At 55.0% G+C, this 56436-nt stretch carries 52 protein-coding genes, 3 tRNA genes and 1 pseudogene (1 of these 56 only partly in view); 37 read left to right on the forward strand and 19 right to left on the reverse strand.

Annotation, left to right across the window (positions count from 1 at the left end; genetic code table 11):
* Window positions 1-317 precede the first annotated feature (317 nt).
* Entirely contained in the window at window positions 318-1736 is a 1419-nt protein-coding gene (gene gltX, locus SIK97_RS07210; protein ID WP_014230306.1) for a glutamate--tRNA ligase, read from the forward strand.
* Window positions 1737-1794: 58 nt separating this feature from the next.
* Here gltX and SIK97_RS07215 read toward each other — a convergent pair whose 3' ends face one another.
* Together SIK97_RS07215 and SIK97_RS07220 are read right to left on the reverse strand one after the other, a co-directional pair.
* Window positions 1795-2187, reverse strand: a complete 393-nt coding sequence (locus SIK97_RS07215) for a YfeC-like transcriptional regulator (protein ID WP_057173340.1) — start codon at window positions 2185-2187, stop codon at window positions 1795-1797.
* A 4-nt stretch (window positions 2188-2191) separates the two neighbouring features.
* Window positions 2192-2545: a YfeC-like transcriptional regulator gene (locus tag SIK97_RS07220; RefSeq protein WP_004852968.1), complete on the reverse strand. Its 354-nt coding sequence runs from the start codon at window positions 2543-2545 to the stop codon at window positions 2192-2194.
* 219 nt (window positions 2546-2764) lie between these two features.
* Between SIK97_RS07220 and SIK97_RS07225 the strand changes: the two genes are divergently transcribed.
* The 3 genes from SIK97_RS07225 to SIK97_RS07235 all read left to right on the forward strand — a co-directional run bounded on the left by SIK97_RS07225 (window position 2765) and on the right by SIK97_RS07235 (window position 5339).
* Window positions 2765-2840 (forward strand) — tRNA-Ala (locus SIK97_RS07225).
* 41 nt (window positions 2841-2881) lie between these two features.
* Window positions 2882-2957 (forward strand) — tRNA-Ala (locus SIK97_RS07230).
* 201 nt (window positions 2958-3158) lie between these two features.
* A complete protein-coding gene (locus SIK97_RS07235) occupies window positions 3159-5339 on the forward strand; it encodes an EAL domain-containing protein (RefSeq protein ID WP_057173176.1) in 2181 nt (726 codons plus the stop codon).
* A gap of 42 nt (window positions 5340-5381) precedes the next feature.
* Here the strand turns inward: SIK97_RS07235 and SIK97_RS07240 are convergent, their stop codons facing one another.
* Window positions 5382-6584: a NupC/NupG family nucleoside CNT transporter gene (locus SIK97_RS07240; protein WP_025106643.1), complete on the reverse strand. Its 1203-nt coding sequence runs from the start codon at window positions 6582-6584 to the stop codon at window positions 5382-5384.
* Window positions 6585-6930: 346 nt separating this feature from the next.
* Here SIK97_RS07240 and SIK97_RS07245 point away from each other — a divergent pair, with 346 nt between their 5' ends.
* Window positions 6931-8166: an Nramp family divalent metal transporter gene (locus tag SIK97_RS07245; protein WP_004852949.1), complete on the forward strand. Its 1236-nt coding sequence runs from the start codon at window positions 6931-6933 to the stop codon at window positions 8164-8166.
* Window positions 8167-8208: 42 nt separating this feature from the next.
* Here SIK97_RS07245 and SIK97_RS07250 read toward each other — a convergent pair whose 3' ends face one another.
* Together SIK97_RS07250 and mgrA are read right to left on the reverse strand one after the other, a co-directional pair.
* Window positions 8209-8559 carry a DUF2502 domain-containing protein gene (locus tag SIK97_RS07250; protein WP_014230302.1) on the reverse strand — a complete coding sequence of 117 codons (351 nt, stop codon included), beginning with the start codon at window positions 8557-8559 and terminating at the stop codon, window positions 8209-8211.
* Between the two features lie 130 nt (window positions 8560-8689).
* Entirely contained in the window at window positions 8690-9682 is a 993-nt protein-coding gene (mgrA, locus tag SIK97_RS07255; RefSeq protein WP_032750836.1) for an L-glyceraldehyde 3-phosphate reductase, read from the reverse strand.
* Between the two features lie 176 nt (window positions 9683-9858).
* Between mgrA and SIK97_RS07260 the strand changes: the two genes are divergently transcribed.
* Window positions 9859-11520, forward strand: a complete 1662-nt coding sequence (locus SIK97_RS07260) for an alpha-keto acid decarboxylase family protein (protein WP_046877197.1) — start codon at window positions 9859-9861, stop codon at window positions 11518-11520.
* On the opposite strand, the gene SIK97_RS07265 is transcribed toward SIK97_RS07260, so the two are convergent.
* A complete protein-coding gene (locus SIK97_RS07265) occupies window positions 11517-12752 on the reverse strand; it encodes an ion channel protein (protein WP_014230299.1) in 1236 nt (411 codons plus the stop codon). The two genes, SIK97_RS07260 and SIK97_RS07265, sit on opposite strands and share 4 nt — an antisense overlap.
* A 253-nt stretch (window positions 12753-13005) precedes the next feature.
* Between SIK97_RS07265 and glk the strand changes: the two genes are divergently transcribed.
* Complete coding sequence (glk, locus tag SIK97_RS07270) at window positions 13006-13971, forward strand: glucokinase (protein WP_004852938.1); 966 nt, start codon at window positions 13006-13008, stop codon at window positions 13969-13971.
* 44 nt (window positions 13972-14015) lie between these two features.
* Here the strand turns inward: glk and SIK97_RS07275 are convergent, their stop codons facing one another.
* Window positions 14016-14759, reverse strand: a complete 744-nt coding sequence (locus tag SIK97_RS07275) for a LytR/AlgR family response regulator transcription factor (protein WP_025106647.1) — start codon at window positions 14757-14759, stop codon at window positions 14016-14018.
* An 11-nt stretch (window positions 14760-14770) separates the two neighbouring features.
* Window positions 14771-16450: a sensor histidine kinase gene (locus SIK97_RS07280; RefSeq protein WP_161506375.1), complete on the reverse strand. Its 1680-nt coding sequence runs from the start codon at window positions 16448-16450 to the stop codon at window positions 14771-14773.
* A 398-nt stretch (window positions 16451-16848) separates the two neighbouring features.
* Between SIK97_RS07280 and alaC the strand changes: the two genes are divergently transcribed.
* On the forward strand, window positions 16849-18087 hold the full coding sequence (alaC, locus tag SIK97_RS07285) for an alanine transaminase (protein WP_009654875.1): 1239 nt from the start codon (window positions 16849-16851) through the stop codon (window positions 18085-18087).
* Window positions 18088-18128: 41 nt separating this feature from the next.
* Here the strand turns inward: alaC and ypdK are convergent, their stop codons facing one another.
* The gene (gene ypdK, locus SIK97_RS07290; protein WP_077777854.1) at window positions 18129-18200 is read right to left on the reverse strand and encodes a membrane protein YpdK; all 72 of its coding nucleotides are present in this window, start codon (window positions 18198-18200) and stop codon (window positions 18129-18131) included.
* Between the two features lie 366 nt (window positions 18201-18566).
* Entirely contained in the window at window positions 18567-19754 is a 1188-nt protein-coding gene (locus SIK97_RS07295) for a cyanate transporter (RefSeq protein ID WP_032750832.1), read from the reverse strand.
* A gap of 166 nt (window positions 19755-19920) precedes the next feature.
* On the opposite strand from SIK97_RS07295, the gene cynR reads away from it, so the two are divergent.
* Window positions 19921-20853: a transcriptional regulator CynR gene (gene cynR / locus SIK97_RS07300; protein ID WP_049079448.1), complete on the forward strand. Its 933-nt coding sequence runs from the start codon at window positions 19921-19923 to the stop codon at window positions 20851-20853.
* Between the two features lie 180 nt (window positions 20854-21033).
* On the opposite strand, the gene SIK97_RS07305 is transcribed toward cynR, so the two are convergent.
* Entirely contained in the window at window positions 21034-21897 is an 864-nt protein-coding gene (locus SIK97_RS07305; RefSeq protein WP_025106650.1) for a hypothetical protein, read from the reverse strand.
* 595 nt (window positions 21898-22492) lie between these two features.
* On the reverse strand, window positions 22493-22747 hold the full coding sequence (locus tag SIK97_RS07310; RefSeq protein ID WP_004852922.1) for a hypothetical protein: 255 nt from the start codon (window positions 22745-22747) through the stop codon (window positions 22493-22495).
* Window positions 22748-23417: 670 nt separating this feature from the next.
* Between SIK97_RS07310 and SIK97_RS07315 the strand changes: the two genes are divergently transcribed.
* The gene (locus tag SIK97_RS07315; RefSeq protein WP_032750827.1) at window positions 23418-23753 is read left to right on the forward strand and encodes a lysozyme inhibitor LprI family protein; all 336 of its coding nucleotides are present in this window, start codon (window positions 23418-23420) and stop codon (window positions 23751-23753) included.
* Between the two features lie 81 nt (window positions 23754-23834).
* Here SIK97_RS07315 and SIK97_RS07320 read toward each other — a convergent pair.
* Window positions 23835-23906 (reverse strand) — tRNA-Arg (locus tag SIK97_RS07320).
* 74 nt (window positions 23907-23980) lie between these two features.
* Entirely contained in the window at window positions 23981-24877 is an 897-nt protein-coding gene (locus SIK97_RS07325; protein ID WP_032694845.1) for a formate/nitrite transporter family protein, read from the reverse strand.
* Window positions 24878-25134: 257 nt separating this feature from the next.
* On the opposite strand from SIK97_RS07325, the gene mlaA reads away from it, so the two are divergent.
* Window positions 25135-25896 carry a phospholipid-binding lipoprotein MlaA gene (gene mlaA, locus SIK97_RS07330; RefSeq protein ID WP_014230289.1) on the forward strand — a complete coding sequence of 254 codons (762 nt, stop codon included), beginning with the start codon at window positions 25135-25137 and terminating at the stop codon, window positions 25894-25896.
* 62 nt (window positions 25897-25958) lie between these two features.
* On the opposite strand, the gene fadL is transcribed toward mlaA, so the two are convergent.
* Window positions 25959-27323, reverse strand: coding sequence for a long-chain fatty acid transporter FadL (gene fadL / locus SIK97_RS07335; protein ID WP_014839142.1), 1365 nt, complete (start codon window positions 27321-27323; stop codon window positions 25959-25961).
* A 371-nt stretch (window positions 27324-27694) separates the two neighbouring features.
* Between fadL and SIK97_RS07340 the strand changes: the two genes are divergently transcribed.
* From SIK97_RS07340 to sixA, 4 genes are all read left to right on the forward strand, one after another.
* A complete protein-coding gene (locus SIK97_RS07340) occupies window positions 27695-27979 on the forward strand; it encodes a YfcZ/YiiS family protein (protein WP_049079446.1) in 285 nt (94 codons plus the stop codon).
* Between the two features lie 160 nt (window positions 27980-28139).
* Window positions 28140-29450, forward strand: a complete 1311-nt coding sequence (gene fadI, locus SIK97_RS07345; protein ID WP_057173175.1) for an acetyl-CoA C-acyltransferase FadI — start codon at window positions 28140-28142, stop codon at window positions 29448-29450.
* Window positions 29450-31594 (forward strand): fatty acid oxidation complex subunit alpha FadJ, encoded by a 2145-nt coding sequence (fadJ, locus tag SIK97_RS07350; protein WP_057173174.1) that lies wholly within the window; start codon window positions 29450-29452, stop codon window positions 31592-31594. The genes fadI and fadJ overlap by 1 nt, the downstream gene beginning before the upstream one ends.
* A gap of 209 nt (window positions 31595-31803) precedes the next feature.
* Window positions 31804-32289: a phosphohistidine phosphatase SixA gene (sixA, locus tag SIK97_RS07355; RefSeq protein WP_014230284.1), complete on the forward strand. Its 486-nt coding sequence runs from the start codon at window positions 31804-31806 to the stop codon at window positions 32287-32289.
* A gap of 19 nt (window positions 32290-32308) precedes the next feature.
* Here the strand turns inward: sixA and smrB are convergent, their stop codons facing one another.
* The gene (gene smrB, locus SIK97_RS07360) at window positions 32309-32860 is read right to left on the reverse strand and encodes an endonuclease SmrB (RefSeq protein WP_004123257.1); all 552 of its coding nucleotides are present in this window, start codon (window positions 32858-32860) and stop codon (window positions 32309-32311) included.
* A 167-nt stretch (window positions 32861-33027) separates the two neighbouring features.
* On the opposite strand from smrB, the gene prmB reads away from it, so the two are divergent.
* Genes prmB through SIK97_RS07390 form a run of 6 tightly spaced genes read left to right on the forward strand, consistent with a single transcriptional unit; the run spans window position 33028 to window position 37578 of the window.
* Complete coding sequence (prmB, locus tag SIK97_RS07365; protein ID WP_009652591.1) at window positions 33028-33960, forward strand: 50S ribosomal protein L3 N(5)-glutamine methyltransferase; 933 nt, start codon at window positions 33028-33030, stop codon at window positions 33958-33960.
* A 37-nt stretch (window positions 33961-33997) separates the two neighbouring features.
* Complete coding sequence (aroC, locus tag SIK97_RS07370) at window positions 33998-35086, forward strand: chorismate synthase (protein WP_057173173.1); 1089 nt, start codon at window positions 33998-34000, stop codon at window positions 35084-35086.
* The gene (gene mepA / locus SIK97_RS07375; RefSeq protein ID WP_032750757.1) at window positions 35087-35911 is read left to right on the forward strand and encodes a penicillin-insensitive murein endopeptidase; all 825 of its coding nucleotides are present in this window, start codon (window positions 35087-35089) and stop codon (window positions 35909-35911) included.
* Window positions 35911-36720, forward strand: a complete 810-nt coding sequence (locus SIK97_RS07380) for a sulfite exporter TauE/SafE family protein (RefSeq protein WP_014230280.1) — start codon at window positions 35911-35913, stop codon at window positions 36718-36720. Before mepA ends, SIK97_RS07380 begins: the two co-directional genes overlap by 1 nt.
* The gene (locus SIK97_RS07385; RefSeq protein WP_014230279.1) at window positions 36720-37268 is read left to right on the forward strand and encodes an elongation factor P hydroxylase; all 549 of its coding nucleotides are present in this window, start codon (window positions 36720-36722) and stop codon (window positions 37266-37268) included. Before SIK97_RS07380 ends, SIK97_RS07385 begins: the two co-directional genes overlap by 1 nt.
* Before the next feature lie 31 nt (window positions 37269-37299).
* Window positions 37300-37578, forward strand: coding sequence for a YfcL family protein (locus SIK97_RS07390; protein WP_014230278.1), 279 nt, complete (start codon window positions 37300-37302; stop codon window positions 37576-37578).
* A 54-nt stretch (window positions 37579-37632) separates the two neighbouring features.
* Here the strand turns inward: SIK97_RS07390 and mnmC are convergent, their stop codons facing one another.
* Window positions 37633-39621 (reverse strand): bifunctional tRNA (5-methylaminomethyl-2-thiouridine)(34)-methyltransferase MnmD/FAD-dependent 5-carboxymethylaminomethyl-2-thiouridine(34) oxidoreductase MnmC, encoded by a 1989-nt coding sequence (gene mnmC, locus SIK97_RS07395; protein ID WP_057173178.1) that lies wholly within the window; start codon window positions 39619-39621, stop codon window positions 37633-37635.
* Window positions 39622-39779: 158 nt separating this feature from the next.
* Between mnmC and fabB the strand changes: the two genes are divergently transcribed.
* Window positions 39780-40997 (forward strand): beta-ketoacyl-ACP synthase I, encoded by a 1218-nt coding sequence (gene fabB / locus SIK97_RS07400; RefSeq protein ID WP_014230276.1) that lies wholly within the window; start codon window positions 39780-39782, stop codon window positions 40995-40997.
* A gap of 204 nt (window positions 40998-41201) precedes the next feature.
* The gene (locus tag SIK97_RS07405) at window positions 41202-42377 is read left to right on the forward strand and encodes an MFS transporter (RefSeq protein ID WP_014230275.1); all 1176 of its coding nucleotides are present in this window, start codon (window positions 41202-41204) and stop codon (window positions 42375-42377) included.
* 39 nt (window positions 42378-42416) lie between these two features.
* Here the strand turns inward: SIK97_RS07405 and flk are convergent, their stop codons facing one another.
* Window positions 42417-43376 (reverse strand): flagella biosynthesis regulator Flk, encoded by a 960-nt coding sequence (gene flk, locus SIK97_RS07410; RefSeq protein WP_057173172.1) that lies wholly within the window; start codon window positions 43374-43376, stop codon window positions 42417-42419.
* A gap of 123 nt (window positions 43377-43499) precedes the next feature.
* Here flk and pdxB point away from each other — a divergent pair, with 123 nt between their 5' ends.
* The 10 genes from pdxB (at window position 43500) to SIK97_RS07460 (ending at window position 53285) form a co-directional block, all read left to right on the forward strand.
* On the forward strand, window positions 43500-44636 hold the full coding sequence (gene pdxB, locus SIK97_RS07415) for a 4-phosphoerythronate dehydrogenase PdxB (RefSeq protein WP_047723153.1): 1137 nt from the start codon (window positions 43500-43502) through the stop codon (window positions 44634-44636).
* Window positions 44637-44698: 62 nt separating this feature from the next.
* Window positions 44699-45712, forward strand: coding sequence for an aspartate-semialdehyde dehydrogenase (locus SIK97_RS07420; RefSeq protein ID WP_046877188.1), 1014 nt, complete (start codon window positions 44699-44701; stop codon window positions 45710-45712).
* Window positions 45712-46524: a tRNA pseudouridine(38-40) synthase TruA gene (gene truA / locus SIK97_RS07425; RefSeq protein WP_009654666.1), complete on the forward strand. Its 813-nt coding sequence runs from the start codon at window positions 45712-45714 to the stop codon at window positions 46522-46524. Before SIK97_RS07420 ends, truA begins: the two co-directional genes overlap by 1 nt.
* A gap of 27 nt (window positions 46525-46551) precedes the next feature.
* Window positions 46552-47211, forward strand: a complete 660-nt coding sequence (locus tag SIK97_RS07430) for a DedA family protein (protein WP_047723155.1) — start codon at window positions 46552-46554, stop codon at window positions 47209-47211.
* Between the two features lie 194 nt (window positions 47212-47405).
* Window positions 47406-48320, forward strand: a complete 915-nt coding sequence (gene accD, locus SIK97_RS07435; RefSeq protein WP_004870882.1) for an acetyl-CoA carboxylase, carboxyltransferase subunit beta — start codon at window positions 47406-47408, stop codon at window positions 48318-48320.
* 72 nt (window positions 48321-48392) lie between these two features.
* Window positions 48393-49661 carry a bifunctional tetrahydrofolate synthase/dihydrofolate synthase gene (gene folC / locus SIK97_RS07440; RefSeq protein ID WP_047723156.1) on the forward strand — a complete coding sequence of 423 codons (1269 nt, stop codon included), beginning with the start codon at window positions 48393-48395 and terminating at the stop codon, window positions 49659-49661.
* Window positions 49651-50340 carry a cell division protein DedD gene (gene dedD / locus SIK97_RS07445; protein ID WP_025106662.1) on the forward strand — a complete coding sequence of 230 codons (690 nt, stop codon included), beginning with the start codon at window positions 49651-49653 and terminating at the stop codon, window positions 50338-50340. Before folC ends, dedD begins: the two co-directional genes overlap by 11 nt.
* Window positions 50341-50539: 199 nt before the next feature.
* Complete coding sequence (gene cvpA / locus SIK97_RS07450; protein ID WP_004104143.1) at window positions 50540-51028, forward strand: colicin V production protein; 489 nt, start codon at window positions 50540-50542, stop codon at window positions 51026-51028.
* A gap of 33 nt (window positions 51029-51061) precedes the next feature.
* Window positions 51062-52579, forward strand: a complete 1518-nt coding sequence (gene purF, locus SIK97_RS07455) for an amidophosphoribosyltransferase (protein ID WP_004123211.1) — start codon at window positions 51062-51064, stop codon at window positions 52577-52579.
* Between the two features lie 136 nt (window positions 52580-52715).
* Window positions 52716-53285, forward strand: coding sequence for a UbiX family flavin prenyltransferase (locus SIK97_RS07460; protein WP_004852887.1), 570 nt, complete (start codon window positions 52716-52718; stop codon window positions 53283-53285).
* A 112-nt stretch (window positions 53286-53397) separates the two neighbouring features.
* On the opposite strand, the pseudogene SIK97_RS29685 reads toward SIK97_RS07460, so the two are convergent.
* Window positions 53398-53547 (reverse strand): annotated as a pseudogene (locus SIK97_RS29685) (hypothetical protein).
* 29 nt (window positions 53548-53576) lie between these two features.
* On the opposite strand from SIK97_RS29685, the gene argT reads away from it, so the two are divergent.
* The 4 genes from argT to hisM all read left to right on the forward strand — a co-directional run.
* The gene (argT, locus tag SIK97_RS07465; protein WP_032750751.1) at window positions 53577-54359 is read left to right on the forward strand and encodes a lysine/arginine/ornithine ABC transporter substrate-binding protein ArgT; all 783 of its coding nucleotides are present in this window, start codon (window positions 53577-53579) and stop codon (window positions 54357-54359) included.
* Between the two features lie 257 nt (window positions 54360-54616).
* Window positions 54617-55399 carry a histidine ABC transporter substrate-binding protein HisJ gene (gene hisJ, locus SIK97_RS07470; RefSeq protein WP_004123203.1) on the forward strand — a complete coding sequence of 261 codons (783 nt, stop codon included), beginning with the start codon at window positions 54617-54619 and terminating at the stop codon, window positions 55397-55399.
* Window positions 55400-55465: 66 nt separating this feature from the next.
* A complete protein-coding gene (locus SIK97_RS07475; RefSeq protein WP_014230269.1) occupies window positions 55466-56152 on the forward strand; it encodes a histidine ABC transporter permease HisQ in 687 nt (228 codons plus the stop codon).
* Window positions 56149-56436, forward strand: the 5' portion of a protein-coding gene (hisM, locus tag SIK97_RS07480; RefSeq protein WP_004852883.1) for a histidine ABC transporter permease HisM. It continues 429 nt past the right edge of the window; only the first 288 of its 717 coding nucleotides appear in the window; it begins with the start codon at window positions 56149-56151; its stop codon lies off the right edge, out of view. Before SIK97_RS07475 ends, hisM begins: the two co-directional genes overlap by 4 nt.

Raw genomic sequence — 56436 nt, forward strand, 5'->3', positions numbered from 1 at the left:
TCGAACCGCCGACCCCCTCCTTGTAAGGGAGGTGCTCTCCCAGCTGAGCTAATCACCCCCGCTGTGTGGAGTCGCATTATAGGGAGAGTTGAAAATGAGTCAACGCCTTTTCTAAATAATTTGTTTGTTCGTCGTAAAATTAAACAAAACGATCGCAATGTCATCCGTGGCGCATGATTTATAAACAAAAAGGGGAAAGCGTGACGTTGAAACGGTAACAACATTGAGGAATCAGCCCACGGTGTTAGAATATTCCTCCATAAAATCCAACGAACACTGCCGCGTGTCGGCACCTTTATCAAACGTAAGGCCACTTCATGAAAATCAAAACTCGCTTCGCGCCCAGCCCGACAGGCTATCTGCACGTTGGCGGCGCGCGTACTGCTCTCTATTCCTGGCTTTTTGCACGTAATCACGGCGGTGAGTTTGTGCTGCGTATTGAAGATACCGATCTTGAGCGCTCCACGCCGGAGGCCATTGAAGCCATTATGGATGGTATGAACTGGCTGAGCCTGGAATGGGACGAGGGTCCGTACTTCCAGACCAAGCGTTTTGATCGCTACAACGCCGTTATTGATGAAATGCTGGCAGCGGGCACGGCCTATAAATGCTATTGCTCTAAAGAGCGTCTGGAAGCGCTGCGTGAAGAGCAAATGGCAAAAGGCGAGAAGCCCCGCTACGACGGTCGCTGCCGCCATGGCCACGAACATCATGCTGATGACGAACCTTGCGTCGTCCGTTTTGCCAACCCGGAAGAGGGTTCCGTTGTTTTTGACGACCAGATCCGCGGTCCGATCGAATTCAGCAACCAGGAGCTGGACGATCTGATTATCCGCCGTACCGATGGTTCTCCAACCTACAACTTCTGCGTCGTGGTTGACGACTGGGATATGGAAATCACCCACGTTATTCGCGGCGAAGACCATATCAACAATACCCCGCGCCAGATTAACATCCTGAAAGCGCTGAATGCGCCGGTGCCGGTTTACGCCCACGTCTCGATGATTAACGGCGACGATGGTAAGAAACTATCCAAGCGCCACGGTGCGGTCAGCGTTATGCAGTATCGCGACGACGGCTATCTGCCGGAAGCGCTGCTGAACTATCTGGTGCGTCTGGGATGGTCCAGCGGCGACCAGGAGATTTTCTCTCGCGAAGAGATGATTAAACTGTTCAGCCTGGGGGCGGTGAGCAAATCGGCGAGCGCGTTCAATACGGAAAAGCTGCAGTGGCTGAACCACCACTATATCAACTCGCTGGCCCCGGAGTACGTGGCAACGCATTTACAGTGGCACATTGAGCAGGAAAATATCGACACCCGTAACGGCCCGCAGCTGGCTGAGCTGGTGAAGCTGCTGGGCGAGCGCTGCAAAACCCTTAAAGAGATGGCGGCGAGCTGCCGCTATTTCTATGAAGATTTTGCCGAGTTTGATGCCGATGCGGCGAAAAAACATCTGCGTCCTGTTGCTCGTCAGCCGCTGGAAGTGGTGCGCGACAAATTAGCCGCCATAAGCGACTGGACGGCGGAAAACGTCCATCATGCGATTCAGGCGACGGCCGATGAGCTGGAAGTGGGGATGGGAAAAGTGGGAATGCCGCTGCGCGTCGCGGTGACCGGTGCGGGTCAGTCTCCGGCGCTTGATGTGACCGTCCATGCGATCGGTAAATCACGTAGCGTAGAACGTATCAACAAGGCGCTGGCCTTTATTGCTGAGCGCGAAAGCCAGCAATCCTGATCCTGATACAGCGATTGTTAAACGGCGGGGATAGCGAACCCCGCCGTTTTTTTGCCCGTTACTTCGCATCAGTAATGCCAAGCCGGGACAGAAACCCGCTGATCCCCTCGCGCGCAAGAAAATCCCGCAGGTGCAGCTGCTCAGTTGGGGTCATCAGGTGCATGGTCTCGACAATCTGGCGCCAGATTGTGTCCGCATCGTTCACAAAGTATTTGACGGGCGGTTCCGCCAGCTGGTTATCCATGGTCAGATGCCGCAGCGCCGGGATATTTGCCAGGAAATCGATCACCGACCTGTCGATGACGATAAGACGAGCGCGTCCGCCTTTGACTCCGGGGATCGGTTCCGTCCGCCATTTTTGTTCTCTGGACCATCGGTTTATGGTTTGCCGGGCGAGGTTAAGGCACTCGGCGAGCTCCGCTGGGGTCATTTTATCTTTAAGTTTCATCATGCTTTCACCGATCGCGAATACCGAGTCGGTTGAGTAACCCGGTGATCCCTTCACGCAGCAGCAGCGACATCAGCAGCTTTTGCTCTCCCGGCGTCATCTCTTTACACAGGGTAAGCAGCAGAGATTCGAGATCGTTATCCGTTGCGGAATAGGGGACAGGGTTTTCGGCCACGCGCTGCGCGCTGCGAATAAACTCGCGAACCTGCTCATTAACATGTACGAGGCGCGCTTTGCCGCCCTGTACGCCGGGGCGTGGGGACGTTTGCCATCCCTCTTTACGTACCCATTTGTTAATCGTTTGCCGACTGAAGCCAGTCAGATGCGCTATTTCTTCAGGTGTCATTCGTTCCTTGAGCATACTATTTCCTGAGTAAATATGTGGGAATTAGTTGCACATGTTATAGCATCCTTTTAAAGGAAAGAGTGACATGTTTAACTTCTGGCTGCGATAAGGCTCGCAATGTCAGCCGTTTGCCTGCTTTTTCAGCGATCAAATAGCCGGGATTGATTTTGCCGTTGACACCTGGCGAAGGAATTCATATTATGCCGCCCGTCAACACGACACGCTTTACGTTACGGGGCTATAGCTCAGCTGGGAGAGCGCTTGCATGGCATGCAAGAGGTCAGCGGTTCGATCCCGCTTAGCTCCACCAACACCTGCACCCATCAGGTTTGGTTCGTAAAGAGGTCCTGTGGGGCTATAGCTCAGCTGGGAGAGCGCTTGCATGGCATGCAAGAGGTCAGCGGTTCGATCCCGCTTAGCTCCACCAAATTCGGAACCCTCGCTACGGCGGGGGTTTTTTGTTTGTCTGGCGGAGGAAATGTAAAGCATTCTCTGAATAAGTCAGCAAACCTCTGCGTTAAGTAATTTCAGATTTTTTCACTATTTAAAATCTTGCCTGCCTTTATTAAGCAACATAATATCTGTTGCCTGAATATATTTATTGCAGCCGGAGTTTTAATTAACAATAATGATTGATCATCTTAACATTAAGATCAAAAAAACTCTGCTGGCGCTCCTGGTCTGCTTTATCGCAATTCCGCTGTCCCGATTTATTTCCCCACAAACCATTATTGACGGAAATCAAATTTATCTGGCGTGGCTACCGCTGAGCTTAATGTATTCCGTACTTTTTATTTTTGGCCGCTACGCCGTTGCGCCATTGATTATCGCGTTTGCGATCACTAATGCCTGGATAATCGATCTGACGCTAACCCAGGCGCTGATCCTGCTATTTTGCCAGCTCTTCTCAGTTTTCTTGTCCTGCGCGATTGTTCGCTTTCAGCTTGGAAGGCGCTGGCGCGCTGGGCTGACGGCAAAACATATGGGCGCGAGGATTTTTTGGGGCGGCTTTTTTGCACCGCTCCTTTTGAAGGTCACCATGTATCTGGCGGGGCGTTTTTTTGCTTTTCCGTTGGCAATATCCAGCTATTTCGGCAGTATGTCGGTTATTTACACTATTATCGATATACAAAGCCTGATTAGCGCCGCATTAATTTTCACGACATTCTTTTATTATCCGTTGCGGATGATTATCAGTCCACGTTATGCACGAGCATTCTGGCGCAATCTTTGCCACTCATGGCGGGCGGGCGAGCAACGGGTATTTACGTTGTATTGGTTTGTGGCCCTGGCGGCAATATTACTGGTGCTGTGTACGCCTTATGATTCTGTTTTTATTGCCGGTTATTTAGTCCCGCTTATTTTCATTTTATACTTCATTGGTATTAGCCGCCTGGGGCATACGCTGATTCGCATTTCATGGTCCGTTTCAGCCTTTTTACTCGTGGCGTATAACCAGAATTTTTTACACGGCGTACAAACTGAATATTCACTGTCGTTTGTTCTTTCGGTACTCATTTGTTTCACTATCTGCCTGTTTTATATGGCAGATATCTACGCTCGCAGTGAAAGAATGAAGTTCAGATGGCGGGATCAGGCGGAAGAAGATCCGCTAACCGGTTTACCGAATCTGCGCGCGCTGGAGAGTTACCTGCAGCGGAATCCTGCTGTGGCCATCAGCAGCCTGCGCATTCAGAATCTGGACTTCCTGAGCCGCCATTATGGCATGATGATGAGAGTGGAGAGCAAACGGCAGATAGCCCGGAAGCTACAGCCGCTATTAGCTCCCGGCGAGCGAATATTTCAGCTCCCCGGCAGCGAGCTACTGCTGGTACTGAAGGGGCCGGAGCCAGAGGCGCGGTTAAGTCATATTGTTTCCACGCTTAACCATAAAAAATTTAGCTGGAATAACCAGGCGTTAGATCTGGAATTTGGCGCATCGTGGGGCGGCTACCGCGGCATAGAATCTGAGCTTCACCCGATGCTTGGTCAGCTTAGCTGGTTATCGGAGCAGGCCGGCGCGGCGCGGCGCGTATTACCGCTGGACGCGGCGCAAGAGCAGATTTCCGATCAAACGAGCGAACAGGTACGGCTGCTGGCGAAGATTAAGCAGGCGCTTAACGAACGTGGACTGGTGCTGTACGCCCAGCCTATCCGGGACGCCTCCGGCGAGGGGTATTACGAGATACTGAGTCGTATGCGCTGCGGCAATACCATCATTACGCCCGATCGGTTTATCCCGCTGATTGCGCAGTTTAACCTGAGCCAGCGTTTTGATATGCAGGTGCTGGAAACGCTGTTTAGTTCGCTCAATCACCATCAGGGCCAGCATTTCTCCGTCAACCTTCTGCCCTATACGCTGATGCAAAAAGATAGCGCGGTGCAAATCATCGCGCTGTTTAAACGCTATAACCTGTCGGCGGAGGCGATAACGATTGAAGTTACCGAAGAGCAGGCGTTTTCCGATGTCGAGACCAGCATGCATAACATCCAGCTGCTGCGAGATTTCGGTTGCGGTATAGCGATTGATGACTTTGGTACCGGCTACGCAAACTACGAGCGTCTGAAAAGCCTGCGGGCCGATATTGTGAAAATTGACGGCTGCTTCGTGCGTGATATCGAGACCGATCCGCTGGACGCCATTATGGTCAAATCCATTATTGAAATGGCTAAGGTTAAGAAGATGAAAGTGGTGGCGGAATACGTTGAAACGCCTGAGCAGCGGGAAAAGCTTCTCGAGTTAGGCGTCGATTATCTCCAGGGGTATCTGGTTGGTAAGCCGCTGCCGTTGAGCGAACTGCGGGCATGAAAAAGCCGGGACTTGCCCGGCTTTCGCGATACCGCTGACGAATTACAGTACCAGCGCGGCGATAGACGCAGAGAGCACGCTCACCAGCGTAGAACCGTACACCAGCTTGAGGCCGAAGCGGGAAACCACGTTACCTTGCTCTTCGTTCAGGCCTTTAATCGCGCCGGCGATGATACCGATAGAAGAAAAGTTGGCGAAGGAGACCAGGAAGATAGAGATGATGCCTTCCGCACGCGGAGAGAGCGTGGCGGCAACTTTCTGCAGATCCATCATGGCGACGAATTCGTTAGAAACCAGCTTGGTGGCCATAATACTTCCTACCTGCAGCGCTTCACCTGCCGGTACGCCCATCACCCACGCAACCGGATAGAAGATGTAGCCGAGGATCCCCTGGAAGGAGATGCTATAGCCGAACCAGCCGGTGACGGTGGCGAACAGGGCGTTCAGCGCGGAAATCAGCGCGATAAAACCAATCAGCATGGCGGCCACGATAATCGCCACTTTAAAGCCCGCCAGGATGTATTCACCCAGCATCTCAAAGAAGCTCTGTCCTTCATGCAGGTTAGACATCTGCAGATTTTCTTCGCTTTCGTCAACGCGATACGGGTTAATCAGCGACAGCACGATAAAGGTACTGAACATGTTCAGTACCAGCGCCGCAACCACATATTTCGGCTGCAGCATGGTCATGTACGCGCCCACGATAGACATGGATACCGTAGACATCGCGGTCGCCGCCATGGTGTACATGCGGTTGCGGGACATCTTGCCAAGAATATCTTTATAGGCGATGAAGTTTTCGGACTGGCCCAGAATCAGCGAGCTGACAGCGTTAAAGGATTCCAGCTTGCCCATGCCGTTGATTTTGGACAGCACGGTACCAATCGCGCGAATGACGATAGGCAGAATACGAATATGCTGCAAAATACCAATCAGCGCAGAAATAAAGACGATCGGGCACAAAACCTTCAGGAAGAAGAACGCCAGGCCTTTGTCGTTCATGTTGCCGAAGACGAAGTTTGTCCCTTCGTTGGCGAAACCGAGAAGTTTTTCAAACATCTCGGAGAAGCCCTTCACAAAACCCAGACCAATGTCAGAGTTCAGGAAGAACCAGGCCAGCAGCACTTCAATGACAAGCAGCTGAACGACATAACGAATACGAATCTGCTTACGGTTGTGGCTGACCAACAGGGCCAGAATGGCCACCACTACGATCGCGAGAATAAAGTGCAGGACGCGGTCCATATTTGCTCCAAATATGAGGCAGGTTAAATTTCTGTGCACATTCTATGTAACAAGCGCAAAGAAAACGAGAGCCAGCACACACTATTGCAAGGATATGTGACTAATGGCAAAAATAGTGATCAACCATGCATTTTTGTTATGTTACGTAAAGGTTTTAAAAGTTGCTCAGTTGTACTATTCTGGTGATTAATTAAAAGCGTTTATCAGTTCCCCGGTTTTCCGTTGCCAACCCGCTATCGTTCTCCCCTATCACAGCAATCATTATCATCGCTCCAAATGAACTTGATAATCATTCGCATTTTGATAGCATAAAACATAGCAAAGGCTATATTTCCAGAGGCAGAAAATGACCAACAGTCGCGTTGAGAATAGCAGCGGTCGCGCAGCGCGCAAGATTAAGCTCGCCCTGATGGGGCCGGCGTTCATTGCTGCCATTGGCTATATCGATCCGGGTAACTTCGCCACCAACATTCAGGCCGGCGCCAGCTTTGGCTACCAGCTGCTGTGGGTGGTGGTATGGGCTAACCTGATGGCGATGCTGATTCAGGTAATGTCGGCGAAGCTGGGCATCGCCACCGGTAAAAATCTGGCAGAGCAAATTCGCGACCACTACCCGCGTCCTGTGGTGTGGTTCTACTGGGTGCAGGCCGAAATTATCGCTATGGCGACCGATCTTGCCGAATTTATTGGCGCGGCTATCGGATTTAAGCTGGTGCTCGGCGTGTCATTGCTTCAGGGCGCTGTATTGACCGGAATTGCGACGTTCCTGATTCTGATGCTGCAGCGTCGCGGTCAAAAGCCGCTGGAAAAAGTGATAGGCGGGCTGCTGCTGTTTGTCGCCGCAGCGTATGTCGTTGAGCTTATCTTCTCCCGGCCCGCGCTGGCACCGCTGGCGAAAGGGATGATCGTGCCTTCACTGCCGACCAGCGAAGCGGTGTTTCTTGCCGCCGGGGTATTGGGGGCGACCATCATGCCGCATGTTATCTACTTACACTCATCGCTCACTCAGCACCTGCACGGGGGGACGCGCAAAGAGCGCTATAACGCCACGCGCTGGGATGTCGCCATCGCCATGACCATCGCGGGTTTTGTTAACCTGGCCATGATGGCGACCGCCGCCGCCGCCTTCCACTTTAACGGCCACACCGGGATTGCCGACCTCGATCAGGCCTATCTGACGCTGGAGCCCTTACTGAGCCACGCGGCAGCTACCATCTTTGGTCTGAGCCTGATAGCGGCGGGTTTATCCTCCACGGTTGTGGGAACCCTGGCAGGGCAGGTGGTAATGCAGGGCTTTATCCGCTTTCATATCCCGCTGTGGTTTCGCCGGGCGATCACCATGCTGCCGTCGTTTATCGTCATTTTAATGGGGCTGGATCCCACGCGTATTCTGGTGATGAGCCAGGTATTGCTGAGCTTTGGTATCGCCCTCGCGCTGGTGCCGCTGCTGATATTCACCAGCGATTCCCGGTTAATGGGCGACCTGGTCAATTCCCGGTGGGTAAAACTGCTGGGGTGGGGGATAGTTGCGGTCGTTGTGCTGCTTAACGGCTGGCTGATTATTGGAACGATATTCAGTTAAGCGTGACGATGAAAAAGGGAGCCGAATGGCTCCCTTTTGCGATTAATGATGCCCGTGGCCATGTCCGCGTCCGCCGCCTGGCCCACGCCCCCAGCCGCCGCGTCGGTCATCGCGATCTTTCCAGCCTTCGCGATAGCCGCGTTCGTAGGCTTTACCTTTATCCCAGCCGCGATGCCAGCCGTTGTCGTGACGGCGCCAGCGGTTATCGCGCCACTCATAGTGTCGACGCCAGTAATCACGGTCGCGCCAGCCGCCACCGTCCCAGTAGTTACCGTAATTGTCGCGATCGCCAATTTGTAATTTTATTGATGGCAACAGGGTGATTTCACCAGCGTTAGCGACCAATGGCGCTGAAGCCAGAAGCACTGCAGCCAAAATCAGTGACCTGAACATACTCTTCTCCTTCACGATCGGGGCCGTTGTCGGCCTGTTAACCTGATATTACGGGGCGGTAAAGCCCCGCCGCATCGGAGGAACTCCTAAATCGCAAGTGAGAGCACTTTTTGCTAAAGTAACAATGAATTTACACCGCAAGGATCGCGTCAATGGTGGCCCGTTCTTCGGCGCTGAAATGGCGGTTTTCCAGCATGCCAACCGCATCGTCGAGCTGCGAAGTTTTACTGGCGCCAATCAGTACCGACGTCACTTTCTCATCGCGCAGTACCCAGGCCAGCGCCATCTGTGAGAGCTTCTGTCCGCGGGATTCGGCCAGCGCATTCAACTGACTAATCTTTTCCAGCTTGCTTTCAGTAAGCTGCTCCGGTTGCAGGAACCGGCTGCCGCTGGCGGCGCGGGAGTCCGCCGGGATACCGTGCAGGTAACGGTTGGTGAGCTGGCCGCCCGCAAGCGGTGAAAACGCTATACTTCCCACCCCCGCGCTCTGCAGGAAATCGAGTAATCCCTCCTCGACCCAGCGTTCAAACATCGAATATTTGGGCTGATGAATCAGACACGGCGTGCCGAGATCGTTAAGGATATTGACGGCTTCCCGGGCCTGTTCGAGCGGATAATTCGATAATCCGACGTAGAGCGCTTTCCCCTGGCGGACGATGTGGTCCAGCGCGCTCATGGTTTCCCGCAGCGGCGTTTCGGGATCGGGGCGGTGATGGTAGAAGATGTCGACATAGTCGAGACCCATTCGCTTAAGGCTCTGGTCGAGGCTGGCAATCAGGTACTTGCGCGATCCCCAGTCGCCATAGGGGCCGTCCCACATGGTGTAACCGGCTTTACTGGAGATAATCAGTTCATCGCGATAGGGCAAAAAATCCTCTTTCAGGATGCGGCCAAAATGACTCTCCGCCGAACCCGGCGGTGGCCCATAGTTGTTGGCTAAATCAAAATGAGTCATGCCGAGATCGAATGCGTGACGCAGAAGCTGGCGGCTGGTTTCCACCCGCGTTTCGTCGCCAAAATTGTGCCAAAGCCCAAGAGAAATCGCCGGTAGCTTTACTCCGCTATGACCGCAGCGGCGGTACTCCATCGTTTGATATCGCGTGGCGTTTGCCTGGTAAACCATACTTCCTCCGCAGATAAAACAGGGTTGTGTATACGTTTACACTAAAGAATGTTTGCCGCGGAGTACACACCCTGAAGGCGTAAATTTTGCTTTCCACCGCCATTGTTGAGCGCAATCTGGACAGCGCACCTGCTTATTCAATACTCAACTTACCTGCACGAGAGGAGAGTAAGGATATGCAACCGACTTATACCATTGGCGATTATCTGCTGGATCGTCTCGTAGATTGCGGCATAGACCGCTTGTTTGGCGTACCGGGTGATTACAATTTACAGTTTCTCGACAGCGTTATCGCGCAGCAGAGCTTAGGGTGGGTAGGCTGTGCTAACGAGCTAAACGCCGCCTATGCCGCCGATGGCTATGCGCGCATTAAGGGCGCGGGCGCGCTGTTGACCACCTATGGCGTCGGTGAACTGAGCGCGCTCAACGGCGTTGCCGGGAGCTACGCTGAGCATGTACCGGTCCTGCATATCGTCGGCGCTCCCTGTACCGGCGCACAGCAGCGCGGCGAGCTGCTGCACCATACGCTTGGCGACGGTGATTTCAGCCACTTTTCGCGTATGAGTGAACATATTACCTGCTCTCAGGCGGTGCTGGCGGCGGGAAATGCCTGCCATGAAATAGACCGGGTACTGAGTGAAATGCTGACCCAGCATCGCCCCGGTTATCTCATGCTGCCGGCCGATGTGGCCAAAGCAAAGGCCACCCCGCCAGCTCACCGCTTGCTTATTCACACGCTGCCCGCCGACGAGAACCAGCTGGCCGGGTTCCGCGAGCACGCCGAGCGGATGCTCAGAAGCAGCCGTCGCGTATCGCTGCTGGCGGATTTCCTCGCCCAGCGCTATGGACTACAAAACGCTCTGCGAGAGTGGGTGGCGAAGGTGCCGGTTGCTTACGCCACAATGCTGATGGGCAAAGGGCTTTTTGATGAGCAGCAGCCTGGGTTCGTCGGGACTTATAGCGGGATAGCCAGCGCAGAGGATACCCGCGATGCCATTGAAAGCGCGGATACCATTATCTGCGTCGGCACGCGTTTTACCGATACCATTACCGCCGGTTTCACCCAACACCTTCCGCAGGAAAAAACGATAGAGGTCCAGCCCTTCGCCGTTCGGGTTGGCGATCGCTGGTTTAGCCGGGTACCGATGGAAAAGGCGCTGGATGTCTTGATCGAACTCTCTGCCAGCCTGGCGGCAGAATGGCATGCGCCAAATGTTCAGGCGCCGGGCGTCAGCGGCGCGCCAGAGGGGAGCCTGACGCAGAAAAACTTCTGGAGTACGGTGCAGAAACAGCTGCGCCCGGGAGATATTATCCTTGCCGATCAGGGGACGGCCGCTTTTGGCGCCGCCGCGCTTAAGCTGCCCGCTGACGCAACGCTGATTGTCCAGCCGCTATGGGGATCGATAGGCTTTACCCTTCCGGCAGCCTACGGGGCGCAAATCGCGGCAGCGGACAGAAGGGTGGTGCTGATTGTTGGCGATGGCGCTGCGCAGTTAACTATTCAGGAACTGGGGTCGATGCTCAGAGATAAGCAGCGCCCGCTGATCCTGTTGCTCAATAACGAAGGCTATACGGTCGAGCGCGCGATTCACGGCCCCGAGCAGCGCTATAACGATATTGCGCTCTGGGACTGGAATCGCCTGCCTGACGCTTTTGCGCCGGATGTCCCTTCCCGATGCTGGCGAGTGACGCGCACCCACGAACTGCAGGAAGCGATGAATAGCAGCGTCGCCTCAGACAGGCTGACGCTGGTGGAGGTGATGCTGCCAAAAATGGATATTCCCGACTTTCTGCGCACGGTCACTCAGGCGCTGGAAGAGAGAAACAGCCGGGTTTAATCTCCACGCTTCCTGGCAATCATCAAGGGTTTACCGGCCAGCAGCAGCCAGGCCGGAAGCATGACGATACACAGCAGCGGAAGCAGCGTGGAATCGGGCACCACGACCGCTGCCATAAACAGGCTCAACCAGCCATCACGCGTCACTACCAGCGTCAGTCCGAGGATGGCGCAGGAAACGGTGATGGCTGCCGGCACGGCATCCACGTGTGCGTGAAGCATCAGGCCTAGCGCGACGCCGACGAACACCGCCGGAAAAATTCGACCGCCGCGAAAACCGCAGGCGGCCGCCAGCACCAGCGCCGCCAGCTTCACTAAAGCAATAAGCATGTAATCGCTGGCGGTTAACGTCTGGCTGAAGGCTAATTGCTGCATTTCATCCAGGCCTTTAAACAGCGTGATATGCCCGCCGACGACGCCCAGGATCCCCAATAAAAATCCGCCAATACCGAGGGTTAAGATCGGATTTTTCAGCCGCTGCATCAGCGCGTGCAGGCGCGGTAAGCACCAAACGCCAACCATGCCGACGGCAATAGCAATCAGCGTCACGATAGCGCCGCTAAAGATATCGACAAGCTGCCACCGCTCGTAGTGCGCAATAGGTAACGAAAAGTTGGGGTGGAAAAACAGCCCGGTGGTCAGAGAGCCCGCCGCCGCGGCAAGTAAGGGGGCGAAGAGTCGGTCCCAAAGCGGGACATCGTTACTGCTGTTCAGCGTTTGCGAAAAGATCAGCGCCGCGGCAACAGGCGTGCCAAATAGCGCCCCGATAGTGCCGGAGGACGCCAGGATCGTCCAGTCCAGCGCGCTGACTCGCGGGAAAAGGCGGGAGCCAAGCGCCACCGTGAGGGCGATATTAATCACCATGATAGGATGCTCCGGCCCGAGGCTAACGCCGCCCGCCAGGCCGACGATCAGCGCAGCGAGCAGGCCGGGCAGAGCGCCGGGACTCACCGGTGCGCCAATGAGTGACTCGGTGGCCGGATCGGGTCCGGCGTGGCCAGGACTAAAACGCACGACCAGACCCACGGCGATGCCGGTGCCGGTGAGGATAGCTATCGTCCAGAAAGGGCCGCTGGCGTTCATGCCCAGCAATCCAGGCAGGCTACTCCAGAGAATATTCTGCAGCATGGCTGCCGTTTTCATCGCCACAATCAAGACCAGGCTGGCAGCAATACCAATCACGATTGCGGGTATCGATAACAACAGCATCGTTCTGGCGCGCGGGTGCAGCATGAAAATATCCTTCTGAAGGTTTCGACGCACTACTTTGCCCGGGGGCGTTAAGGTCGTTGGCGCAAATGGTGCTGAAACGATAAAGTAAAGAGCTGGCCTGACGATCGGCCGCACAATAATTTCATAAATTACAGCCTAACTGTGACGTAGGTCGCTAAACAAAGGGCGCTTATGCGTTGGTCGTTGTTGTTAGGACGTCATGAATTTAGAGTGTGCCAAAGAATCATTTTGACTTTAGCGGAGCCGTAACGGAATGACAAAATTTGCTTTAGTAGGGGACGTTGGCGGAACGAATGCTCGTCTGGCGTTATGCGATCTGGCAAGCGGGGAGATCTCCCGTGCTAAGACCTATTCCGGGCTCGATTATCCCAGTCTTGAAGCCGTTGTTCAGGTCTATCTGGAAGAGCATAACGTCCAGGTAGAAGACGGCTGTATTGCCATCGCCTGTCCGATTACCGGCGACTGGGTGGCGATGACCAACCACACCTGGGCATTTTCTATCGCTGAGATGAAAAAGAACCTGGGTTTCTCGCATCTGGAAATCATTAACGATTTTACCGCAGTATCGATGGCGATCCCCATGCTAAAAGCTGAACATCTGATTCAGTTTGGCGGCGCGGAACCGGTGGAAGGCAAGCCGATTGCCGTCTACGGCGCCGGTACCGGGCTGGGCGTTGCTCATCTGGTACACGTTGATAAGCGCTGGGTGAGCCTGCCGGGTGAGGGCGGCCATGTGGATTTCGCCCCCAATAGCGAAGAGGAAGGCATTATTCTCGAAGAGCTGCGCAGCGAGCTGGGGCACGTCTCCGCTGAACGCGTCTTATCTGGGCCGGGGTTGGTCAATCTTTATCATGCGATCGTGAAGTCTGACGGGCGTCTACCGGAAAATCTGCAGCCTAAAGATGTGACCGAACGCGCGCTGGCCGATACCTGCATCGATTGCCGCCGCGCGCTGTCGCTGTTTTGCGTCATTATGGGCCGATTTGGCGGTAACCTGGCGCTGACCCTCGGCACCTTTGGCGGCGTGTATATTGCTGGCGGTATCGTGCCGCGCTTCCTTGAATTCTTCAAAGCCTCCGGCTTTCGCGGCGGTTTTGAAGATAAAGGCCGATTTAAAGCCTTCGTCCAGGATATTCCGGTCTATCTGATTGTCCACGACAATCCGGGACTGCTGGGCTCCGGTGCACACCTGCGTCAGACTCTGGGGCAGATTCTGTAAGCCCCGTCTCTTACCCGAATAAAATGATTATTCGGGTAAATCCTCTACAGATGCATGAGCTGGCGAAACTCTTTCACCTTGCTGCGGCTTACCGGAACCTGAAACTCAAGGTCGCGTAGCCGCAGAATATAGGTGTTGTTGAACCAGGGTTCGATTTCGCGAATTTTGTTCAGGTTGACGCAGTACGAGCGGTGACAGCGGAAAAAGTGCGCCGGCGGTAGCTTGTTGCAGAACTCCGTGATATTCATCGGCATCACGAAGGACTCCTTGCGGGTATAAACGAACGTCATCTTTTCATGCGCTTCCGCGTAGTAAATATCGTGGATGCTGGTGACGATAATCCGTTCATCTTTAACCAGATTAATCGTGTCGTTTTCCCTGGCTGGATTGGCCGCTGCCCCGCTACCGGCGCTGACCTGCTGCTGTTGCTGCCAGGCGCCGGTCAGCTTTTGCAGCATGTTGATAATGCGCGATTCCTGGTAGGGCTTGAGAATATAATCAAACGCCTCCAGCTCAAAGGCTTCCACCGCATGCTCTTTCCACGCGGTAATAAAAACGATAAAGGGCTTATGCGCGAACTGGCTGATGTTTTGCGCCAGCAGTACGCCATCCAGAGATGGAATATTGATATCGAGAAAAATGGCGTCGACTTTGTTGTGCTGTAAAAACTTCAGCACATCCAGACCGTCGTCAAAGGTGCCGACAATCTCCATTTCGCTATGGGTGTTAATCAACCAGGTGAGCTCTTGCTGCGCGAGGAACTCATCTTCCACAATGATGACCTTCATTTTATCTCCGCTCATGACAGCAGCGACTCCGTAGCCACCTGGGGCGCGTGTTGGGTTGGCACATAGAAGGCAATTTCGGTCCCCGGCGTCAGGCGTCGGATATGCAGTCCTTCCCCGTACAGTAGCTTGACCCGGTGATGAACATTGAGTAAACCGATTTTATTTCCCGGCATTTCGTCAGCCTCTACCCTCGCTACCACCGCAGGGTCGATACCGTTCCCCGTATCGCGAACGCTAATTCGTACCCGATTCCCGCACTCATTGATGCCAATGGTCACCACGCCTTTTCCTTTGCAGGGCTGAATCCCGTGGACGATAGCATTCTCCACCAGCGGCTGAATTAGCAGGCTGGGGATCATAAAGCTGACTTCATCATCAATATCATAAATCACCGTCAGCTTGTCGCCGAAGCGAGCCTGTTCAATCGCGATGTAATCCTTGATTTGATACAGCTCCCTTTTGATATCTATCTGTTCATCATCTTTTAATTCAATGTTGTAGCGTAAATAGCGCGACAAATTAAAAATTAACTGACGCGCGGTGTCCGGATTCATGCGAATCGACGATGAAATGGCGTTCAGCGCATTAAATAAGAAATGGGGATTGATTTTGCTTTGCAGCGCCCGCAGCTCGGCTTTATTGGCCATTTCACGCAGCTGTTCAGCGCGGGAAACCTCCAGCTGCGTAGAGATGATTTGCGACAGGCCTACCGCCATTTCCTGCAATGAGGAGGTGATGCGGTGCGCGTGGCAGTAATAGATTTTTAGCGTACCGGTGACGACGCCTTTTTCCCACAGCGGAATGACCAGCATAGAGTGTATTTCCGGCGTCCGATGAGCTTCGTCATTGTTTTTAATAATGATTTTCCCATAGCGGATCGCCTGTTGCGTCGTCGGGCTGATAAAGTCATCGTTATCGCGGTAGTTGATTTCCCCGACGCCGACGTAGGCCATCACGTGCTGGGTATTGGTAATCGCGACGGCATCGGCACTGATATCGCGGCGGATAATGTCGCATACCTGACGCAGGGACTCGCTGTTGACGTGGCGAAATAGCGGAAGCGTTTTGTTGGCGATATCGAGCGCCAGTTTTGCCTGACGGGCGGCGCTGGCTTCCTTTTCCCCCTCAACGCTCTGCACCAGCAAAACGATAAAGCCGATACATACGCTGCCAAGGATCATCGGAATACCAATCTTAGACACGATGTCTATCCCCAGCGCGAATGAAGGCGCCCACACGATCACGAGAATCATGGTTAAGGTTTCGCATAGCATCCCGGCGAGGATCCCCGCTTTCCAGCGCTGGGCTTTCGGCACTTTACGACCAATAAAACCAGAGAGCAGACCGGCGACAATGCTGGTAATAAAGCAGGGGACGGCGGTGACGCCATCAATATCAATCAGGTAGCGATGTACGCCGGCGATCGCGCCGACAATAGCCCCAACCCACGGGCCGAACAGGATCCCGCCGGACATGACCGCGATAATACGCACGTTGACCAGCGATCCCTCGACCGGTACGCCTGACCAGGTGCTAAAGAGGGCAAAGAGAGAGAAGATCGCGGTAACGGCCAGCAATTCTTTAGGGGTGTGCGCGGATTTATGCAGAAGTTCACGAAACAGGCGCAGGCGAATGAGGAAAAAGAGACAAATCAGCATTAATGCCGCGCGGTCAAAAACCGCCAGCAGCATAGTAAATATTTCGTGCATGTGTGCGCCGTGTTAATCGCGAGAAAGCAACATGATAGAAAACCTCGCGGCAGAAGGCCAGCTGAAGGCATGAATAGGGAAAAGTCTTACAAACAAAAGGGGATTAATAACAAACACCCGCGATTCAATAGCGTCTACGGATGAGCAAGCATTTAAGTAAAATTAAAGATATCAGTATGTTAATTTTGATGGGGTAGGCGAGAAGGGGAAAGAACGTTGCTGCCGTATTTAGTCGTACTGATGCCCGTTTTTATCGCCAGAAATTATTTTTCTCTGCCCCTCTCGACAGCAGGAAAATTTTCGGGTTATTTTCTAAACGTGCTGCACAGGCAGCAGCGTCGCTCGGACGGTCCGGGCGCTAACGTTAATCCGAGGAATCTATGGCTGAATTCAGTCCTGAACGCCGTTTTACGCGTATCGATCGTCTCCCCCCTTACGTTTTTAATATCACTGCTGAACTAAAAATGGCTGCGCGACGCCGCGGCGAAGATATTATTGATTTCAGCATGGGTAACCCCGATGGCGCCACTCCGCCGCATATCGTTGAGAAACTCTGCACCGTTGCCCAGCGTCCCGATACCCACGGCTATTCTACTTCCCGCGGCATTCCGCGCCTGCGCCGGGCGATTTCTCGTTGGTATCAAGAGCGCTATAACGTTGAGATCGATCCGGAATCAGAAGCGATAGTCACCATTGGTTCAAAAGAGGGGCTGGCGCATCTGATGCTGGCGACGCTTGACCATGGCGATACCGTACTGGTGCCAAATCCCAGCTATCCCATCCATATTTACGGTGCGGTGATTGCCGGAGCCCAGGTACGTTCTGTACCTCTGGTCGAAGGCGTGGATTTCTTCAACGAGCTTGAGCGCGCGATTCGTGAGAGTTACCCGAAGCCGAAAATGATGATCCTCGGTTTCCCCTCCAACCCGACCGCGCAGTGCGTCGAACTGGAGTTCTTCGAGAAAGTCGTGGCGCTGGCGAAGCGTTATGACGTGCTGGTGGTGCACGATCTGGCCTATGCCGATATTGTTTACGATGGCTGGAAAGCGCCCTCTATCATGCAGGTCCCCGGCGCGCGCGATGTCGCCGTCGAATTCTTTACGCTCTCTAAAAGCTATAATATGGCGGGCTGGCGTATCGGCTTTATGGTCGGTAACAAAACGTTGGTTAATGCGCTGGCGCGCATTAAAAGCTATCACGATTACGGCACTTTCACCCCTCTACAGGTTGCGGCGATTGCCGCGCTTGAAGGCGATCAGCAGTGCGTTCGCGACATTGCCGAGCAGTATAAACGTCGTCGCGATGTGCTGGTGAAAGGGCTGCATGAGGCCGGATGGATGGTGGAATGTCCGAAGGCGTCAATGTATGTCTGGGCGAAGATCCCAGAGCAGTATGCGGCGATGGGCTCACTGGAGTTTGCTAAAAAGCTGCTGCAGGATGCAAAAGTCTGCGTTTCTCCGGGCATTGGCTTTGGAGACTATGGCGATACCCATGTACGCTTCGCGTTAATTGAGAACCGCGATCGTATCCGCCAGGCGGTGCGCGGCATTAAATCGATGTTCCGTGCTGACGGGCTGCTTCCCGCATCGGCTAAGTTAACCAGCGAAAGCCACGAATAAAAAAAGGAGCCGAGAGGCTCCTTTTTTTAACACCGTTAAAGCTAGATCATCAGGGCGAAAGTACCGGCCCAAACGATGACCATAAAAGAAATGCCCATTAAGAAATATTTCACGACTCATCACTCCGCGCTCTCGGCGAGACGCCTTAAATGAATTTGCTCTTCATTGCCTGCTCAGCTATCGCTCACGAAAACGACGCTTTTTCAGCGGGCGGTAGCTGTAAATTCTGAGCGTAAACGGCTCCAGATGGCGCTAATGTACGCCTAAAAAATGAGGGAAACAAGAGCCATTTTTTTATTAATTTTTAGTTACTTACGAGTGTCGTGATTCGGCGACACATTAATTTCATTCGGTATTAAATTTCATTCTGGCGACGGTCATTAACAACAGTTTTTGTACTGATATAGTTGTTTGATTTTGTGCTTTTTTCTGCCTGAATGTGGGAGGAGTTAACTATCCCGCATGAGGAGATGACGGGTTCAGCGAGCGGCTGAATCCTGATGTTGCCACTCTTGCGGGTAGCGTGCGGGAGCGAAACGCAGCGTTATGGCCATTAAGGCCAGGACGCAGGCGGCGTGAAGCATCCAGTCGAGCTGGTAATTGCCGCTTAAACTCCGCAGCAGTCCCGACAGCCAGGGGGAAAGCCCGGCGACAATAAAGCCCACTCCCTGCATAAACGCGACCAGTCGGCCCGCAATGGCGGGGTGCCTGGCGTGATCGAGCGCCAGGACCAGACACAGCGGAAATGCGCCGCCAAGCCCAATACCGCAGCAGATGGCCCAGACAAGCGGTACCTGCTGCGGTAGCCAGATAAAACCGCAGAAGCCGACAAGCTGTAAGGCCAATGCCAGCATCAGAAGCGTTCGTCGATCCTCATGTCTGGCCAGGATGGGCAGCAGGAGCGCTCCGCCGGTCTGGCCGATGGTCATTAACGCCAGCAGGGTACCGCTGAACTGCGCGCTGTAGCCCGACTGCATATAGTAAGGCGGCAGCCAGGCAATCAGGCTGGCATAGCCGCCGTTGATCAAACCAAAATAGAGGCTAAGCGTCCACGCGCGACGATGGCGAAAAAGCGTGACCCGGGTTGTTGATGGCGTCCGGGCGGGTAACGTTCGGCTTAGCGGCCACCAGCAGAGGAGCGCGGCGGCGGCGGGTAACGCCCACCACGCAAGCGCGTGATACCAGATAGCGCTATGCTGCGCCAGCCACGGCGTGAATGCGGCGCCCAGGCCGCCGCCGCCCATCAGCGCCGCGGACCAGAGCCCCATCACCTGCGGCGTCCGACGATGAAAAAGACGCTTTATCACCGCGGGAATGAGCGCCTGAATAATACCAATGCCGATTCCGCCAAGGAGCGCGCTGCTGAGTAATAGCGCGCTCTGCGGCGCCAGTTCGCGAAGTAAAGCCCCGGCGACGATCGTTAACAGGCTGAGGGAGATACTTTGGCGCTCGCTGAAATGACGGTTAATCCAGCCGCCGGCTAGCGCCAGCAGACCCATGGCGATCACCGGTAGCGCGGTGAGCAGAGAGGCAAGCGTGAAGCTCATGCCGCTTGCCTGCTGGATCTGCGGAAGGAGCGGTCCAACGGAGGTCAGCAGCGGACGCATATTGATACCGATAAGCACCAGCACCAGCAGCATCGTGCCATTACGTTGCGTCAGGTTCATCGTTGAGTAGCCGGCGTTTGTTTCGCTGTGGGGAAGGTATTGAGGCAACTCATGCCGATCTCCTGTGGCGTTTGGTAAAGAATCGCGAGCAGAGTACGTAACTTATTTCATAAGTTAAAATACTTAATTATGATTGAGTTCATTTGAATTTCTTATGGATGAATTCATGCTGCCGCGACACCTCAACTACTTCATTGCCGTTGCTGAACACGGCGGCTTTACGCGAGCGGCAGCCATCCTGCATGTTTCACAGCCGGCTTTGTCGCAGCAGATTCGACAGCTGGAAGAGACGCTGGGAGTACGGCTTTTTGATCGCAGCGGGCGCAACACTTGCCTGACGGACGCCGGCAAGGTCTGGTTAATTTATGCGCGCCGGGCTTTACGGGAACTGGCCGAGGGGCAGCGCGCGCTCCATGACGTTGAAGATTTGCAGCGCGGTACCCTACGTGTAGCGATGATGCCAACCTTTACCCATTATTTTATGGGGCCGCTGGTGGCTTCGTTTTATCAACGTTACCCGAATATAACGCTGGATATACAAGAGCTGGCGCAGAATCGAATGGAGACTCTGCTGCTCAATGATGAGCTGGATATCGGGATCGCTTTCGACGGTAGCGATTCACGGGATATTGTGTCTCAGCCGCTGTTCTCTGAAACCCTGGCGCTGGTGGTTGGCCGCTCTCATCCTCTGGCGGCGACCCGCCGTGTGGCGCTGACGGCGCTCAATCAGGCGTCACTGATTCTGCTAAGCAGCGCTTTTGCTACTCGCGAGCAAATCGATCGCGACTGCCGACAGCGCGGTATTCAACCGAAAGTGCAGATGGAGGCCAACTCGATTAGCGCAGTGCTGACCGTGGTTGAACGCACGTCGTTGGCAACCTTGCTCCCTGCTGCCATTGTTCAGGGGCGTGACGATTTAACCGCGATCGAACTCGCGCCATCATTACTGGAAAGAACCGCGTGTTTGATACAGCGAAAGGGGGCCTGGCAAAGCGCCGCGACCCGAGAGTTTATACTAATGGCACATCAGGCTGCGTCAATATTGAGCGCAGGACAGGGATTTAACGAATCGACTGAGAGAGATTTAACGTTACGTTGATTCGCTGTATATAAAGTATTTCATATACATCAGGAGCGTTTATAGAGAACGATTTTATTATGAAGCCAGATTTATCTCTGAATTCATATTGAAATGCATTTCACATTTGCTACTGCATTGCGCGCCCTGTACCTATGGCGTTGTAATGATTCATTCTGATTTAATTAAATTAAAGAAGTATTATTCGAACGTATATTCTGACGCCGGAAGATTAATGCTGCCGTAGCTGGAAACCACGCCTTCAGACCTGAGTTTATCCATAGCTCTATTAAATATTTTACTTTTTTTGTTTTCAGTCGCGTTAAGCATGTTATCGCCAAAATGGGGATTGGATTGAATGATGTGATTGATAAATTCAATGAGCAACTTATTTTGCATAATCGTTGAGGGCGTCGCTATATCTTGCTCCTCAGATAAATGTAAGGTTTTTTCAGAAAGTTCGAGAGGGCGGCTGCTGATGGTATGTTCATAAATTTTCTCAATCGCCTGACTCGTGATGTAAAGCTTACTCAGCGTGATGGTTGGCCTCTCATCCTCGTCGGGTATGAAGTGGCAGAAGAGGACATTGGTGGCCGGTGATATGATGCTTATCCTCTGCTCAGTAATAATGTCTTCAGGTGTTTCTAAGATCTCCATCAAATTTCTCGTGTGGCAGTACCATAAGCCAGAGACGGAAACCCGGAGTTTTAGCTGGGTAACAGGTATACCATATTGGGCTTCCTGATTTGCTTCACTATCATTAAATTTAAAAATTTTGTTAATTTTTGAATGCCGTGACCACGATCTTTCGCTTATGCTCAACTCATCAATATTGGGTGCGTTAAGAAAATAGAGATTATTACTGCTCTGGTCATGTTGGAACGCACCTTTTAATGTTCCGTTAGTTTTACCTACTTTTATGCACAGGCTTATCGCACCAATATCATGCCAATGAAGCAGATCTTCTATTTCACAATTCAATAGTTTTTTAGCGCGAGATATTGAACAGTATTCCAGGGGGGGAAGATTGTTTAGTTTCCATATGTTTCTTTCTTTTCTTTCCATGGTCTATATCATCTTATGAAAAATAGGGGGTTATGGTTTTCTTAAATTGACCTCTATCGACGCTGCGACGATTTAGATTCATACAAAATATTTATCAAAACAGATGTTTTATATCAAACTTTGATATTGGCGTGTTGTGTTGAATCTGGTCAGAATATTATCTCTCAAACATCCTATCAGCTTTCCTGTAATAATTAAATGTATCGCTGCTAAAAAAATCAGCCTGATCCCCTGCCTTGCAGGGAATTAATTGCTTTTGATTATTTTGTTTGTGAATTAAATTTATGGTGATTATATGAATTGCTAATAATGCAGGAAGCGGGTATTGAATCAATAAGCAGGTGATTTATTGAATGCGCAGCCTGCTCGAAAAACGTCTGTTAGCCGCTGTGACTGTCGATCGGACAGACGAGGGAGGGCCGCCATGGGTCAGGCCTGTATCGTGTAACTGCTTGTTTTGACGCGGGCTCGTGCGCAAAGAATCCAGCTATATCTGCCATAAGCAAAACAGAATTTGCCCTGCGGGAATCACGCTGGCGTACGGTGGGGAGCATATTTTTGAAAGTACGGTGGGGTATACCCCACCGTACTGTTGTTACTTTTTCACTGCGTTTTTGGCCGCAGTTTTTGCGTTGTCGCAGGCTGCCTGGTTTTTAGCACAGGCGTCTTTGGCTGCTTTTGCTTCTTTTTGCGCATCCGCTTTCGCCGTGGATTTTGCCTGGGCGCACTGCGTTGCGTTGTTCTGGCAGGCTGATTTCGCCTTTGAAACGACCTGACCATTTGCCGCGCTGGCAGCGCCACAAGCCATAAGCGCACAGATACCCAGTGCCATTGCGAGTTTTTTCATCATATCTATCCGTATAACCAATTTAGGTAAGGCAACAGGCTGTCCGCAAGTCCCGTACAGAACCCGATTCTTGTCGCAGACATCCTGCCGCAATATGAAGCGGATGGCTGAGAAGATAGCCTTTCATCCGCCATAAACCGCCGGACGCGCTGCTTTTAAGCAACGCTGATACTGAAAGAACAGCAGTTCAGCGCATCCGGCAGCGGCAAGAATACGTGACGGCAGGGATTTATCTACCGGCATTGTTTTGCGAATCGTAACGCAAGGAAACAATCAACAATGATAACTACTGTGAATGATAGGGTTTAATTTATTACATTGATTTTAAATGAATTTATATTTATTGATGGGAAGTCAGGCCAGGCAAAAATATGAAAATCGCTGCGCGAGAAAAATATTCCCCCTCGCTGGCAAGCAATGCTGTGACCCGCATTGATGCAATTCTGACCAATAATTCAGCCAGGCTGTAGGGCGCATCAGCGTCGGGGAAAAAGATATTGCGGAAGGCGCGCGGTTCACCCAATGGGAGTCTTAAGGTGGATTAACTATAATTATCGACAGCACGGATAGTTCAGAGCGTCAGTGTGTCAAAAGCTTACGCTGGGCTCCGTAGCGAGGGGCACTCGTTATAAACGGGTAGCACAAATGGCGGGAGTGCGGAAATGGAGCGCATATGAAGATAAGAGAAGTACTGATGACTATTGCTGTGCTGTATCCGGTAGCGGGGTACTCCGCGAGTTTTGATTGTCAGAAAGCGACGCAGGCGGATGAAAAGGCTATCTGCGCTAACCGGAGCCTGAACGATATGGACGTGGTGATGGCGACGAAGTATGAGTTTCTGCGGGGGCTTTTTCCAATGGGGACGCGTGGCGAGATGATGGACGCACAAAAAACATGGCTCCATAGCCGGCAGAAATGCGGCAGCGACAGCCGCTGTTTGACGAAATCATATGAAGACCGGCTACAGCAACTTGATGAGATCTATGCAGGAATCGATAAACCTCTGTGATTCATCTGCTTCGGGGCTGGCGTTGTTCTGCGGTGGTGATGATTAAACGAATGCTGTGAACGGAGGTGAATAATTCAAAAGTGTCCCCTGCAGGAATCGAACCTGCAACTAGCCCTTAGGAGGGGCTCGTTATATCCATTTAACTAAGGGGACGAAGCGCCGGGATTATAGCGTTATTTTCGGCGCTCGTTAAGCTTGTACGGGCCAACTGCTTAATCTATAGCCATTTAGCGCTTTTTTGCCTCCTCGGCTGCACGAGCTTTCTTCTCATGACTCATGTCATTGCGAATCTGGGCATGGCTTAATAAAGCGAAAATAAAGGTCCCGCCGCATATGTTGCCGGCAAGCGTTGGCAGAGCAAAAGGCCAGATAAATTCCTGCCACGGTAGCGTCCCGTTAAATACCAGATAGAAAATCTCGACGCTGCCAACCACAATATGCGTGGTGTCCGCGAGGGCGATAAGCCAGGTCATCAGAATGATGACGACAATCTTTGCAGAACCTGCGGCAGGAAACATCCACACCATAGTGGCGACCAGCCAACCGGAGATAATTGCATTGGCAAACATCTCCAGCGGCGGGTTTTGCATCACCTTCAGGCTAATTTTAAGAAAGGCTTCGCGAGTGGGCTCATCGAACACAGGCATAACATCGAACGCCCAGGCCGCGATAGCGGTCCCGATTAAGTTACCTGCCAGCACAATCCCCCATAAACGTAACAGCAGGCCGATGTTGCCTGGCGTGGGTTTATGCATAATAGGCAGGACGGCGGTGACGGTGTTCTCGGTAAACAACTGTTGGCGAGCGAGAATGACGATAACAAAACCAAAGGTATAACCAAGATTTTCCAGCAAGAAGCCGCCGGGAAGTTCGTTCAGATGGACATGGAAGATACCTTTGGCGACCAGCGAGGCCCCCATTGAAAGCCCGGCGGCAATCGCTGACCATAATAGCGCCATGGCATCGCGTTCGAGCTCTTTCTCGCCCTCCTGGCGAATCACTTCATGAGTGGCCATCGCCTGTGAAGGCAGGCGTTCTTCATCAACCTCAATTTCTTCACCATTCTGCTTTTCTTCACTCTCTACTTCAACATCCTCATTATCATGGTGAGTTTGCGGTTTCATAACTTTTCCTCAACGGCGGGTCTTTATTATAATCCTAGAGCGGTTTCGGCTGTTCGGGTCGGATAAGCTCCTAAATTCTTCACAATGACAAGATTAGCAATACGGAAATTGCAAAATGTGTATAGAATCGGGACACCAACAATGATGCTAAAAAAGGCTATGCTGAAAGCAGGCACATGCTTACGGGCGATATCTTTATGGAGGCTGCTGTCCCCCGATAACCCCCAGCGATAGCTTAAATTAACAGGGAGACACCTATGAATTTTCGCCTGTCGGCGCTTGCGCTTGGCGCCACATTGCTGGTGGGATGCGCCAGTTCTAGTTCTGGCGATCGGCCGCAGGGGCGTTCAGATCCGCTTGAAGGCTTTAACCGTACCATGTTCAACTTCAACTTCAACGTTGTCGATCCCTATGTCCTTCGCCCCGTCGCGGTGGCGTGGCGTGATTACGTTCCGCAGCCGGCGCGTAACGGGCTGAGTAATTTTACCAGCAACCTCGAAGAGCCGGCGGTAATGGTGAACTCCTTCCTGAAAGGCGATCCCTATAAAGGAATGGTGCATTTTACGCGTTTCTTCCTGAACACCATCCTTGGGATGGGTGGCCTGGTTGATGTGGCCGGGATGGCGAATCCGAAACTACAGCGCGTTGAGCCTGCCCGCTTCGGTAGCACGCTGGGTCACTATGGCGTCGGCTATGGTCCATATGTGCAACTGCCTTTCTACGGCAGCTTCACCCTGCGTGATGAGGGTGGCGATATGGCTGATGACCTGTATCCGGTTCTTTCCTGGCTGACATGGCCGATGTCTATCGGCAAATGGATGGTTGAGGGCGTTGAAACGCGCGCGCAGCTGCTGGATTCAGACGGCTTGCTCCGTCAGTCCTCCGATCCGTATATTTTAATGCGTGAAGCCTACTTCCAGCGTCACGACTTTATCGCCAACGGCGGTAAACTTTCCCCGAATGAAAACCCGAACGCGCAGGCGATTGAGGGCGATCTCAAAGATATCGATTCACAGTAACCGACGGGTAGAAAGTAAAAAGGGTGAACATGATGTTCACCCTTTTTTGTGGCTTCACATTATCAGAAACGGTAGTTGAAGTTCGCGCCGTACAGCCAGGCTTTACCTTCTGATTTAAAGGTATACGGCCCTTCTGTAAATTCAACGTGCTGACCGTGCATATAAGACACACCGACGTCGACTGAGGCATCTTTATTAAAGGCGTAAGTCGTACCGGCGCTGAGCCACAGGCGATCCTGGTCCGGAATAGAGATAGAGCGATTGGAAGCCGGGACCGGGCTATCATCAAAGGCGATACCGGTACGGAAGGTCCAGTTATCGTCGTGGTAATAGGTCGTACCCAGAGCGATACGGTAGGAATCTTTAAAACCTTCGTCCTTGTAGAACAGCGTTTCACCACCGCTGGTTTTGGTCGCTTTCAGCTCCTGGAACTGGCTCCAGCTGGTATAGGCAAGGCTGTAGTGAACGGCCCATTTTGGCGCCACGCGATTATAACCTGATACTTCCCACATTTCTGGCAGATTCAACGTCAGAGAACCGCCAATCGTGGAACCACCGGTGCCGTACGGCAGGCCCAGTCCCAGAGCGGAGTTGATGGGGTTAAGGGACGACGGCAGGCTGCTCTTGTAATCCCCGTCAAAATCAACTTTGACTTCAGAGCGGTAGGTTAAGCCGTAGCGGTTGTTTTTATCGACTTCATATAAAATACCAGCATTCCAGCCAAAGCCCCATTCATCACCCTTCAGACGAGCAATTTGGGTGTCGCGGCTGATACCGCCGGCCTGTTGACCGATGGCCGCAGCCTGAGCCGGGGAGAGTTTGCCGGCTTTCACCATTCCCGGTAGCTGTGCGCCGATAATTTCCGGTAAATCACCCGCATAGCGCTCTAATTTTGCTCGAGCGTACACGGCGTCAAAGCCCAGACCAAAACTCCAGTGGTCGTTGAGACGATAAGCGCCGCTCAGGTTCAGGTTAAGCGTTTCGAGATCGGTGGTACCGCCCATCGAGCCCGCGGCAAAATCGTTGTTGAACTCGGTGGCTAAACCATAGTTAGAGGTCAGGGAAGCTCCCCAACCGAACTGGTCGTTAATCGGCGCCACGAAGTGCAGATTCGGCACCCATGCGGTAGGCGCAATATTGTCCTGGCTGGCGTCATTACCGATAACTGAACTACCGGTGACGTTGACATCAGGATCGACGAAAATAGCGCCGCCGGAGAAGGTTGGACGGTCGAACATCATGATTAACGCCGGGTTACGACTGGCGTTTCCCGCATCATCAGCAATAGCGCCTTCACCTGAATAGGCGCGACCAAGGCCCGATGAAGAGAATTCGTTTAGCTGAAAGCCTGCTGACCAGGCCTGGGTTGAAACGAGTGCTACAGCCACTGCAAGGGCAGATTGGGTAAGGCGGGTTTTCTGGCTCATGCCCATAACCTCATAGAGTTATTTTTATTTAAACAATGTTACATGCTGTAACAGGAGCGCGAAGTGTAGGGTCTGCTTTACGACAGAGAAATCAGACCAGTGCGCTGAGTATAGGTCTGACCAGATGATATGTTGCAAGTTTGTTTATAAGTTTTTTCAATTGTGATCTAAGAAACGCGATCCAGTTGGCAAATTTGCCCGGGTACCTGTTACCCAAAGTAGGCGCTTTTTGTTCTGGATCATTTTTAAGTGTGATTTCGGTCACTTATCCCGTTTGTCGCCATTAACGACTGGAGGCAGGCATGCCCGGGGCGTAAAATACGCACATTATTTGTCTGGCACCTTGAGTGCATATACAGAGGAAATCTACGATGAGTAAATGCAGTGCTGATGAAACCCCGGTTTGCTGCTGTATGGATGTTGGCACCATTATGGACAACACCGATTGCACCGCCTCTTATAGCCGCGTGTTTGCGAACCGTGCCGAAGCAGAAGAAACGCTCGCCGCATTAAGCGAAAGAGCGCGTAACGTTGAATCTGAGCCGTGCAAAATCACCCCGAACTTTACAGACGTTGATGGCGGCGTGAAGCTGGATATCGATTTCGTGTTCAGCTGTGAAGCTGAAACCCTGATTTTCCAGCTCGGCCTACGCTAATCCTTCCCCCGGACGCCCCTCATGTCAGGGGCGTTACCTTTTCTAATCAATGTGTTTTGGCTCCCACTTTTTCGCTTCCCCGATTGGCTTAATGTAAAATATTAGTTAAAACTGTTATCAGGTCAGACCACTTTGTTTTATCGGTTAACAGGGGAGCGTTATGAGTCAGGCATTACCGCTAGTCACCCGCCAGGGCGATCGTATCGCGATAGTCAGCGGTTTACGTACTCCGTTTGCCCGACAGGCGACGGCTTTTCACGGCGTGCCGGCCGTTGATTTAGGTAAGCTGGTGGTCGGCGAAATGCTGGCTCGCAGCAACATCCCCGCGGACATAATAGACCAGCTGGTATTTGGCCAGGTGGTGCAGATGCCGGAAGCGCCGAACATCGCCCGGGAAATTGTGCTGGGGACCGGCATGAGCGTGCATACCGATGCCTGCAGCGTCAGCCGCGCCTGTGCGACCAGCTTTCAGGCGGTAGCCAACGTCGCGGAAAGCCTGATGGCAGGCACTATTCGCGCGGGTATCGCCGGCGGAGCCGACTCCTCTTCCGTATTACCTATTGGCGTCAGCAAAAAACTCGCCCGAACGCTTGTTGATGCCAACAAAGCTCGCACCCTGGGACAGCGTCTGAAGCTATTTTCTCGGCTGCGTTTTCGCGACCTTCTGCCCGTACCGCCAGCGGTTGCCGAATACTCAACCGGCCTGCGGATGGGCGATACCGCCGAGCAGATGGCGAAAACGTGGGCTATCACGCGCGAACGGCAGGATGCGCTGGCGCTGCGTTCACACCAGCTTGCCGCCAGAGCCTGGGAGGAAGGTAAGCTCTCGGCAGAAGTGATGACGGCGTACACACCGCCGTTCCGTGAGCCGCTGGAACAGGATAATAATATTCGTAAAAATTCAACCCTCGCGGATTACCAAAAGTTACGCCCGGCCTTCGATCGTCAACACGGGAGCGTAACCGCCGCGAACAGTACGCCGCTAACCGATGGGGCGGCGGCGGTGATCCTGATGACCGAATCCCGGGCTAAAGAGCTGGGCCTTGTTCCGCTGGGCTATCTGCGAAGCTACGCTTTCACCGCGATTGATGTTCGCCAGGATATGCTGCTGGGCCCGGCGTGGTCGACGCCGCTGGCGCTGGAAAGAGCGGGGCTGACGCTGGCTGATTTGACCCTGATTGATATGCATGAAGCTTTTGCCGCGCAAACGCTGGCCAACCTGCAATGTATGGCCAGCGATCGCTTTGCCCGCGAAGTGCTTGGCCGCTCTCAGGCTACCGGGGAAGTGGACGAGAGCAAATTTAACGTGCTTGGCGGCTCGATTGCCTACGGTCATCCCTTTGCCGCCACCGGCGCGCGGATGATTACCCAAACGCTGCATGAACTGCGGCGGCGCGGCGGCGGATTTGGTCTGGTCACCGCCTGCGCGGCGGGTGGGTTGGGTTCAGCGATGGTTCTGGAGGCCGAATAATGGAAACCGTATCGGCATTTACGCTTGAGGTTCGCCCGGACAATATCGCCGTCATCACCATTGACGCGCCCGGTGAAAAAATGAATACCCTGAAAGCTGAGTTCGCCAGCGAGGTACGGGGGATCATCCGCCAGATCCGCGACAATAAGGAGCTGCGCGGCGCGGTGTTCATCTCGGCAAAAGCGGATAACTTTATCGCCGGGGCGGATATCAATATGATTGCCCGCTGCCATTCCGCGCAGGAAGCGGAGGCGCTTGCCCGTCAGGGCCAGCAAATCATGGCCGAGATCCACGGTCTGTCGATTCCGGTGATTGCCGCTATCCACGGCGCATGCCTGGGCGGCGGCCTTGAACTGGCGCTGGCCTGCCACGGGCGGGTATGCAGCGATGACGATAAAACCCGGCTTGGCCTCCCGGAAGTACAGCTGGGGCTGCTGCCCGGCTCTGGCGGAACTCAGCGTCTACCGCGATTAATTGGCGTCAGCGGCGCGCTGGAGATGATCCTGACCGGTAAGCAGCTTCGCCCGCGTCAGGCCCTGAAGGCAGGGCTGGTTGATGAGGTGGTGCCGCAGACTATCCTGCTGCAAACCGCGATTGAACTGGCGCTCAAAGGTCGCCCGGCAAGCCGCGCTGTTCCGGCGCGCGAACGTATTCTCGCAGGCCCGCTTGGCCGCAGCCTGCTGTTTCGTCTGGTCGCGAAAAAGACGCATCACAAAACCCAGGGGAACTACCCGGCAACTGAGCGCATTCTGCAGGTGATTGAAACCGGACTGGCGCAGGGCTGCAGCAGCGGATACGCCGAGGAGGCCCGCGCTTTTGGCGAGCTGGCGATGACGCCGCAATCGCAGGCGCTACGGTCGATTTTTTTCGCCAGCACCGATCTGAAAAAAGATCGCGGCGCGGATGCTGATCCCGTCGCGCTGCGCAGTGTGGGCATTCTGGGCGGAGGACTTATGGGGGGCGGTATCGCTTACGTCACCGCCTGCAAAGGCGGATTACCGGTACGCATAAAGGACATCCAGCCGCGCGGGATAAATCACGCACTGAAGTACAGCTGGGATCTGCTCGATAAACAGGTGCGTCGCCGCTATCTGCGCGCCAGCGAGCGCGATCGCCAGATGGGGTTAATATCCGGTTCGCTGGATTACCAGGGATTCGCACATCGCGATGTGGTGATCGAAGCGGTGTTTGAAGACCTTACGCTCAAGCAGAAGATGGTCAGCGAAGTTGAACAGCACTGCCGCCCGGAGACGATCTTTGCTTCTAACACCTCGTCTTTACCGATCGGCGAGATCGCGGCGCATGCAAGCAGGCCGCAGCGGGTCATCGGGCTTCACTTCTTTAGCCCGGTAGACAAAATGCCGCTGGTGGAGGTGATTCCACATAGTGGTACGGATCGGCAAACAATTGCGACGGCGGTTAAGCTGGCGAAACTGCAGGGTAAAACGCCGATTGTCGTCGCCGATAAAGCGGGCTTTTATGTTAACCGCATTCTGGCCCCCTACATAAATGAAGCCATGCGCCTGTTGATGGAAGGCGAGCCGGTAGAGCATATTGATAACGCTTTGGTTAAATTCGGTTTTCCGGTTGGCCCTATTCAGCTCCTTGATGAAGTGGGAATCGATACCGGTACCAAAATTATCCCGGTGCTGGAGGCCGCATGGGGAGATCGTTTTAGCCCGCCTGCAAACATCATTAGTTCGATTCTGAATGACGATCGCAAAGGGAGAAAAAATAACCGGGGTTTCTATCTTTATGCGGCAAAAGGGCGTAAAAGCAAAAAACGGCCCGATCCTGCGATCTACGCTTTACTGGGTATTTCCTCACCGCAGGCGCGCTTGTCCGCGCAGCAGGTGGCGGAACGCTGCGTGATGATGATGCTTAACGAAGCGGCGCGCTGCTTCGATGAGCGAGTGGTTCGCAGCGCCCGCGATGGTGATATCGGCGCCGTATTTGGCATTGGTTTTCCGCCGTTTCTTGGCGGCCCGTTCCGCTATATGGATACCCTGGGAGCGGGGGAGGTCGCCGCGATATTACAGCGCCTGGCTGCTCAGTACGGCCCGCGTTTTACACCATGTGACACTTTGTTACACATGGCCGAGCAGGGGGCGACCTTTTGGCCCGCTGAGGAACGTACGACCTAAGTTGTGGTCAAAGAAGGTAAATCCGGTAATGAACGGCGCTGCGCTTTGGCGATTTTGTAAGCAATAGTTGACTATACTTACGCCATTGAGGTAAAAAACAGCGTTTCATTCGTTGAATGGATCAGGCACAATGCCCGGCCACCGGGTCACCTGCGTATCGTCTACGTGGGTAAGACCGCGGTGCTTCTGGTTAACAAAAGCGGTGCAATATGCAAGTTTTTATCATGCGTCACGGCGACGCTGCCCTCGATGCAGCCAGTGACTCGGTTCGTCCATTAACCGTCTGCGGTTGCGATGAGTCTCGTCAGATGGCTACCTGGCTGAAAGGTCAAAAAGTGGATATTGAGCGGGTTCTTGTGAGTCCCTACCTGCGTGCAGAACAGACGCTGGAAATTGTTGGGGAGTGCATGAATCTGCCAAAAGATGTCGACGTGATGCCGGAACTCACGCCGTGCGGCGACGTTGGCATGGTTAGCGCTTATCTGCAGGCGCTGGCGAATGAAGGTGTGGCGACGGCGCTGGTCGTGTCTCACCTCCCTCTGGTGGGGTACCTCGTCTCAGAGCTGTGCCCGGGGGAAACTCCCCCGATGTTCACCACTTCGGCGATTGCCTGCGTCACGCTTGATGCCAGCGGCAAAGGCGAATTCAACTGGCAAATGAGCCCCTGCAATTTGAAGATGGCGAAGGCTATCTGATTCCCTCCGGGGCTGACGTTTACGGAAGCTCCGGCGGTTGCCACTCTTCAACTTCAATCAGAACCAGCAGTGCGGCGTCTCCGCCGTACTCTTTTGGTGCCTGATGAAACGCCATAATATGCGGGTGCTGGGCCAGCCACAGCGGCGTTTGCTGTTTGAGAATATGCTTTCCATGCCCGTGCATCACGCAGGCGCAGAATACGTGCTCGCGACGGCAGGCGGCAATCAAGGCTCCCAGTTCCTGCTTGGCCTGCTGCTGGGTTAAACCGTGCAGGTCGAGAAACAGCTCCGGCGAATAATCACCCCGACGCAGTTTTTTCAGCTCAAAATGGCTGACGTCCGAGCGCACATACTTAACCGACCCTTCGGTATTCAGCAGCGGCTGAAACTCATCGGAAAAATAGTGGCTGTTATCCGCCTGCTCCTGGAGCAGCCGCTTGGGCGGTACTTCAGCGATTTTTTTACGCTGCGGGCGATGAACGATGGTGTCCTGCTTAATCTGACGCGTGCCGGTCATCAGCTGCCGGAACAATGCCTGATCCTCCTCGCTTAGCGATGTTTTCTTTTTCATTACCTGATCTCATTTTTTCTTTGCCGTTAGTTTACCCGACTCGCCACGCATCCAGGCAAGGAAAACCTATTTTTCCCCCTCCGCCTGACGTAAGAATGCTGATTTATCCCCGTCTTCGTGGCAAACTAGCCGCCGAATTTATAGCAGAGCGTGCCCTGGGGGATAGCGTGGATAAAATTTTTGTTGATGAAGCCGTGAATGAGCTTCATACCATTCAGGACATGCTGCGTTGGGCGGTAAGCCGCTTCAGCGCTGCAAATATCTGGTACGGACACGGCACCGATAACCCGTGGGATGAAGCCGTACAGCTGGTGATGCCTTCACTGTATCTGCCGCTTGATATTCCGGAAGATATGCGTACCGCGCGTCTGACTTCCAGCGAAAAACATCGCATCGTTGAGCGCGTCATTCGTCGTATTAACGAGCGCATTCCGGTCGCTTATTTGACCAACAAAGCCTGGTTCTGCGGCCATGAGTTTTACGTCGATGAACGCGTGCTGGTACCGCGCTCGCCGATTGGCGAACTCATTAACAACCATTTTTCCGGCCTGATTGACCACTATCCGCAGCACATCCTTGATATGTGCACCGGCAGCGGTTGTATCGCTATCGCCTGCGCTTACGCTTTCCCGGAAGCGGAAGTCGATGCGGTGGATATTTCCCCTGACGCGCTGGCCGTTACCGAGCAGAACGTGGAAGATCACGGCTTAATTCATAACGTTACGCCGATTCGCTCCGATCTGTTCCGCGATCTGCCGAAGGTGCAATACGATCTGATCGTGACCAATCCGCCGTACGTCGATGAAGAAGATATGTCCGACCTGCCGGGTGAATATCGCCATGAGCCGGTCCTGGGGCTGGCTTCCGGTAGCGATGGTCTGAAGTTAACCCGCCGGATCCTCGCCTGCGCGCCGGATTATCTCAGCGATGACGGTATCCTGATTTGTGAAGTCGGTAACAGCATGGTACATCTGATGGAGCAATATCCTGACGTGCCATTTACCTGGCTGGAGTTTGAAAACGGCGGCGATGGCGTCTTTATGCTGACTAAACCGCAGCTGATTGCCGCCCGCGCGCATTTCGGTATTTATAAAGACTAAAACAACACGCAAACATAACGACAAAAACGGAGCCGTGATGGCAGGAAACACAATTGGACAACTCTTTCGCGTCACGACGTTCGGCGAGTCGCATGGCCAGGCGTTGGGCTGCATCGTTGACGGCGTGCCGCCAGGCATTCCGCTAACCGAAGCCGATCTCCAGCACGATCTCGATCGCCGTCGTCCGGGAACCTCACGCTATACCACCCAGCGCCGCGAGCCGGACCAGGTGAAGATCCTCTCCGGAGTATTCGAGGGGGTGACCACCGGGACCAGCATTGGCCTGCTGATTGAGAATACCGACCAGCGTTCTCAGGACTACGGCGCCATTAAGGACGTTTTCCGCCCGGGACACGCTGACTATACCTACGAGCAGAAATATGGCCTGCGCGACTATCGCGGCGGCGGTCGTTCCTCTGCGCGTGAAACCGCCATGCGCGTGGCCGCAGGGGCGATTGCCAAGAAATTCCTCGCCGCGAAATTTGGTATTGTGATTCGCGGTTGCCTGACCCAGATGGGCGATATCCCGCTGGCGATAAAAGCGTGGGATCAGGTAGAGCAGAACCCGTTCTTCTGCCCGGATCCGGACAAAATCGAAGCGCTTGATGAACTGATGCGCGGCCTGAAAAAAGAGGGCGACTCCATCGGGGCGAAGGTCACCGTGGTGGCCGATGGCGTACCGCCGGGACTGGGCGAGCCGGTATTCGATCGTCTGGATGCCGATATCGCGCACGCGCTGATGAGCATCAATGCGGTGAAGGGCGTGGAAATTGGCGATGGTTTTGAGGTGGTGAAGCTGCGCGGCAGCGAAAACCGCGATGAAATTACCAAAGCGGGTTTCCAGAGCAACCACGCGGGCGGCATTCTCGGCGGCATTAGCAGCGGTCAGCAGATCGTGGCGAATATCGCGCTGAAGCCGACCTCCAGCATCACCGTCCCGGGTCACACGATCAATCGCTTTGGCGAAGAAGTTGAGATGATCACCAAAGGGCGTCACGATCCTTGCGTCGGTATTCGTGCGGTACCTATTGCCGAAGCGATGCTGGCGATCGTGTTAATGGATCACTTTATGCGTCAGCGCGCGCAAAATGGCGACGTGACGACATCAATCCCACGCTGGTCATAGATGAAAAACACCGTTATCGCACTGCTGGCGCTCCTCGCCAGCGGTACCAGCCTGGCGGCGACGCCGTGGCAGAAAATCACGCAGCCCGTTAGCGGCAGCCCGCAGTCCATTGGCGCGTTTGCCAATGGCTGTATCGTTGGCGCGCAGGCGCTGCCGTTAAACGCCACCGGCTATCAGGTGATGCGTACCGATCAGAACCGCTACTTCGGCCATCCGGACCTCGTGCAGTTTATTCAGCGTCTGAGCAATCAGGCGCACAATAAAGGCATGGGAACGGTGCTGATTGGCGACATGGGTATGCCGGCCGGTGGACGCTTTAACGGCGGCCACGCCAGCCATCAGTCCGGACTGGACGTCGATATTTTTCTTCAGCTGCCGCAGGCGCGCTGGAGTTCAGCTCAGCTGCTGAAGCCGCAGGCGCTGGACCTGGTGGCCCGCGACGGCAAACGCGTAGTGCCGTCGCTGTGGAGCCCGCAAATCAGCCAGCTGATTAAGATGGCGGCGCAAGATAGCGACGTTACGCGTATTTTCGTCAACCCGGCGATTAAGCAGCAGCTGTGCCTGGATGCCGGTAGCGATCGCGACTGGCTACGCAAAGTTCGCCCATGGTTCCAGCACCGAGCGCATATGCACGTGCGCCTGCGCTGCCCGGCCGGCAGCCTCGAGTGTGAAGACCAGGCCCCGCCTCCGGCGGGCGATGGCTGCGGTGCGGAATTGCAAAGCTGGTTTGAACCCCCTAAGCCAGGATCAACCCCTCCTGTGAAGAAGACGCCGCCTCCGCTGCCGCCTTCCTGCCAGGCGCTACTGGATGAGCATATTCTTTAATGGATAGTTTTATCGACGTTTTTATGGTGTCACCGACGGTACTGGTCGTACTGTTTTTCGTGGCCATTCTGGCGGGATTTATCGATTCACTGGCGGGCGGCGGCGGGTTATTGACCGTCCCGGCCCTGATGGCGGCGGGTCTTCCCCCTGCGCAGGCGCTGGCAACGAATAAGCTGCAGGCCTGCGGCGGGTCGCTGTCCGCCTCGCTTTATTTCATCCGCCGCAAGGTGGTGAATCTGGCCGACCAGAAGCTCAATATTCTGATGACCTTTCTCGGCTCGACGGGCGGCGCGCTGCTGGTCCAGCACGTCCAGTCCGATATTCTCAAGCAGATACTGCCAATCCTGGTTATCGGCATTGGCCTCTATTTTCTGCTGATGCCGAAGCTCGGCGAAGAGGACCGGCAGCGACGTCTGTACGGTCTGCCGTTTGCCCTGGTGGCTGGTGGCTGCGTCGGTTTTTACGACGGTTTCTTTGGTCCGGGCGCCGGATCTTTTTACGCGCTGGCTTTCGTCACCCTCGCGGGGTTCAATCTGGCGAAATCGACCGCGCATGCAAAATTGCTTAACGCGACGTCTAACGTTGGCGGCCTGCTGTTGTTTATTATTGGCGGCAAGGTGATATGGGCTACCGGCTTTGTGATGCTGGCCGGGCAATTTATCGGCGCCCGCGCGGGATCGCGGCTGGTGCTGAGCAAAGGACAGTCACTGATTCGACCGATGATCGTCGTGGTGTCGGCGGTGATGAGTGCAAAACTGCTTTATGACAGCCATGGACAGGAGTTCCTCCAGTGGCTGGGGATGAACTAATGAACAGCACGCATAAATATGAACAGCTGATCGAAATCTTCGACGGCTGTTTTGCTGAAGATTTTAATACCCGTCTGATTAAAGGCGATGACGAACCGATCTATCTTCCGGCAGATGATGACGTGCCTTATAACCGTATCGTCTTTGCCCACGGCTTTTACGCCAGCGGACTGCACGAGATATCGCACTGGTGCATTGCCGGGAAGGCGCGACGTGAGCTGGTAGATTTCGGTTACTGGTACTGTCCGGACGGTCGCGACGCGATGACCCAGTCTCAATTTGAAGACGTTGAGGTGAAGCCTCAGGCGTTTGACTGGCTGTTTTGCGTGGCGGCGGGATACCCATTTAACGTCAGCTGCGACAACCTGGAAGGGGATTTTGAGCCCGACCGGATCGCTTTTCAGCGGCGCGTGCATGCCCAGGTGATGACCTATCTGGAGCAGGGGATCCCTGAGCGTCCCGCGCGTTTCATTCAGGCGCTGCAAGAATATTACCAAACGCCGCCTTTGACGGCAGAACAGTTCCCGTGGCCGGAAGACCTGCACTAAGGCCACACTTTACATACTATGAGGAAAGAAGATGATCGCGGAGTTTGAATCACGCATTCTGGCGTTAATTGATGATATGGTCGACCACGCCAGTGATGACGAACTGTTTGCCGGCGGTTATCTGCGCGGCCACCTGACGCTGGCGGTGGCCGAGCTGGAAGGAGAGGGCGAGCATACTGCGCAAGCGGTACATGACAAGGTATCCCGGAGCCTGGAAAAAGCCATCAGCGCGGGCGAACTGTCGCCGCCGGATCAGGTTCTGGTGCAGGAAATGTGGAACAGTTTGTACCAGAAGGCGATGCAGAAATAGTTCTGCCCTCCGCCAAAGCCCGGCATTCGCTCAGCCGGGCTCTATTTCCCGCAATTATTTCACCGCTTTCCCTTTCAGCAGTTTTCTTACCCACAGCCGGTTAGGATTCAGCGCCGCCAGCGTTTCTTTATCCATGGGTAATGGCTCATTGCTCATTTGCGACGCCAGAATTTCAGCCGCCAGCGGCGCGGAGCACAGGCCGCGCGAGCCCAGAGCGCCCAGCATATACAGGTTGCGGTAAACCGGCGCTTCTCCGGCCTGCTCCGGACGTTCAGCCAGAGAGGCATATTCGCGTAAGGTGGCCTCATAATCAGGCACGCTGCCGACCATCGGCAAATGATCGCGGGTTGCGCAGCGCACGCCGCTGCGGGCCTGATTAGCGCTCACGTCTACCTCCCGCGTCCATTCCGCCTGCGGGAAACAGTCAATCAGGCGCTGGCGATTCTGCTGCTGATCCTCGGCGCTAAACGCGGCCTCTGCCTGTCCGCGGTGGTAGCTTGCGCCAATGCAGTGTTGCTGATTATGCGGGTTTTGCGGCGTCAGGTAGCCGTTGTAGCACAGGACCTGGCGCAATTTCGATAGCCCTGGCGTCGTCGGAATATGGCTAACCTGACCGGCAACCGGATACATGGGAAGATGCTCCGTCTGGCTAAAGCGGGTCAACTGATGGCCGTTGGCCAGCACCACGACCTCGTGGTACTGCCGCTGGTTTAATTGCCAGCCGTTGTTGTCTGCGCTGAGCTCCGTGACCGGATAATCGTAGCGCACGCGCAATCCGCGAGTGGCGGCGAGGGCCAGCAGTTCAGCGGTTAACTGCTGCGGACAAAGCCAGCCGCCGGCAGGATAGGCGATGCCCCCGCAGCCGGTTTCCACACCGGTTTGTTGCGCAGTGGTTCGGGCGTCCACGGCGACGGCGATTTCCGGCGGCAGGTTAAGCGCAATCATCTGGGCGATTTTCTGCGCGCTTTTCGTATCCCAGCCCAGCTGCGTCACGCCGCACCAGTCATGATCGAACATCACCGGCAGAGCGTCATACACGCGGCGGGCGAAAGTAAATGCCGCCGGGAAGAAGCGGGCCAGGGCGGCATCGTGCTGGCTGAGCAGCGGATAGAGCGCGCCCTGGCGGTTTCCGGATGCGCCTTCAGCCGGCGCGCTGTCGGCGCAGTATAACGTTACCTGCCATCCGCGGCGCAGCAGCGCCAGCGCGAGCAGGGCGCTGGCGATCCCCCCGCCGATAATCGCGGCATCGCGCTGTTCCGTACCGCTGCGGGCAAACCACGGCGCGCGCGCGGGGATCTCCGGCGTTTCACGCATTTCGCCGGTCAGCATTTCGCGCTTGCGGCCAAAACCCTTGCGCTTCTGCATGCTGAAACCGGCCTCCTGCAGGCCGCGGCGGACAAAGCCGGCGGAGGTGAAGGTGGCCAGGGTACCGCCGGGTCTGGCCAGACGAGCCATCGCCGCAAACAGCTCCGCCGTCCACATGTCCGGGTTTTTTGCCGGGGCAAAGCCATCAAGAAACCAGGCGTCCACCTGCTGATTAAGCGAATCATCGAGCTCGTTGGTCAGTTCATTAATATCGCCAAACCACAAATCCAGCGTGACCCGCCCTTCATCCAGCAGCAGACGATGACAGCCCGCGATGGGCAGAGGCCACTGCGCCTGCAGCTGCTCGGCCCAGGTTGCAAGCTCCGGCCAGCGCTGGTGGGCAAGGCGCAGGTCCTCCGCTTTCAGCGGAAATTTTTCGAAACTGATGAAATGTAATCTTTGCAGGGTAGCTTCTGGGTTATCGCGGTGAAAAACGTCAAACGCCTGCCACAGCGTGAGGAAATTCAGGCCGGTACCGAACCCGCTTTCGGCAACCACAAAGAACGGACGTGCATACTCAGGGAAGCGTTCCTTGAGCTGGTTTCCGTCGAGGAAAACGTAGCGCGTCTCTTCCAGACCGTTGTCATTGGAAAAGTAGACATCGTCAAAATCTCGGGAAACAGGTGTACCCTCAGCGTTGAATTCCAGGTTGGCGGGTTGTATGGCGTTTTGTTTCACGTAAGTTACTCGAATCACAAGGCGTAGAACGATCTTAACGATGTGTGCCTGAGGGCGCAAATTTATACACAAATTGGCTGATCGGACTTGTTCGGCGTACAAGTGTACGCTATTGTGCGACTCGAAACTTAATATAGTGCGACTTACAGAGGTATTGAATGAAACGTGCAGTGATTACTGGCCTGGGCATCGTTTCCAGTATTGGTAATAACCAGCAGGAAGTCCTGGCATCTCTGCGTGAAGGACGCTCCGGGATCACTTTCTCTGAAGAGTTTAAAGATTCAGGAATGCGCAGCCACGTATGGGGCAACGTCAAACTGGACACCACCGGCTTGATCGACCGTAAAGTGGTTCGTTTCATGAACGATGCCTCTATCTATTCCTATCTTTCCATGCAGCAGGCAATTGAAGATGCTGGCCTGAAAGATGAAGTCTATCAGCAAAACCCGCGCGTGGGCCTGATTGCCGGTTCTGGCGGTTCTTCTAAATCTCAGGTTTTCGGCGCTGATGCAATGCGCAGCCCGCGCGGTCTGAAAGCGGTTGGCCCCTACGTGGTGACCAAAGCGATGGCGTCCGCGGTATCCGCTTGCCTTGCAACACCGTTCAAAATCTACGGCGTCAACTACTCCATCAGCTCCGCCTGTGCGACTTCCGCCCACTGCATCGGTAACGCTGTTGAACAAATCCAGCTGGGCAAACAGGACATCGTGTTTGCCGGCGGCGGCGAAGAGCTGTGCTGGGAAATGGCGTGTGAATTCGACGCGATGGGCGCGCTGTCCACCAAATACAACGAAACGCCAGAAAAAGCGTCTCGTACCTATGACACCCACCGTGATGGTTTCGTTATCGCGGGCGGCGGCGGTATGGTTGTGGTTGAAGAGCTGGAACATGCTCTGGCGCGCGGCGCGCACATCTATGCTGAAATCGTTGGCTACGGCGCAACGTCCGATGGCGCAGACATGGTTGCCCCGTCCGGTGAAGGTGCGGTTCGCTGCATGAAGATGGCGATGGACGGCGTTGACACACCGATTGACTACCTGAACTCCCACGGTACTTCTACTCCGGTAGGCGATGTGAAGGAGCTGGGGGCGATTCGTGAAGTCTTCGGTGATAACAGCCCAGCGATCTCCGCGACCAAAGCGATGACCGGCCACTCCCTGGGCGCCGCTGGCGTACAGGAAGCTATCTACTCCCTGCTGATGCTGGAACACGGCTTTATTGCGCCGAGCATCAACATCGAAGAGATGGACGAGCAGGCCGCCGGCCTGAATATCGTGACCGAGCCGACCGAACGCGCGCTGACGACCGTGATGTCTAACAGCTTCGGCTTTGGCGGGACTAACGCCACGCTGGTCATGCGCAAATACCGCGCATAACGAACACGCTTTACAAGGGGAGCCAACGGGCTCCCTTTTTTGTATTCTTGACAGACCCCCGGGAGAAAAGGCAAACTCCTGGCACAACATTATTCTCTCAGATAATGCGTAAGCGTTTAACGTCATCCAACGCGCCTTAACCCTGATAATCAGGTGGAGAGGGCGTGGTCTCACCTCGCCTTACTCTGCGAACTGGAGTAAAGCATGTCCGCAGTCACTGAAACAAAACGCACTCCTTCAGCGAATGGTTCGCTGTTTCGGATCACGTTCGCCGTTTTTCTCACCTATATGACCGTCGGCCTGCCGCTACCGGTTATCCCTTTGTTTGTCCATCAGGAACTGGGATTTGGCAATACCATGGTTGGCGTCGCCGTCGGTATCCAGTTTCTGGCGACCGTATTAACCCGCGGCTATGCCGGCCGCCTTGCCGATCAGTACGGCGCCAAACGCTCTGTCCTGCAGGGGATGTTGGCCTGCGCGCTGGCGGGGGGCGCCTGGCTGTGCGCCGCGCTGCTGCCGGTGCCGGTCATGGCGAAGTTTGGCCTGCTGGTGCTTGGCCGTCTGATCCTGGGTTTTGGTGAAAGCCAGCTGCTCACCGGTAATTTAAGCTGGGGGATGGGGCTGGTGGGGCCCATGCGCTCCGGTAAAGTCATGTCGTGGAACGGTATGGCGATATACGGCTCTCTGGCGGCCGGGGCGCCGCTGGGGCTGCTGATCTACAGCCATTACGGCGTCGCGGCGCTGGCCTGCGTCACCATGGTGCTGCCGTTAGTGGCCTGGGCGATTAACGGCACGGTGCGTAAAATTCCTGCTCACGGCGGCGAGCGGCCGTCGCTGTGGAGCGTGGTGGGAATGATCTGGCGGCCCGGTATCGGTCTTGGCCTTCAGGGCGTCGGCTTCGCGGTAATTGGCACATTTGTCTCTTTGTATTTCGCCAGCAACGGCTGGGCGATGGCCGGTTTTACGCTGACCGCGTTTGGCGGGGCGTTTGTCCTGATGCGCGTACTGTTTGGCTGGATGCCGGACCGCTTCGGTGGGGTGAAAGTGGCCATCGTTTCGCTGCTGATTGAAGCGATAGGCCTGGCGCTGCTCTGGCAGGCGCCCAATGCCTGGATCGCGCTGGCGGGGGCGGCGCTCACCGGCTGCGGATGCTCGCTTATCTTCCCGGCGCTGGGCGTCGAGGTCGTGAAGCGGGTACCGCCGCAGGTACGAGGAACGGCGCTTGGCGGCTATGCCGCGTTTCAGGATATCTCTTACGGCGTCACCGGCCCGCTTACCGGGCTGCTGGCGACGTCGTTGGGCTACTCTTCCGTCTTCCTGGCCGCGGCAATATGCGCCGTGCTGGGGATCCTGGTTAGCCTGGTGTCGCTGCGTAAGTAGCGCTTCATTCGGCCCGGCATGCGGGCCGATGATATCTCCTTAAATCACCAGCCACAGCAGGGCAAGCACCACGATAACTGCCAGCGCGATAACCCACGGTTTTTTCAATACCAGCCACGGTGAGGCGGGAGGCGCCTGAACCGGCGGGATCGCCAGCGTCTCCTGGGCTCTGGCGACCCTGAGCACGAAAATTTTATTGAGCAGCGTCAGCAGCTGCGCCGCGCTGAGCGGCGTTTGCGCCGTCGCGTGCCAGTGGGTTTGGGCAAAATCCATCACTCTTTGCCATTCCGCGGCTTCAAGCGGCTGTTTTAATGCGGCCTGCAGCGAGGTCAGCGTCGGCGCAGCCTGCGAACTGAGCGTTTGCCGCGCATGTAGCCAGTACGAGAGGGGAGTGAAGTGGGTCGCCGGGATCAGCTCTCCGCTCTTGACGCCGCTTAGCTCCAGCATGGATTGCCAGAGAAGCTTGCTGGACTCGCCGGTGGCCGCCGCGAGTTTGGTCACCTGCTGATTGAGCGTGTTGTGCTCCGCGGGCAGCAGCGGACGATGCGTTGGCGGGCGCTGCTGCGGCTGAGGAATCGAGAGCTGGCCGCTTTGCAGGAGCTGCAGAACATTCTCCAGCTGCGGCTGGGACAAGGCATGCAGGGCGGTTTGACCGTCATGCTGACGAATATAATCGCTGACCGCCTGGCGATTGTTGCCCTGATTCAGCAGCTCGCTCAGCTGCGCCAGGATTTGCCGACGGTGATGATTTTGCTGGGCGAGGATTAGGCGCTGGTTCAGGCTGTGCTCGGCGGCGGCAAAATGGCTTGCCAGCAGCGGCGCGTCGTTTTTCAGGCTCAGATCGTGTTTTACGCAGGCCCACACTTCCGCATTTTGCTGGGATGTTAAAGCCACCAGGCGCGTAATGAGCCGCTCAAGCGCGGTACGCTGCTGAGTGGTGAGCGGAGGTTCGCCTGAGCCCGGAGGGCGATCGGACATACCTGAAACGGGTTGCGTCATGATTAATCCTTTGCGTATTGCTGTACTAAATTACTGTACTAAGGGCCGGGTGGTGATGTTCCTGGCGGGCAGATTATGGCACACTTCCCCGGTTTACTCTCGCTCTCAGACAGGTACTGAACCGTGAAAATCCTCGTTGATGAAAATATGCCCTATGCGCGCGAGCTTTTTAGCCGCCTGGGGGAAGTGAAGGCCGTTGCTGGTCGCCCTGTCCCGGTTGAAGCGCTAAATGACGCCGATGCGCTGATGGTGCGATCCGTCACCAAAGTTAACGAAGCGCTACTTTCTGGCAAAGCGATCAAATTTGTTGGCACCGCGACGGCGGGTACCGATCATGTCGATCAGGCGTGGCTACAGCAGGCGGGAATCGGTTTTTCCGCGGCGCCGGGCTGCAACGCTATCGCGGTGGTGGAATATGTGTTTTCCGCGCTGCTCATGCTGGCCGAGCGTGACGGTTTTGCGCTGGCCGACCGTACCGTCGGGATCGTGGGCGTCGGCAACGTGGGCGGGCGTCTGCAAAAACGCCTTGAGGCGCTGGGAATCAAAACGCTGCTCTGCGATCCGCCGCGCGCCGATCGCGGCGACGAGGGGGATTTCCGCTCCCTTGACGAGCTGGTGCAGGACGCGGACATTCTGACGTTCCATACCCCGCTCTATAAGGAAGGGCAGTACAAGACGCTGCACCTGGCGGATGAGGCGCTGATTCGCCGCCTGAAGCCGGGGACGATTTTAATCAACGCCTGCCGTGGTCCGGTGGTGGATAACGCCGCGCTGCTGCAGCAGCTGCAGGCCGGGCAGGCATTAAGCGTGGTGCTGGATGTCTGGGAGCCGGAGCCGGATCTGAATACCGAATTGCTCAAGCGGGTGGATATTGGTACGCCGCATATTGCCGGCTATACCCTTGAAGGCAAAGCGCGCGGTACGACGCAGGTTTTTGAGGCCTACAGCGCGTTTATTGGTCATCCACAGCAGGTGGCGCTGGACACGTTGCTACCGGCGCCGGAGTTTGGCCGCATTACGCTGCACGGGCCGCTCGATCAGGCAACGCTAAAACGGCTGGCGCATTTGGTGTATGATGTGCGCCGCGATGATGCGCCGCTGCGAAAAGTCGCGGGCGCTGCGGGCGAGTTCGACAAACTGCGCAAAAATTATCAGGAACGCCGTGAATGGTCTTCGCTGTACGTACAGTGCAGCGATGCGCAGGCGGCGACGCTGTTGCGCCAGCTGGGCTTTAACGCCGTTCATCATCCTGTTCGTTAATATCATCTTAATGCTCCTGCTGGATAATCCGGCAGGGCCGCTTTTTTCTGGAGTACACCACCATGTCTGAAGGCTGGAATATTGCCGTACTGGGCGCAACGGGCGCCGTAGGCGAAGCCCTGTTCGAAACGCTTGCCGATCGTCAGTTCCCGGTGGGGGATATTTATGCGCTGGCGCGTAGCGATAGCGCCGGTGAACATCTGCGTTTTTCGGGCAAGTCGGTTATCGTTCAGGATGCGGCGGAATTTGACTGGACCCAGGCCCAGCTGGCCTTTTTTGCCGCCGGTGTAGAGGCCTCCGCCGCGTATATCGAAGACGCCACTAACGCGGGCTGCCTGGTGATTGATTTAAGCGGCCTGTTTGCGCTGGAGCCGGACGTGCCGCTGGTGGTGCCGGATGTCAACCCGTTCGTGCTGGCGGATTACCGCAATCGCAACGTTATCTCGGTCGCGAATAGCCTGACCAGCCAGCTGCTGTCGGCGTTGAAACCGTTGATCGATCGGGGCGGCCTGTCGCGCATCAGCGTGACCAGCCTGCTTTCCGCTTCCGCCCACGGTAAAAAAGCGGTCGATGCCCTTGCGGGGCAGAGCGCCAAATTGCTTAACGGTATTCCGATCGACGAAGATGATTTCTTCGGTCGTCAGCTGGCGTTCAATATGCTGCCGCTGCTGCCCGATCGTGAAGGAAGCGTGCGTGAAGAGCGCCGTATCGTCGATGAGGTCCGCAAAATCCTGCAGGATGATGGCCTGATGATCTCCGCAAACGTCGTTCAGTCGCCGGTGTTTTACGGCCATGCGCAGATGGTGAGTTTTGAAGCGCAGCGTCCGCTGGCCGCCGAAGAGGCGCGCGATGCCTTTAGCCTTGGCGAAGATATCGAACTGTCCGAAGAGGGCGAGTTCCCGACGCAGGTCGGCGATGCTTCCGGTAACGCCCGCCTCTCCGTCGGCTGCGTGCATAACGACTACGGTATGCCTGAGCAGGTGCAGTTCTGGTCCGTCGCCGATAACGTCCGTTTTGGCGGCGCGCTGATGGCGGTAAAAATCGCTGAGAAGCTGGTTCAGGAGTATTTGTACTGATGTCTGAGATGGAGCAGCCGCCGGTCTACAAAATCGCGCTGGGCATCGAATACGATGGCAGCAAGTACTACGGCTGGCAGCGGCAGAACGAAGTCCGCAGCGTACAGGAGAAGCTGGAAAAGGCGCTCTCGCAGGTAGCGAACGAGCCTGTTAACGTTTTTTGCGCGGGCCGTACGGATGCTGGCGTTCACGGTACCGGTCAGGTCGTGCATTTTGAAACCCGCGCGCAGCGTCAGGATGCCGCATGGACGCTGGGCGTAAATGCGAATTTGCCCGGCGATATTGCGGTGCGCTGGGTAAAGCCGGTTCCACCAGATTTTCATGCCCGCTTCAGCGCCACGGCGCGTCGCTATCGTTATGTTATCTATAATCATCGTCTGCGGCCGGCGGTATTGAGCCGCGGCGTAACCCATTATTACCTCCCGCTGGATGCGGAGCGGATGCAGCGCGCCGCTCAGTGTCTGCTGGGAGAGAATGATTTCACCTCGTTTCGTGCGGTACAGTGCCAGTCGCGCACGCCGTGGCGCAACGTGATGCATATTAACGTCACCCGTTATGGTGCATATGTGGTGGTGGACATCAAAGCGAATGCCTTTGTACATCATATGGTAAGGAACATTGTCGGCAGTCTGATGGAAGTAGGTGCCGGTAACCAGCCAGAGAGCTGGATTGCAGAACTTCTGGCGGCAAAAGACAGGACGCTTGCCGCCGCAACGGCAAAGGCGGAAGGATTGTATCTGGTGTCGGTGGACTATCCGGCACACTACGACCTCCCGGTCATGCCGATGGGCCCGCTGTTTCTGGCGGACTAACCGGGTTATTAAGGGCTAACGCAAACTATGGACCTGATTCACTTTTTAATTGATTTTATCCTGCATATTGATGTGCATCTGGCTGAGCTGGTCGCGGAGTACGGCATTTGGGTATACGCGATTTTATTTTTGATTCTGTTCTGCGAAACTGGCCTGGTGGTCACGCCGTTCCTGCCGGGGGATTCGCTGCTGTTTGTGGCAGGCGCGCTCTCCGCGCTGCCGACCAACGATCTCAACGTGCATTTAATGGTGCTGCTGATGGTCATTGCCGCGATTGTTGGCGATGCCTTGAACTACACGATTGGCCGGCTGTTTGGCGAAAAGCTCTTCAGTAATCCCAATTCGAAAATTTTCCGCCGCAGCTACCTGGATAAGACCCATAGCTTCTACGAACGCCACGGCGGTAAGACCATCATCCTGGCCCGTTTCGTGCCGATCGTCAGAACGTTTGCGCCGTTTGTGGCGGGAATGGGGCATATGTCCTATCGTCATTTTGCGATGTATAACGTTGTTGGCGCGCTGCTGTGGGTACTGTTATTTACCTACGCGGGTTATCTGTTCGGCGATTTGCCGATCGTCCAGGAAAACCTTAAGCTGCTGATCGTGGCGATTATCGTCCTGTCCGTATTGCCGGGCGTGATTGAAGTCATCCGCCACAAGCGGGCGGCGGCGAAACAGGTGAAATAACGCGGCGACGATCTTCGGGCGGTATGCCGCCGCCCGAAGAGTGAAGTGTGAGCGGTTCGACCACTTTTTTATCCCATGTTACGGGATGTTATGATTTAATGTGCAACATTCATGGTCTGTGAGGGGCAAAAATGGCATTATGCGCCCCTTGCGACAAAACTGGCATCGACCAGGTTCAGGTAGAAAGGTTATCAATGAGCTGGATTGAACGAATTAAAAGCAATATAACCCCCACCCGTAAGGCAAGTATCCCTGAAGGTGTATGGACCAAGTGCGACAGCTGCGGTCAGGTATTGTACCGCGCAGAGCTGGAGCGCAACCTGGAGGTTTGCCCTAAGTGCGATCACCACATGCGTATGTCGGCGCGCAACCGCCTGCATAGCCTGCTGGACGAAGGTTCCCTCGTGGAGCTGGGAAGCGAGCTCGAGCCGAAAGATGTGCTGAAGTTCCGCGATTCGAAAAAGTATAAAGACCGTCTGGCGTCCGCCCAGAAAGAGACCGGCGAAAAAGACGCGCTGGTGGTCATGAAAGGCACCCTGCATGATATGCCGGTTGTTGCCGCCGCTTTCGAATTCTCCTTTATGGGTGGGTCGATGGGCTCCGTGGTCGGCGCGCGCTTTGTTCGCGCGGTTGAGCAGGCTCTGGAAGACAACTGCCCGCTGATTTGCTTCTCCGCATCCGGCGGCGCCCGTATGCAGGAAGCGCTGATGTCGCTGATGCAGATGGCGAAAACCTCCGCTGCGCTGGCGAAAATGCAGGAGCGCGGCTTGCCGTATATCTCCGTGCTGACCGACCCAACCATGGGCGGCGTGTCTGCGAGCTTTGCGATGCTGGGCGATCTCAACATCGCTGAGCCAAAAGCGCTGATCGGCTTTGCCGGCCCCCGCGTTATCGAGCAGACCGTTCGCGAGAAGCTGCCGCCGGGATTCCAGCGCAGCGAGTTCCTGATTGAGAAAGGGGCGATCGACATGATCGTACGCCGCCCGGAAATGCGTCTGAAGCTGGCCAGCATTCTGGCGAAGCTGATGAACCTTCCGGCGCCAAATCCGGAACCCGCTCACGAAGGTGAGGTGGTGCCACCGGTGCCGGATCAGGAACCAGAGGCCTGATAATGCAGAGGGCAGGCCTGACGGCGCTGCCCTTTTTTTTACGCGTAGTTATCCTAACTCTTGCCGGACATCATGGAAAAACAACCTATTCCTCAGGCCACGTCGCCCCTGGCTACGTGGCTTTCTTATCTGGAACATCTGCACAGCAAAACTATCGATCTCGGGCTGGCGCGCGTCAGCGAGGTCGCGCAGCGGATGGCGGTAATGAAACCTGCGCCGTTTGTCTTTACGGTGGCGGGGACCAACGGCAAAGGCACCACCTGCCGTACCCTGGAGTCGGTGCTGATGGCGGCGGGCTACAAGGTTGGCGTTTACAGTTCGCCGCATCTGGTGCGCTACACAGAGCGGGTGCGGGTGCAGGGCGAAGAGCTGGCGGAGCTCGCGCATACGACCTCTTTTGCCGAAATTGAAGCCGCGCGCGGCGAGATTTCCCTGAGCTATTTCGAGTTTGGCACCCTCTCCGCGCTGTGGCTGTTTCAGCAGGCGCGGCTGGATGTGGTGATTCTTGAGGTGGGACTGGGCGGTCGCCTGGATGCGACCAATATCGTCGATGCTGACGTGGCGGTGGTGACCAGTATTGCCCTCGACCATACCGACTGGCTGGGGCCCGATCGCGAAAGCATCGGCCGCGAAAAGGCGGGGATTTTCCGCTCAGGTAAACCGGCTGTCGTCGGCGAACCCGATATGCCGTTGACCATCGCTGAGGTGGCGAGCGAAAAAGGGGCGCGGCTCCTGCGCCGTGACGTTGACTGGCAGTATGACGCCAGTGAACAAGGCTGGTCCTTCCGCGATCGTCAGGGGGCGCTAAGCGATCTGCCGCTGCCGCAGGTCCCGCTGCCGAATGCGGCAACGGCGATTGCGGCCTTGCGCGCCAGCGGTCTTAAGGTAAGCGAGCAGGCGTTGCGCGATGGCGTTCAAAACGCGATGCTGCCGGGGCGTTTCCAGATAATCAGCGATGCTCCCCGGACGATCCTGGATGTTGCCCATAATCCGCATGCGGCGGCCTATCTCGCCGGGCGTCTCAAAACCTTATCGAAAACGGGGCGCGTGCTGGCGGTTATTGGTATGCTGCATGACAAGGATATTGCAGGAACGCTGGCAAATTTACAGGCCGAAGTTGACGACTGGTACTGCGCGCCGCTGGAAGGTCCGCGCGGAGCCACGGCGGAGCAGCTGCTGGAACATTTGCGCGCAGGTAAAGTCTATACTAGCGTCGCTGAGGCGTGGCATGCCGCGATGGCGGACGCCGGGCCTGAAGATACGGTGCTGGTGTGTGGTTCATTCCACACGGTGGCGCATGTAATGGAAGAAATAGACGCGGGGAGAATCGGTGGCGAGTAAGTTTCAGAACCGTTTAGTCGGGACGATTGTGCTGGTGGCGCTGGGGGTGATTATCCTGCCAGGGCTGCTGGATGGTCAGAAAAAACATTATCAGGATGAGTTTGCCGCCATTCCGCTGGTGCCAAAACCGGGGGATCGCGATGAGCCGGATATGCTGCCAGCGGCGACCCAGGCGCTGCCTTCGCAGCCTCCTGAAGGGGCGGCGGAAGAGGTGAGGGCCGGCGATGCCGCTGCGCCATCGCTGGATCCGTCGCGGATACCGGTGAATAACAACAGTTTTGATGTGGTGCAGGAGCCGGTGGTCGCACCGAAACCACAGCCGAAACCTCAGCCGAAGCCGGTAGAGAAGCCGCAACCGCAACCACAGCAGCAGCAGGTTACGGCGCAGACGCCGCCGCCTAAACCGCAGCAGCAGGCTGAAATTCCGGCGCCGACCGGTAAAGCCTATGTGGTGCAGCTTGGCGCGCTGAAGAACGCCGATAAGGTTAACGAGATTGTCGGTAAGCTGCGCGCTTCCGGCTTTAAAGTTTACACGTCGCCTTCGACGCCGGTGCAGGGTAAAATTACCCGTATTCTCGTGGGGCCGGATACCTCGAAGGATAAGCTGAAAGGTCAGCTTGGTGAGCTGAAGCAGCTTTCGGGACTTAGCGGCGTGGTCATGGGCTACAGCCCGAACTAACTCTCTCTTTTTTAAAGGAGTAGAGTGCTGAAACCCCTGTCTGACGCGCCCTGAAGAGGCGAAAGACAGTATGGCGTTGAATGTTTTTTCAGCGCCATTTTTATTTCTGTAGGGCACGGAAATCCCTACGCAAACGTTTTCTTTTTCTGTTAGAATGCGCCCCGAACCGGACGACAGGGCGTAAAATCGTGGGACGTATATGGTCTGGATTGATTACGCCATAATTGCGGTGATTGGTTTTTCCTCACTGGTTAGCCTGATCCGCGGCTTTGTTCGTGAAGCTTTATCGCTGGTAACCTGGGGATGCGCTTTCTTTGTTGCCAGTCATTACTACACTTACCTGGCTGTCTGGTTCACGGGCTTTGAAGACGAACTGGTCCGAAATGGGATTGCTATCGCGATACTGTTTATCGCAACGCTTATCGTCGGCGCTATCGTTAACTTTGTGATAGGTCAGCTGGTGGAAAAAACCGGCCTGTCGGGAACCGACAGGGTGTTAGGGATCTGCTTTGGCGCCCTGCGCGGGGTGCTAATCGTCTCGGCGATTCTGTTCTTTCTCGATAGCTTTACCGGTATGGCGAAAAGCGAAGACTGGCAAAAGTCTGAGCTTATCCCGCAGTTCAGTTTCGTTATCAGATGGTTCTTTGACTATCTGCAGAGCTCGTCAAGTTTCTTGCCCAAAGCATAAGCGTTGGGATGTAGCTTAACGAGGAAAAGACGTATGTGCGGTATTGTCGGTATCGCCGGTGTTATGCCGGTAAACCAGTCGATTTATGACGCGTTAACGGTGCTTCAGCATCGTGGCCAGGATGCCGCAGGCATCATCACCATTGATGCGAACAACTGTTTCCGTTTGCGTAAGGCGAACGGTCTGGTGAGCGACGTTTTTGAAGCTCGCCATATGCAGCGTATGCAGGGCAATATGGGTATTGGTCACGTTCGTTACCCGACGGCTGGCAGCTCCAGCGCCTCCGAGGCACAGCCTTTCTACGTCAACTCGCCGTACGGCATTACGTTGGCGCACAACGGTAACCTGACTAACGCTCACGAGCTGCGTAAAAAGCTGTTTGAAGAAAAACGCCGCCACATCAACACCACCTCTGATTCCGAAATCCTGCTCAATATCTTCGCCAGCGAGCTGGACAACTTCCGCCACTACCCGCTGGAAGCAGACAACATTTTTGCGGCGATCGCCGCCACCAACCGCCAGATTCGCGGCGCTTATGCCTGCGTGGCGATGATTATCGGTCACGGCATGGTCGCTTTCCGCGACCCGAACGGCATTCGTCCGCTGGTGCTGGGCAAGCGCGATATCGGCGATGGCCGCACCGAGTATATGGTCGCTTCGGAAAGCGTGGCGCTGGATACGCTGGGCTTTGAGTTCCTGCGTGACGTGGCGCCTGGTGAAGCGGTATATATCACCGAAAAAGGCCAGCTGTTTACTCGCCAGTGCGCGGAAAACCCGGTCAGCAACCCGTGCCTGTTCGAGTACGTCTATTTTGCGCGTCCGGACTCCTTCATCGACAAAATTTCCGTTTACAGCGCCCGCGTCAATATGGGCACGAAGCTGGGCGAGAAAATTGCCCGCGAGTGGGAAGATCTGGATATCGATGTGGTCATTCCCATTCCGGAAACCTCCTGCGATATCGCGCTGGAAATTGCCCGCATCCTCGATAAGCCGTATCGCCAGGGGTTTGTTAAAAACCGCTACGTTGGCCGTACCTTTATCATGCCGGGACAGCAGCTGCGCCGTAAGTCCGTGCGCCGTAAGCTTAACGCCAACCGCGCCGAGTTCCGCGATAAGAACGTGCTGCTGGTGGATGACTCCATCGTGCGCGGCACCACCTCTGAGCAGATTATCGAGATGGCGCGCGAAGCCGGGGCGAAGAAAGTGTATCTTGCCTCCGCTGCGCCGGAAATTCGCTTCCCGAACGTGTATGGCATCGATATGCCAACCGCCAATGAGCTGATAGCCCACGGGCGTGAGGTAGATGAGATCCGCCAGATCATCGGCGCCGATGGCCTGATTTTCCAGGATCTGGACGATCTGATTGACGCGGTGCGCGCGGAGAATCCGGATATTCAGCAGTTTGAATGCTCGGTCTTCAACGGTATCTACGTCACTAAAGATGTCGATCAGCAGTATCTGGACTATCTCGACTCTCTGCGTAACGACGACGCGAAAGCGGTTCAGCTGCAGAATGAAGTTGAAAACTTAGAGATGCACAACGAAGGGTAATCCTCTGTTTTGCTGAGAGCCCGCGGTCTGACGGCCGCGGGCTTTTTTATTTTCTCGCGCCAAATGCGGGTCCGCGGTTGCGTCGGAGACTATAATCCGGCAAAGTCTGCGCCATTGTGTGAAAGGGGCAATCATCGTGAAGCGACTCATTATCGGTATTTCTGGCGCCAGCGGCGCGATTTACGGCGTACGCTTGCTCCAGGTTTTGCGCGAAGTTTCGGATGTCGAAACCCATCTTATTTTAAGCCAGGCCGCGCGCCAGACGCTGGCGCTGGAGACGGATTTCTCCCTGCGCGAGGTGCAGGCGTTAGCCGACGTGGTGCACGATGCCCGCGATATCGCCGCCAGCATCTCTTCCGGCTCTTTTAAAACCGCCGGGATGGTGATTTTGCCATGCTCAATGAAGACCCTCTCCGGCATCGTTCATAGCTATACCGACGGGCTGCTGACCAGGGCGGCGGACGTGGTGCTTAAAGAGCGCCGGCCGCTGGTGCTGTGCGTACGGGAAACGCCGTTCCACCTTGGCCATTTACGGCTGCTGGTCCAGGCGGCGGAAATGGGCGCGGTGATTATGCCGCCGGTTCCGGCGTTTTATCATCGCCCGAAAAGCCTGGACGATGTGATTAATCAGACGGTCAATCGCGTGATCGATCAGTTCGATATCTCTCTTCCGCAAGACCTCTTTTCCCGCTGGCAGGGCGCGTAGGGCGCACTAAGATAGTGCGCTTTGTTCACATCCGCCTCCCCGCAGTGCAATTTTGTCGCCTCGATCAAATCCTCAACATTTAATTTGTTTTTTTGCGCTGCGGCACTGCGGTTTATCCGTTATTGCTGGTATCTTCCCTTTTAAGACAAACTTGCAACCTTTATTTAACAAATTTAACGCCATTTCCAGCACGCACTGAGAAAATGGCATAAAACGTGCAAGATTTTGCCGGCAGTACAAATAACAAGATAACGCATCGCATAACAACATCACGACACTTAAGGGTAACCTATGAAGAAGACGGTCCTGGCTCTCTCTTTAATGATGGGAATTTGCAGCGCCTCCGGCGCGTTCGCTGCGCTGCCGCAGAGTATCCGCATTGGCACCGATGCCACCTACGCGCCTTTCTCTTCAAAGGATGCGAAAGGGGATTTCGTGGGTTTTGACATTGATTTGGGTAACGAGCTCTGTTCGCGCATCAAAGTAAAATGCACCTGGGTCGGCAGCGATTTCGACTCCCTGATCCCGTCGCTGAAGGCCAAGAAAATCGACGCCATTATCTCCTCGCTGTCGATTACGGAAAAACGCCAGCAGGAAATCGCCTTCTCTGACAAGCTCTACGCGGCCGACTCCCGCCTGATCGCCGCCAAAGGCTCGCCGATTCAACCGACGCTGGAATCCCTCAAAGGCAAGCATGTTGGCGTACTGCAGGGCTCCACCCAGGAGGCCTATGGTAATGAACGCTGGCGCAGCCACGGCGTGGACGTTGTGGCCTATCAGAATCAGGATTTGATCTACTCAGACCTCGCTGCGGGTCGCCTGGACGCCGCGTTGCAGGATGAAGTGGCCGCCAGCGAGGGCTTCCTCAAGCAACCTGCCGGTAAAGATTTTGCCTTTGCCGGTCCTTCCGTTAAAGACAAAAAGTTCTTCGGTGATGGTACCGGCATCGGCCTGCGTAAGGACGATAGCGAGCTGAAGGCCGCGTTTGATAAAGCGCTGGCCGACATGCGTAAAGACGGCACCTACGACAAAATGGCGAAGAAATACTTCGACTTCAACGTTTACGGTGATTAAGACGCCCGCTGGCCCGGATGCCGGGCCATGCGCATCCCTTTCTGTCTGATTTTGGTGCAGCTGCGCTTTTAGCGGATCAATTTGGTGCAGGAAATTGCGCACGCGATGTTAAAAAGTGCATAGTTAAGCGTTTCCGATGCGAAAAAATTTGCTTTCCGGCGCAGAATGCTTTGCCTTACCGGGGCGAATAATGGCACGATAACTGCCGTAAGTACTTCTAATAAATCCGTTAGAATGACAGTCTGTTGAGGATAGTTATGAAAAAACTGGCGTTGTCTCTCTCTTTAGCGCTGGCCCTTTCCAGCGTTTCCACTGTATTCGCAGCCATTCCGCAAAAAGTCCGCATCGGCACCGATCCTACTTATGCCCCGTTCGAATCGAAGAATGCGCAGGGTGAACTGGTGGGTTTTGACATCGATCTGGCAAAAGAGCTCTGTAAGCGTATCAATACGCAATGTACCTTCATTGAGAACCCGCTGGACGCGCTGATCCCTTCTTTAAAAGCGAAGAAAATCGACGCCATTATGTCTTCGCTTTCGATCACCGAAAAACGCCAGCAGGAAATTGCCTTCACCGACAAACTGTACGCGGCTGATTCGCGCCTGGTCGTGAAAAAAGGCAGCGATATTACGCCAGACCTCGCGAAGCTGAAAGGCAAGCGCGTTGGTGTTCTCCAGGGTACCACCCAGGAAACCTACGGCAACGAGCACTGGGCACCAAAAGGCATTGAAATCGTTTCCTATCAGGGACAGGACAATATTTATTCCGACCTGACTGCCGGACGCATTGACGCGGCGTTCCAGGATGAAGTCGCCGCCAGCGAAGGCTTCCTCAAACAGCCTATCGGCAAGGATTATCAGTTCGGCGGTCCGTCGATTAAAGACGAGAAGCTGTTCGGCGTCGGCACCGGTATGGGGCTGCGCAAAGAGGATAACGAACTACGTGAAGCACTGAATAAAGCCTTTGCCGAGATGCGCCAGGATGGCACCTACGACAAGCTGGCGAAGAAATATTTCGATTTTAACGTGTACGGCGACTAACCATCCCGCGTACCCCGTCGCGCGTTATTTTGCGCGCGATGGTTGATGACAGACAGGGCAGACAGCATGCTGTACGGGTTTTCACAGGTTATTTTTCAGGGCGCGCTGGTCACCCTTGAGCTGGCGTTAAGCTCGGTCGTTCTGGCGGTGCTTATCGGTCTGGCGGGCGCCGGGGCGAAACTTTCCAACAATCGTCCGTTGGCGTTGATTTTTGAAGGCTATACCACCTTAATCCGCGGCGTGCCCGATCTGGTGCTGATGCTGCTGATTTTCTACGGGCTACAGATTGCGCTCAACGGCGTAACCGATGCGCTTGGCCTGGCGCAGTTTGATATCGACCCCATGGTGGCGGGGATCATCACGCTGGGCTTTATTTACGGGGCCTACTTCACCGAAACCTTTCGCGGCGCCTTCCTGGCGGTGCCAAAGGGACATATTGAAGCGGCGACGGCCTTCGGCTTTAGCGGTGGGCAAACCTTTCGTCGTATTCTGTTTCCGGCAATGATGCGCTATGCGCTGCCCGGAATCGGCAACAACTGGCAGGTTATCCTCAAAGCGACCGCGCTGGTCTCACTGCTGGGACTGGAAGATGTGGTCAAGGCAACCCAGCTGGCGGGTAAAAGCACCTGGGAGCCGTTCTACTTTGCCATCGTCTGTGGCCTGATTTATCTGGTATTTACAACGGTTTCCAATGGTGTGCTGCTGATGCTCGAACGCCGTTATTCTGTGGGCGTGAAGAGGGCCGACCTGTGATTGATATTATTCAGGAGTACTGGAAATCCCTGCTGTGGACCGACGGCTATCGCTTTACCGGCGTGGCGATTACGCTCTGGCTGCTGATCTCTTCCGTGGTGATGGGCGGCATCCTGGCGGTTTTCCTCGCCATTGGCCGAGTGTCGAGCAATAAATTTATCCAGTTCCCCATCTGGCTGTTCACCTATATCTTTCGCGGCACGCCGCTGTACGTCCAACTGCTGGTGTTCTATTCCGGAATGTACACGCTTGAGGTCGTCAAAGGCACAGAACTGCTGAACGCC

The organism is Klebsiella sp. JN_Kp126 (assembly GCF_033843325.1).
GTDB classification, from domain to species: domain Bacteria; phylum Pseudomonadota; class Gammaproteobacteria; order Enterobacterales; family Enterobacteriaceae; genus Klebsiella; species Klebsiella michiganensis.

What these genes read in the sequence shown, in the direction of transcription:
- alaC (WP_009654875.1), top strand. Translation starts at nt 16,849, where the DNA reads ATGGCTGAATTCAGTCCTGAACGCCGTTTTACGCGTATCGATCGTCTC.
- SIK97_RS07420 (WP_046877188.1), top strand. Translation starts at nt 44,699, where the DNA reads ATGTCTGAAGGCTGGAATATTGCCGTACTGGGCGCAACGGGCGCCGTA.
- cynR (WP_049079448.1), top strand. Translation starts at nt 19,921, where the DNA reads ATGCTGCCGCGACACCTCAACTACTTCATTGCCGTTGCTGAACACGGC.
- glk (WP_004852938.1), top strand. Translation starts at nt 13,006, where the DNA reads ATGACAAAATTTGCTTTAGTAGGGGACGTTGGCGGAACGAATGCTCGT.
- SIK97_RS07340 (WP_049079446.1), top strand. Translation starts at nt 27,695, where the DNA reads ATGAGTAAATGCAGTGCTGATGAAACCCCGGTTTGCTGCTGTATGGAT.
- truA (WP_009654666.1), top strand. Translation starts at nt 45,712, where the DNA reads ATGTCTGAGATGGAGCAGCCGCCGGTCTACAAAATCGCGCTGGGCATC.
- SIK97_RS07240 (WP_025106643.1), bottom strand. Translation starts at nt 6,584, where the DNA reads ATGGACCGCGTCCTGCACTTTATTCTCGCGATCGTAGTGGTGGCCATT.
- SIK97_RS07475 (WP_014230269.1), top strand. Translation starts at nt 55,466, where the DNA reads ATGCTGTACGGGTTTTCACAGGTTATTTTTCAGGGCGCGCTGGTCACC.
- SIK97_RS07245 (WP_004852949.1), top strand. Translation starts at nt 6,931, where the DNA reads ATGACCAACAGTCGCGTTGAGAATAGCAGCGGTCGCGCAGCGCGCAAG.
- SIK97_RS07315 (WP_032750827.1), top strand. Translation starts at nt 23,418, where the DNA reads ATGAAGATAAGAGAAGTACTGATGACTATTGCTGTGCTGTATCCGGTA.
- gltX (WP_014230306.1), top strand. Translation starts at nt 318, where the DNA reads ATGAAAATCAAAACTCGCTTCGCGCCCAGCCCGACAGGCTATCTGCAC.
- SIK97_RS07295 (WP_032750832.1), bottom strand. Translation starts at nt 19,754, where the DNA reads ATGAACCTGACGCAACGTAATGGCACGATGCTGCTGGTGCTGGTGCTT.
- SIK97_RS07325 (WP_032694845.1), bottom strand. Translation starts at nt 24,877, where the DNA reads ATGAAACCGCAAACTCACCATGATAATGAGGATGTTGAAGTAGAGAGT.
- accD (WP_004870882.1), top strand. Translation starts at nt 47,406, where the DNA reads ATGAGCTGGATTGAACGAATTAAAAGCAATATAACCCCCACCCGTAAG.
- SIK97_RS07305 (WP_025106650.1), bottom strand. Translation starts at nt 21,897, where the DNA reads ATGGAAAGAAAAGAAAGAAACATATGGAAACTAAACAATCTTCCCCCC.
- SIK97_RS07385 (WP_014230279.1), top strand. Translation starts at nt 36,720, where the DNA reads ATGAACAGCACGCATAAATATGAACAGCTGATCGAAATCTTCGACGGC.
- sixA (WP_014230284.1), top strand. Translation starts at nt 31,804, where the DNA reads ATGCAAGTTTTTATCATGCGTCACGGCGACGCTGCCCTCGATGCAGCC.
- mgrA (WP_032750836.1), bottom strand. Translation starts at nt 9,682, where the DNA reads ATGGTTTACCAGGCAAACGCCACGCGATATCAAACGATGGAGTACCGC.
- SIK97_RS07405 (WP_014230275.1), top strand. Translation starts at nt 41,202, where the DNA reads ATGTCCGCAGTCACTGAAACAAAACGCACTCCTTCAGCGAATGGTTCG.
- smrB (WP_004123257.1), bottom strand. Translation starts at nt 32,860, where the DNA reads ATGAAAAAGAAAACATCGCTAAGCGAGGAGGATCAGGCATTGTTCCGG.
- argT (WP_032750751.1), top strand. Translation starts at nt 53,577, where the DNA reads ATGAAGAAGACGGTCCTGGCTCTCTCTTTAATGATGGGAATTTGCAGC.
- SIK97_RS07275 (WP_025106647.1), bottom strand. Translation starts at nt 14,759, where the DNA reads ATGAAGGTCATCATTGTGGAAGATGAGTTCCTCGCGCAGCAAGAGCTC.
- SIK97_RS07215 (WP_057173340.1), bottom strand. Translation starts at nt 2,187, where the DNA reads ATGATGAAACTTAAAGATAAAATGACCCCAGCGGAGCTCGCCGAGTGC.
- SIK97_RS07430 (WP_047723155.1), top strand. Translation starts at nt 46,552, where the DNA reads ATGGACCTGATTCACTTTTTAATTGATTTTATCCTGCATATTGATGTG.
- flk (WP_057173172.1), bottom strand. Translation starts at nt 43,376, where the DNA reads ATGACGCAACCCGTTTCAGGTATGTCCGATCGCCCTCCGGGCTCAGGC.
- aroC (WP_057173173.1), top strand. Translation starts at nt 33,998, where the DNA reads ATGGCAGGAAACACAATTGGACAACTCTTTCGCGTCACGACGTTCGGC.
- SIK97_RS07310 (WP_004852922.1), bottom strand. Translation starts at nt 22,747, where the DNA reads ATGATGAAAAAACTCGCAATGGCACTGGGTATCTGTGCGCTTATGGCT.
- mepA (WP_032750757.1), top strand. Translation starts at nt 35,087, where the DNA reads ATGAAAAACACCGTTATCGCACTGCTGGCGCTCCTCGCCAGCGGTACC.
- fadL (WP_014839142.1), bottom strand. Translation starts at nt 27,323, where the DNA reads ATGAGCCAGAAAACCCGCCTTACCCAATCTGCCCTTGCAGTGGCTGTA.
- folC (WP_047723156.1), top strand. Translation starts at nt 48,393, where the DNA reads ATGGAAAAACAACCTATTCCTCAGGCCACGTCGCCCCTGGCTACGTGG.
- fabB (WP_014230276.1), top strand. Translation starts at nt 39,780, where the DNA reads ATGAAACGTGCAGTGATTACTGGCCTGGGCATCGTTTCCAGTATTGGT.
- SIK97_RS07220 (WP_004852968.1), bottom strand. Translation starts at nt 2,545, where the DNA reads ATGCTCAAGGAACGAATGACACCTGAAGAAATAGCGCATCTGACTGGC.
- SIK97_RS07380 (WP_014230280.1), top strand. Translation starts at nt 35,911, where the DNA reads ATGGATAGTTTTATCGACGTTTTTATGGTGTCACCGACGGTACTGGTC.
- SIK97_RS07260 (WP_046877197.1), top strand. Translation starts at nt 9,859, where the DNA reads ATGCAACCGACTTATACCATTGGCGATTATCTGCTGGATCGTCTCGTA.
- SIK97_RS07280 (WP_161506375.1), bottom strand. Translation starts at nt 16,450, where the DNA reads ATGCTGCTGGCGGTTTTTGACCGCGCGGCATTAATGCTGATTTGTCTC.
- hisJ (WP_004123203.1), top strand. Translation starts at nt 54,617, where the DNA reads ATGAAAAAACTGGCGTTGTCTCTCTCTTTAGCGCTGGCCCTTTCCAGC.
- purF (WP_004123211.1), top strand. Translation starts at nt 51,062, where the DNA reads ATGTGCGGTATTGTCGGTATCGCCGGTGTTATGCCGGTAAACCAGTCG.
- mlaA (WP_014230289.1), top strand. Translation starts at nt 25,135, where the DNA reads ATGAATTTTCGCCTGTCGGCGCTTGCGCTTGGCGCCACATTGCTGGTG.
- fadI (WP_057173175.1), top strand. Translation starts at nt 28,140, where the DNA reads ATGAGTCAGGCATTACCGCTAGTCACCCGCCAGGGCGATCGTATCGCG.
- SIK97_RS07265 (WP_014230299.1), bottom strand. Translation starts at nt 12,752, where the DNA reads ATGCTGCACCCGCGCGCCAGAACGATGCTGTTGTTATCGATACCCGCA.
- SIK97_RS07235 (WP_057173176.1), top strand. Translation starts at nt 3,159, where the DNA reads ATGATTGATCATCTTAACATTAAGATCAAAAAAACTCTGCTGGCGCTC.
- SIK97_RS07250 (WP_014230302.1), bottom strand. Translation starts at nt 8,559, where the DNA reads ATGTTCAGGTCACTGATTTTGGCTGCAGTGCTTCTGGCTTCAGCGCCA.
- SIK97_RS07390 (WP_014230278.1), top strand. Translation starts at nt 37,300, where the DNA reads ATGATCGCGGAGTTTGAATCACGCATTCTGGCGTTAATTGATGATATG.
- cvpA (WP_004104143.1), top strand. Translation starts at nt 50,540, where the DNA reads ATGGTCTGGATTGATTACGCCATAATTGCGGTGATTGGTTTTTCCTCA.
- fadJ (WP_057173174.1), top strand. Translation starts at nt 29,450, where the DNA reads ATGGAAACCGTATCGGCATTTACGCTTGAGGTTCGCCCGGACAATATC.